Origin of the sequence: Candidatus Doolittlea endobia, assembly GCF_900039485.1 — a bacterium.
GTDB lineage: Bacteria > Pseudomonadota > Gammaproteobacteria > Enterobacterales > Enterobacteriaceae > Doolittlea > Doolittlea endobia.
Window position 1 is genome coordinate 115,343 of record NZ_LN999833.1, and the last position, 57,671, is coordinate 173,013.

A 57,671-nucleotide genomic window follows, 5' to 3' on the forward strand; every position below is an offset into this window, starting at 1 on the left:
TGTTTTTGCTCGATGAAATCGATAAGATGTCTTCGGATATGCGCGGCGATCCGGCTTCAGCTTTGCTAGAGGTACTCGATCCGGAACAGAATATAGCCTTTAACGATCATTACCTGGAAGTAGACTATGATCTGTCTGACGTAATGTTTGTCGCTACTTCAAATTCAATGAATATTCCAGCCCCCCTGCTTGATCGTATGGAGGTGATTCGTTTGTCGGGCTACACAGAAGACGAAAAACTTAATATTGCCCGTAAACATCTTTTACCTAAACAGATTGAGCGAAATGCGCTAAAAAAAGGCGAACTGACGGTGGAAGATAATGCGCTAGTGGGGATCATTCGTTATTACACTCGCGAAGCTGGGGTACGTAGCTTGGAGCGAGCGATCTCCAAGCTGTGCCGTAAGGCGGTAAAGACTTTTCTAACGGACAAAAGAATAAAACGCATCATTATTCACGCCGATAACCTGAAAGATTTCCTCGGCGTTCAGCGTTTTAATTATGGTCGCGCGGAAAAGGAGAACCGTATCGGTCAGGTTATCGGTTTGGCATGGACTGAAGTCGGTGGCGACTTGCTAACCATCGAAACTGTGTGCGTGCCCGGAAAGGGCAAGCTAACCTATACCGGTTCTCTGGGTGACGTGATGCAGGAATCCATCCAGGCGGCGTTGACTGTAGTGCGCGCACGGGCGGACAAGCTGGGTATTAATCCTAATTTTTATGAAAATCGGGATATTCACGTTCACGTTCCTGAAGGCGCTACTCCAAAAGATGGTCCAAGCGCCGGTATTGCAATGTGTACTGCGTTAGTATCTTACCTGACGGATAATCCGGTCAAAGCCAACGTGGCGATGACAGGAGAAATAACACTGCGCGGTCAGGTACTGCCCATTGGAGGTCTGAAGGAAAAACTGCTAGCGGCACACCGTAGCGGTATAAAAACCGTTTTAATTCCATTTGAAAACGGGCGCGACCTGGAGGAAATGCCGACAAACGTGGTAAACGACCTGGATATTCATCCGGTACAACGCATCGACGAAGTTCTGAATCTGGCGTTGCAAAATTCGCCTTTTAGCCAGTATCACAGTGGTGACTAAATAATATAAGAGGTTGAAGGAGCAGACCGCTATTCTAGCTTGCTAGCCTTTTCATGCCGTTAAATTAGTGAGCTATTATATCGGGACGACGAACAGATTGAATCTATTTCGATATTTTGAGTTTGATATACGGCTGCGTGCTACCGTGACTTGAGAATTCAAGAGGGGGACAAAATGAATAAATCACAACTGATCGATAAAATTGCCGTAGGTGCTAATATTTCTAAAGCGACCGCCGGACGAGCGCTAGATGCTGTCATCGGTTCGGTCACCGAGTCGCTACAGCAAGGAGATGACGTTACGTTGGTTGGGTTTGGTACATTTACAGTACGCACGCGCTCTGCCCGGACTGGGCGTAATCCACAAACAGGTAAAGAAATTACCATTTCTGCCGTTAAGGTTCCGGGCTTCCGTGCTGGTAAAGGGCTGAAAAACGCGGTGAACTGATCGTTTGTCTGATGTAAACAGGAGAGCATAAGGTACATCATCAGAATATACTTGTTAGATTTTCTGATCAGGAAAGATTAGCATTATATGCTGTCTGTTTACTTGCACTAAAGTTATAGATAGTATGTGCTAAAGCTACTTTCACAGTTAATATATGAAACGCTAAGCTGAAACTGCTTATCAAGCAGTATCTCGATTTTTGCATCTTCAGTTTCCACATCGAAATTCGATCATGACAAGTGTTACCCGCTTATCACAATCCAGAGTATTGACAGTACTGGCTTACTGCTACCGGCAGCTACCATGAGGTAAAATCTTTAAAGCGCGTTTAGCAGCGCTTGCTATCACAGTGCTAGGACCACCTTCACAAGGTAAAAATATCAAAATAGTCTATTCAGCGAATAAGTGTTGTAATCAAACCTGGGCTGTATAGTGCTTTTCTATTTATTTTCTCTTAAAAAGAACAAATAGTGCTGTAATTTTTGACGACGCCGATAAAGGAAAGCTTTTCTTTACTAAGGTTAACTATATAATATTGTTTCTTATGACACAGAAAAAAGCACACAACACCTGTTCCGTAGTCATTGCGCAAAACAAACGCGCCAGGTATGAATACTTCATAAAACAGGAATTCGAGGCTGGACTCTCACTACAGGGATGGGAAGTGAAATCACTTCGCGCTGGCAAAGCAAATATCAGCGGTAGTTACGTGATGCTTAAAAACGGCGAGGCCTATCTTTTTGGCGCCACATTCCAACCGTTAATAGCAGCTTCTTCGCATGTGATCTGTAATCCTATGCGGATTCGTAAGCTTTTACTGAATAAATGTGAACTGAATGCAGTATTCGGCCGCGTAAACCGAGAGAGCTACACTGTAGTATCGCTTTTGCTATATTGGAAAAATGAATGGGTGAAACTGAAAATCGGCGTAGCGAAGGGTAAAAAAGAGCACGATAAACGCACAGATATTAAGGAACGCGAATGGCAATTAAATAAGGCACGCATTATGAATCTTGTTATCCGATAGCCTTGTTTTAGCATTGTAAGTTTGCTATTATCAAGATAATAGTTCGGGGCTGATTCTGGACTCGACGGGATTTGCAAAGCTTAAGGTGCATGCCGAGGTGAAGTTGGCCTCGTAAAAAACTCAAAAAATAATTGCAAACGACTCGCAATTTGAATCTAACGCTGCTTTAGCAGCTTAATCAGCTTAACAAACTGAAGATTCCCTCTCTCCCTAGCCTCCACTCTTAGGACGGGGATTAAGAGAGGTCAAATCTAAAAGAGATCGCGCGAAGGTCCTGCCTGGGATTGAAGCGTTAAAATCAATCAGGCTAGTCTGTTAGTAGCGTGTCTGTTCGCAACTGATAGATGAACGTAAAAACTGGACTAAGCATGTAGTACCGAAAGAATAGGAATTCCGGACGCGGGTTCAAATCCCGCCAGCTCCACTAGAATTCTTTATCGTGGTTCTAAAGTTTTCTGATGAAGTTCAAAAGTCCGAATAGACAAAAGCCTTGCGGCTTTTTATGTTTAAAATCTTCAAAGAGGTAAAATGTACTAATGATTAGTATAAGTAGGCAGTAACGAATGTATAGACAAGACAACATCGTGTAAAAACGTCTAATTTTCAGCCAGATTCGATCTATTGCGATTTGAGCTGTAATTTTTTAATAATAGCAAACCCTATATAAAGGGTCACTACAAACATAAATCCTGAAGCTATTTAGTCGATTGACAATGTTTTGTTACCATTCGTACACTCTTTTATAGAGATTTGTACCTTGGTAATCTTGACGGTCAAGATCGGTTGTCGTACTTACTTTGCGCCGGAAAAGCGCATAAACTCCAAGAAACGCTGAGCATAGTGTTTGTTGCTGTGATATGCAAGCCTTCATCATTCATCTGACGCAGGCCTGCATAGCACAACACCGGCGTTCAAGCAGTACCCCAAGCTGTCAAAAAGTGTTTCTAGTTGGTGAACTTAATAAGTTCGAGTTATAGGATGCAGAAACTTGGTACCGAGGCTTGAGCTATTAGCAAGAGCAGCCGTTTACTAATTGTCCAGTCATGTCAAAAAATTCTTTACATACCACTGTGTTGCTAGATGAAGCGGTAAGGAGTCTAAATCTTCGATCAAATGGCGTTTATCTGGACGGCACCTTTGGACACGGTGGGCATTCACGTCTTATTTTATCCAAGCTTGGTACGCAGGGGCGACTATTCGCCATGGACCGCGATCCGGCAGCCATCGAGGTAGCACAAGCTATTAAAGATGCGCGCTTTGTTATTACACACGAACCGTTTTCCGCCATGGCAAAGTACATGGCACGATGGAATTTGCTAGGCAAAGTTGACGGCATATTACTGGATTTGGGCGTCTCGTCGCTACAACTTGATGATCCGGACCGTGGTTTTTCATTTATGCGTGACGGACCGTTGGATATGCGTATGGATAGCACACGTGGACAATCTGCCGCGCAGTGGCTGGTCCAGGCATCGGCGGAAAACATCGCCTGGATCTTGAAATCCTTTGGTGAAGAGCGTTTTGCCAAGCGCATCGCTCAGGCAATCGTAGCACGAAATCACCAGAAACCGATGACTCGCACCAGCGAACTAGCGGCACTGATTACCAATGTCAGCCCGTTTCATGATAAGCATAAACATCCGGCGACGCGTAGCTTTCAGGCGATCCGCATTTATATTAACAACGAGCTGGAAGAGATTAAACAGGCGTTGAACGACGCGCTGACAGTATTAGCTCCCAGCGGAAGGTTGTCGATTATCACCTTCCATTCGCTGGAAGATCGCTTAGTGAAACAATTTATTCGCCAGCACAGCCAAAAACCGAAGGTACCGGCTGGTCTTCCGCTTACAGAGGCACAGATCACCTCTCAATACCAAGATCAGCGCCAACTAAAAGAGGCAGGTAGAACGCAACCTTCAGCTCGGGAGATAAATCATAACCCACGCGCGCGCAGTGCAGTGCTCCGCATTGCCGAGAAGCTGGCGCCATGATCAGCAACTCACGACACGACTTTGTCGGAATTATCGGAAAAAATTGGTTGTACCAAATTGTCCTTGTTACTGTTGATTTTAGTCTTAGTCTCGGCGATCTTAGTGGTCTTTACTATTTATCAGACCTAGTAGGTGAACAGATGATCTTAGAAAGCACGTGCTGGATATTGAATGGCGCAACCTGATCCTGGGAAAGTACACTAAGAGAACACAACAACCGCGAAGAGCGCATCGCCATCGAGAAGTTGCGCATGTGGATTCGTTTACAAAAACATTGCGGTTCAACCGTAATATACACAAGTATTGCTAACGTTGCATGGAAACCACATCACGCATGATGCAACTGAGACGTCAGGAGAATTAAACCAGCTTTGTGAGCTGGCTTTCACTTTGCTGTGTAGTTGCATCCTGCTATCATTGTTGAGATTGATGTTGCGGTTGGGCATCATTTGCAAATGATGAACTCTAATAAACTGATCCTCGAAGGAGATATTCGTATGCGTTCGCTGTGCGTGCAGCAAATTCCTACCGCACGCGATACGGTAAGCAACCGCGTCGGCTGTCCATTAGCAGCGAGCGTGTCATTCAAGACTATCTGGGTAGATCTGAAAGAATTTAATAATAATGGCGGTATTGCCGATATCCATTGGCAAGCGATTTCCGATACGCTTTCCACCCTTCTCGATCAGATTTTTTCGCACATTAACACTACTGTCGATTCTAAAAGGAACTTTGTTTATTTGGCGAGCCAAATTAATCCTGCTATCAGTGATTACACCCATAGACTTAAACTCCCAAGTATTCACCTGCGCCAAGAGTTGCGCTGCGATTGTATATCGGGTCAAATAACCGCGCATCTTATCGGCTTAACTAATATTGAAAATCAAGGTATTGAATGAAAGTATCGAAAAGAGTTTTGATCGCGAGCTTACCGGCCCCAGTCGAATGTACAGCGCGCAAAGACCGGTTTGGACGGGGTCACTAAGGATATTCCCTCGGCGGATAGCCAGGCGACGTTTAATCTAGCGCTAAGTATTGATAAGCGTCTTCAGGCACTTCGTGAGTTTAAAAATGCAATAGCATTCAATAATGCTGTGTCTGGTACCGTGGTTCTAGTAGATGTTAAGACTAGCGAAGCACTGGCTATAGCCAGTAATACCTCCTACTACTCCAACGATCTAATTGGTACCACGATGGACGTGATGCACCCACTTTCTATCACCATGATCGATCCACCCGTAGTGGGAGATCGGGTACTTTCCACATCTCTGGTACGTACCGTAGTTTATATGATGGAAAGTGTGCCGCCGTTAGGCAACGGCACCAAAACCGACATTTAAGATTACTGCATCGCTATTAAAATCGAAACAGCTAAAAAAGGCGGGCCAGACGGCAAGTCCGCTGGAGTTGCGCCGGTCAGCAATCCGTGCTTTGCGCTGGTGGTAATTAATGATCCGCATGGCGGAAAATACTACGGGGCAGTTTCTGCGCTTGCATTTGACATTACGAGAAATGCACTACGTATAATGAACGTAAAGAATGAACGTAAAATCAGATGCGTTGTCACAGTCTAGTGAGAAATTCGATATGATCGTCAAAAAATTATAAAGAGGCATCCGGTGACCGATCGTAATTTGCGTCAGTTACTCGCTCCCTGGGTACATGATGCTCCAGAACGCGTATTGAAGGGAATGACCCTAGACAGCCGCAGAGCGGCTGTTGGAGATCTGTTTGTCGCCATCGCTGGCCATCAGACGGATGGACGTCGTTATATTCTTCAAGCGATCGCGCAAGGGGTTGCTGCCGTCGTGGCACAAGCTGAAGGTAAGTCTCAAGAAGGAGCAATTTATGAGCTATGTGGTATACCTGTTATCTATCTCCACTGCCTCCACGAACGCTTATCAGCGCTGGCGGGTCGCTTTTATCAGCAGCCGTCGCGTGCGCTGCGCTTGGTAGGCGTGACTGGCACTAACGGAAAAACTACTACTACCCATCTTCTTGCGCAGTGGGTGCACCTATTAGGTGAAACTAGCGCAGTAATGGGCACCGCCGGCAACGGCCTGCTGGACCATATCCGGCCGGCTGATAATACTACCGGCTCACCGATTGAGGTTCAGCGACTCTTATCACAGATGCATCGTAAGGGCGCGCGTTTCGCGGCGATGGAAGTCTCCTCTCACGGCTTGGCGCAACACCGGGTCAACGATGTGCATTTTGCCGCCGCGGTATTTACTAATTTAACTCGCGACCATCTTGATTATCACGGCGACATGGCACACTACGAAGCACTAAAATGGCGGTTGTTCAGCGAGTTAAACGTCGGTCAGCGTATAATCAATACCGACAGCGACACCGGCCGGCTCTGGATCAAAATGTTGCCACAGGCGATTGCTGTCGCGGTCAGTAGAGCGTTACCGTCGGAATGCCAAGGCAATTGGTTGTACGCCGGTAAGGTACGTTATCATGCGCGCGGTGCAAAGATTCTTTTTCACTCTAGCTGGGGAAAAGGGACGCTGAATAGTCCATTGATAGGGGAATTTAATGTCAGTAATTTGTTGCTTGCGCTGACAACGCTGCTGGCGCTCGGTTATCCGTTGCCTGCATTGCTTGATAGCGCCAACTACCTGAAGTCGGTCTACGGTCGCATGGAGGTGTTTCATACTGAAGGTCGCCCTACAGTGCTGGTAGATTATGCCCATACTCCCGACGCGCTAGAAAAGGCATTAGCGGCAGCTAGACTACACTGTCACGGTAAAGTATGGTGCGTGTTCGGCTGTGGCGGTGATCGCGATAAAGGTAAGCGTCCGCTGATGGGTGCTATCGCCGAACAGTACGCCGACCTGGTAATTATTACCGACGATAATCCACGCAATGAAACAGCACAGGATATCATTAACGACATTAAGAGCGGCCTGCTAGATACGTGTCGGGTCCGAGCGATTTCTGGTCGCGCCGAAGCGATTACCAACGCCATTATGCAAGCTTCGCCGGCAGATCTTGTGTTAGTGGCTGGGAAAGGGCATGAGGAATACCAGATAATCGGCCAGCAGAAGCTGAACTATTCCGATCGCGCTACTGTAGCGCGGTTACTTGGAGTAGTAGCATGATCTCCTGTACACTTAGCGAAATAGCGACAATACTTAATGCTGAACGAGTGGGCATTGATGACATCATCGAGACCATTGTCACCGATTCGCGGGCACCAGCTGCGACGCAGAAACGTTTATTTGTCGCTCTGAAGGGCGAGAAATTTGATGCCCATGATTTTGCCGAGCAAGCCGTTGCCGGCGGTGTCGCAGCGTTGTTGGTTAACCAACGTCTGCCGCTAGATGTACCACAGTTGGTTGTCGCCGACACCCGGCGTGCGCTTGGCCAATTAGGCGCCTGGGTGCGTCAGCAAGTCCCAGCGCGGGTAGTAGCCCTGACGGGGTCTTCCGGAAAAACATCGGTTAAAGAAATGACCACCGCCATCTTGCGGCGATGCGGGCGGGTACTGGCGACAGAAAGTAATTTTAATAACGATATTGGCGTATCACTGACGTTGTTACGTTTGACGCCGGCATATGATTTTGCGGTTATCGAGCTGGGGGCTAGTCATCTTGGTGACATCGCTTGGACAACCGCTTTAGTACGTCCGGAAACCGCGCTGGTAAACAATCTTTCCGTGGCTCACTTAGCCGGGTTCGGATCACTATCGGGCATAGCGCAGGCTAAAGGCGAAATTTTTTCCGGCCTGCCGGCTAATGGACGCGGGATTCTGAATGCTGACAGCCATAATTGGCAGCACTGGCAACAAGTACTAGGCCAAAAGGCGGTTTGGCGTTTCACTGTACAAGCCGACGACAGCGCGGATTTTTTTGCCAGTGGTATTGAAAGTGACCAGCAGGGTGTGAGGTTCATTTTGCACAGTCCATTGGGTGAATGCCCAGTTCGGTTGCCTCTGCTAGGCAGACATCATGTTGCAAATGCGCTGGCTGCCAGCGCATTGGCACTATCGGTGGGGGCGGAGTTGCCGGCGGTTGCTGCCGGTCTAGCGCAATCGCAGGCCATACCAGGACGGTTGTTCCCTATTGAGCTCAGTGCAGGCCGTTTGCTACTGGACGATACCTATAACGCTAATGTCGGGTCCATGACAGCCGCCGTGCAGATACTGGCAAAAATGCCTGGCTACAGGGTAATGGTAGTCGGTGATATGAGCGAGCTAGGGGAACAAACGGCGAAATACCATCGACAAGTTGGCAAAGCCGTCGCCTTAGCCGGTATCAACAAAGTTTTAAGTGTCGGTAACCTTAGCCGACTTATTAGTGATAGCAGCGATCGGGGAGAACATTTTCAGGATAAAACCGCACTGACCAACCAACTAGCGCAGCTGATGTCCGAACAGGCTATCATAACCATATTAGTAAAGGGTTCACGTAGTGCCGCAATGGAGCAGGTGGTGCGCGCTTTACAGGAGCAGGCATCGTGTTAGTTTGGCTGACCGACTATCTAGTACAATTTTATTCAGGCTTTAACGTCTTCTCTTACTTAACGTTTCGCGCCATCGTTAGCCTATTAACCGCGTTGTTCCTATCACTGTGGATGGGGCCCAGTCTTGTTGACTGGCTCCAAAAACTGCAGATCAAACAGGTGGTGCGCAATGATGGCCCAAAATCGCATTATAGCAAACGTGGTACACCCACCATGGGTGGTTTAATGATCCTCATGTCAATCATGATTTCGATATTAATGTGGGCCTATCCGTCCAATCCATATGTCTGGTATGTTTTGTTTGTCATAGTGGGTTACGGTATTGTGGGTTTTATCGATGACTACCGGAAGGTAGTGCGAAAACACGCCAAGGGGCTAAGCGCCGGCTGGAAATATTTCTGGCAGTCGGTGATAGCGCTAGCGATTGCCTTCACCATGTTTGTGGTAGGTAAAGATACGCCGGAAGCTACACAGCTTGTTGTCCCATTTTTCAAAGACTTTATCCTGCAACTGGGTCTGTGGTATGTGTTGTTGGCCTACTGTGTTATCGTCGGCACAAGTAATGCGGTGAACCTGACCGATGGTCTGGACGGTCTTGCTATTATGTCGACAGTATTTGTTGTTTCTGGTTTGGCGCTGGTAGCGTGGGCGACTGGCAACAGAAATTTTGCGGGCTATTTACACATTCCTTATGTTCACTTCGCAAGTGAACTGGTAGTTGTGTGTACGGCCATTGCTGGTGCAGGACTAGGATTTTTATGGTTCAACACTTACCCTGCACAGGTATTCATGGGTGACGTTGGTTCATTGGCTTTAGGTGGTGCGCTCGGCACAATAGCAGTGCTGCTGCGCCAGGAATTTTTACTTTTGATTATGGGCGGAGTGTTCGTGATGGAAGCCCTGTCGGTAATTATACAGGTTAGTGTATTTAAGTTATGTGGTCAGCGCATTTTCCGTATGGCACCCATTCATCATCATTACGAATTAAAGGGCTGGCCGGAGCCACGCGTCATTGTACGTTTCTGGATTATTTCCCTAATGTTGGTCCTCATCGGACTGGCTACGCTGAAGGTACGGTAATGTTAATGGACTATCGAGGCGAACAAGTGGTGATTATTGGATTGGGGCTTACTGGACTTTCATGTGTTGAGTTCTTCCGCCGACGCGGCGTAACACCGCGGGTGATGGACACCCGTTTTGCGCCACCAGGTCTAGAGAAACTACCGTCTGATGTGCCGCGTCATCTTGGATCATTGCACAAACAGTGGCTGCTTGATGCTACACTTATTGTCACTAGCCCAGGAGTTCCACTGTCACATCCCGCGCTAGCCGCGGTTGCCGGTGTTGCCATTATCGGAGATATTGAGCTGTTCGCGCGTGAGGCATCGGCCCCGGTAGTAGCAATAACTGGCTCTAACGGAAAAAGCACCGTTACCCATATGGTCAGCGAAATAGCCACCACCGCCGGCTGGCAGATAGGCCTTGGCGGTAATATTGGCTTTCCAGCGTTAACGCTTTTAGATTCTCTGTGCCAGCTGTATATTCTTGAGCTATCGAGCTTCCAGCTGGAAACCACTCATAGCTTAAAAACAGCAGCAGCGACGGTTCTTAATATCAGCGAAGATCATATAAACCGTTATCCACTTGGTTTACAACAGTACCGGGCGGCTAAGCTAAAAATTTACCACAATGCCGAGGTTTGCGTGGTCAACTCAGAGGATTCGCTTACCTTGCCAGTGCGCGGATATGACTCGCGCTGTATTAGCTTCGGCGTTGAGCGCGGCGATTATTACCTTCGTCAGCATGCGGGGCAGATCTGGTTAATGGCGCACGGTGAACCGGTGATGAAAAGCTCAGAGTTACGTTTCGGCGGACGCCATAACTACACTAACTCCCTCGCAGCACTGGCATTGGCGGACGCACTTGGCATTCCATCCGCCGCAAGTCTAACGGCGCTGCGTCAGTTTCGCGGTTTGGCGCACCGTTTTGAATTAGTGCATGAACGTCGCGGCGTACGTTGGATTAATGATTCTAAATCGACTAATGTGGGCAGTACCGGGGCAGCACTGAATGGACTTGAGGTGACTGGTACGCTCTATTTATTATTGGGCGGCGATGGGAAATCCGCTGATTTCACACCGTTGATACCATGGCTCAAAGGCGATCAGGTGAAGCTATATTGCTTTGGCCAAGATGGCGCGAAATTGGCATCTTTGCATCCGGAAGCCGCGATGCTCACCGAGACGCTGGAGCAGGCAATGCGCATCATCGGTTCTCAGGTGAGTGCAGGGGATCTGGTGTTGCTGTCGCCGGCTTGTGCCAGCCTGGATCAGTTTAGCAATTTTGAAGTACGCGGTGATGTATTCACTCGCCTGGCGAGAGAGGTCGGTTAATGCGTTACCTTATGCAGCGCGTAGAGTTGTTTTGGAACCCGTTGGACGATCCCCTTAGGGGTGGTTACCAACTTACCCGGTCGATTATGGCGTTTGGCCAAGGAAGATTCTGGAGACAGAGATTAGGCAACTCAGTACAGAAACTAGAATATTTACCAGAAGCCAATACCGACTTTATCTTCGCCATTTTAAACGAAGAGTGAGGTTATTTCGGTTCGGTATTAGCGCTATTAATGGTGTTTTGGGTTGCATTACGCACCATGTCCGCCGACCGCCGAACTCTGGAAATTAATCAATGCTTTTCCGGTTTTCTAGCCTATTTTATCGACATTTGGTCCAGTTTGCAGGTGCTGATTAACGTGGCTTTACCGCTGGTATATTACCGACCAAAGGCTTGACTCTGCCATTAATCGGCTACGATAAGTTCGAACCTACTTATTCATGTCAACGACAATAGTGCTAACTCCTAAGAATCGATTTTAAGACGTGTCTTGCCAAGGCGAAAACGTTTGCAAGAGAGCTGAGATGATGGAAACAACAAAGCGTTTACTAGTGATAGCTGGTGGGACTGGCGGACATGTATTTCCAGGACTAGCAGTTGCGCATCATCTGATGGCGAAGGGCTGGCAGGTTCGCTGGCTCGGCACTGCTGATCGCATTGAGGCTAATCTCGTGCCGCAGTACGACATTGATATCGATTTTATCCGTATCAGCAGCCTGCGTGGCAAGGAATTGAAAACACAGTTAATGGCGCTGGTGCATATTTGGTGTGCGCTGTGGAAGGCGCGGCAGATTATACGTATTTGGCAACCGGATGTAGCATTGAGCATGGGTGGTTATGTCTCTGGGCCAGGCGCTTTAGCGGCCTGGAGCTACGGCATTCCTGTAGTTTTGCATGAGCAAAATAGCATCGCCGGCCTGACCAATCGCAGCTTGTCGAAAATTGCCAGAAAAGTGCTTCAGGCGTTTCCCGGCGCCTTCCCCCATGCTGTCGTAGTTGGAAATCCGGTACGCGATGCAGTGTTGGCACTTCCGGAGCCAGTCGCGCGCTTTTACGATCGCACAGGCCCGATGAGGGTACTGATTATCGGCGGTAGCCAGGGTTCGCAGGTGCTTAATCAGACCATGCCGGCGGTTGCTGCCAGACTGGTTGGCAGCTTGACGCTGTGGCATCAGGTAGGAAAAGGGTCGCTAGAGGAGGTAACCCGATCTTACATGGCAAATGGTGAGACTCAGCATAAGGTAGTGGAATTTATCGACAATATAGCTGCTGCCTATGCCTGGGCAGATATCGTGGTTTGCCGTGCTGGAGCTCTGACGGTGAGTGAAATCGCCGCCGCCGGCTTGCCGGCTCTGTTTGTACCATTTATGCACAAAGATCGTCAGCAGTATTGGAATGCGAGGATACTGGAGGAGGCTGGTGCAGCAAAAATTATTGAGCAGTCGGTCTTTAGCGTTGAACGAGTCAGTAACATATTGGCTGGTTGGGATCGGTCAACATTACTAACCATGGCGCAACGTGCACGGACGGCAGCTGTTCCCGATGCAACTGAGCGTGTAGCACGGGAAGTGGCGGCAGTAGTGCACGCATGAGCACGCCGACCGTCTCGAGCGTTTTTTTGAATTAAGCGATGACACTGTGAATACACGACAACTGGCTAAACTACGAACTTTTGTCCCAGAAATGCGTCGGGTCAGGCAAATCCATTTTGTCGGTATCGGCGGTGCCGGCATGGGTGGTATAGCGGAAGTGCTAGCGAACGAGGGCTATCAAATTAGCGGCTCCGATCTTGCGCCGAATGCAGTCACGCAACAACTGACGGATCTAGGTGCGCAAATTTATTTTAACCACTGCCCGGAAAACATCAGGGATGCTAGCGTGGTAGTGGTGTCGAGCGCCATCTCGGATAATAATCCAGAAATCGTAGCAGCTAAAAAAGCGCGTATTCCCGTCATTCAACGTGCGGAAATGCTAGCGGAGCTGATGCGTTTTCGATATGGCATCGCTATCGCCGGTACACACGGTAAAACTACGACGACTGCAATGGTGGCCAGTATTTATGCCGAGGCCGGCCTGGATCCGACTTTTGTAAACGGTGGACTAGTGAAAGCCGCTGGCGTGCATGCTTGTCTGGGCTGCAGTCGCTATCTTATTGCTGAGGCTGATGAAAGCGACGCCTCTTTTCTGCATTTACAGCCGATGGTGGTAATTATTACCAATATTGAAGCCGATCATATGGATACCTATCAGGGTGATTTTGAAAATCTCGAGCAGACATTTATCAACTTTCTGCACAATTTGCCATTTTACGGTCGTGCAGTGGTGTGTATCGACGATCCTGTGATCCGCAAACTACTGCCTCGCGTCGGACGCCAAATTACTACTTATGGTTTCAGCGATGATGCCGATTTACGCATCACTGATTACCGCCAAGATGGTGCGCGTGGCAGCTTTACACTCACTCGCCAGGAAAAGGCTGCTTTACGGGTGACACTTAACGCTCCGGGTCTCCACAACGCACTAAATGCGGTGGCGGCGATCGCCGTGGCAACTGAAGAGGGCATCAGCGACGAAAGTATTTTGCAGGCGATGCTACAATTTCAAGGAACTGGCCGCCGCTTCGATGATTTAGGATATTATGATTTAGCTAACGTTAACGGTAAAATAGGTGCAGTTATGCTTGTGGATGACTACGGTCATCACCCGACTGAGGTAGATGCTACAATTAAAACGGCGCGTGCAGGCTGGTCGGATAAGCGGCTGGTGATGGTGTTTCAGCCACATCGTTATACTCGTACACGAGACCTTTACGACGATTTCGCTAACGTCCTCTCCAGCGTAGATGTTCTGCTAATGCTAGACGTTTACCCTGCCGACGAAGCGCCGATTCCCGGCGCCAACAGTCGCTCTTTGTGTCACACTATTCGTAACCGAGGCAAGGTGAATCCGATTCTTGTGCCAGATATAGAAGCGCTGCCAGCGACATTAGCCAAGGTGTTGCAAGACAACGATTTGGTACTGATGCAGGGCGCCGGTACGGTTGGAAAAATCGCCCGTAAACTAGCTGATAGTAAGCTGCAGCCGAGCGAATGGTGTTATGGTTAAACAACTTGATTTTTACCGGTACGCACTGACGATCGCCTCAAGGAAAACGATCTAATATGTTGAAAACAGCGATACGCAACCATGAGAAGGAAAGAGACGCTGTGAGACGCAGTAACGGTAGGAAGCTTGCGGATCCGTCTATCTGTTGCTGGCGCTCGGCGCTATTTCATTCTTTGCCATTATCCAGGTGTGTGTTGACTAGGAGATTCTTGGAACGCTAGCACTTTATATGACGCAAGACGTTAATGTAATTACAAGATTTATCTGCTTTTGATAAAGCAAGCCAGGAATAATGGACTTACATTATGGCTCAGTCTTATCCATCTGTTGGGCCGCTCTTATATCAAGCCGGAATACAGCAATTAGTAACAGATTAAGCACAGACAAATAACAATGATTAAAACGACAGACAAAAGACTGATAGTGGGACTAGAGATCGGTACGGCTAAAGTGGCCGCGCTGGTAGGGGAAGTGCTACCCGATGGTATAGTGAATATCATCGGTATTAGTAGTTGTCCGTCGCGTGGCATGGATAAGGGTGGTGTTAACGATCTGGAATCAGTCGTGAAATGCGTGCAACGCGTTGTCGATCAGGCAGAGAGGATGGCGGATTACCAGATCTCTTCGGTATATCTTGCCTTGTCAGGAAAACATATCAGCTGTCAGAATGAAATTGGTATGGCGCCTATTCCAGAAGAAGCAGTGACCAAGAAAGACGTGGAAAATGTGGTACATATCGCTAAATCGGTGCGGGTCCGAGATGAACACCGTATTTTACACGTCATTCCGCAGGAATATGCGATTGATTATCAGGAAGGAATCAAAAATCCGGTTGGTCTGTCCGGAATGCGCATGCAGGTCAAGGTACACCTGATTACCTGTCATAATGATATGTCGAAAAATATTATCAAAGCAGTTGAACGTTGCGGGCTGAAAGTTGATCAACTGATTTTTTCCGGTTTAGCGTCAAGTTATGCTGTTTTGACAGAAAATGAGCGCGAACTGGGCGTTTGCGTAGTCGACATCGGCGGCGGCACTATGGAGATAGTGGTGTATATCGCCGGTGCCCTGCGTCATATCAAGGTGATTCCCTACGCTGGAAATGTAGTTACTAGCGACATCGCTTACGCTTTCGGTACGCAGCCTGCCGACGCTGAAGCGATCAAAATCCTCTACGGTTGCGCGCTAGGAACGATGGTTAGCAAAGACGAGAGCGTGGAGGTGCAGAGCGTCGGCGACTTGCCACAGCGTATCCTGCAGCGTCAGACCCTGGCTGAGGTGATTGAGCCGCGCTACACTGAGTTATTCAGTCTAGTCAACGACGAGATTTTGCAACTGCAGGAGCAACTGCACGCTCGGGGACTGAAGCATCATTTAGCTGCTGGCATCGTCTTGACTGGCGGCGCAGCACAAATAGATGGGATAGTGGCGTGCGCGAAACGCGTATTTCATGCTCAAGTGCGTATCGGGCAGCCGCTAAATATCACCGGCCTGACAGATTATGCGAAGACTCCCTGTTGTGCTACAGCAGTCGGACTGCTGCACTACGGTAAAAAATCACATTTAAACAGTACGGTAGATTTCGGGAAAATGACGCCTATTGGTACATGGTTCAATCGGTTTAGAAGCTGGCTGCGAAAAGAACTGTAACAATTTTTATTGTAGTTAAATTCAGCTAGAGTCACACCACCATGATAAGTGGTTTGATCAAACCTAAAGCATACAGCTCTATGTCTAAAAAATAATTCATGCCTATCTTTAACTCGTGACAATAACCTTTAAGCCAGAATCCGTCTGTACAGACGATTGCCAAGCGACAGGCACAAAACGGAGAGAAATTATGTTTGAACCTATAGCATTAACCGACGACGCGGTGATTAAAGTCATCGGCGTCGGCGGCGGCGGCGGAAACGCCGCCGAGCATATGGTGCGCGAGCACATCGAAGGCGTGGATTTTTGCGCGGTGAATACCGATGCTCAAGCATTACGCAAGACGACAGTGAGGCAGACTATTCAAATAGGCAGCAACATCACCAAAGGGCTAGGGGCTGGCGCCGATCCAGAAGTGGGCCGCAATGCCGCTGAAGAAGATCGAGAAGCTCTACGAGCCGCACTTGAAGGAACCGATATGGTGTTTATTGCCGCTGGTATGGGTGGGGGTACTGGTACTGGTGCCGCACCGATTGTCGCAGAAGTCGCCAAAGATCTAGGCATCCTGACCGTGGCTGTCGTCACCAAGCCTTTCAATTTTGAAGGCAAAAAACGTATGGCGTTTGCAGAACAGGGAATTGCTGCACTTTCCAAGCATGTTGACTCGCTTATTACCATTCCTAACGATAAGCTGCTGAAAGTCCTGGGACGCAGTATTTCACTGCTTGACGCGTTTGGCGCCGCTAACGATGTATTGAAAGGTGCGGTGCAGGGTATCGCCGAGCTTATTACCCGCCCGGGGCTAATAAATGTCGACTTTGCTGATGTACGAACCGTGATGTCTGAAATGGGCTATGCCATGATCGGTTCCGGCGTTGCCTGTGGCGAAGAGCGTGCGGAAGAAGCGTCAGAAATGGCTATTTCTAGCCCGCTGCTAGAAGATATCGATCTGTCTGGCGCCTGTGGCGTTTTAGTCAACATTACTGCGGGTTTCAACCTACGTTTAGACGAGTTTGAAGCTGTGGGTAACACCATCCGCGCTTTTTCTTCCGACAATGCTACGGTGGTCATCGGTACTTCGCTAGATCCAGATATGAACGATGAAATGCGCGTTACCGTGGTCGCAACTGGAATCGGTATAGACAAAAGACCAGAAATCACGTTAGTGACTAATAAGCAAAGCAGCCAGCTGGTAATGGATAACCGTTACCGAGATCGCGCCCTGGGCGTATCTACGCTTAATCAGGAATCGTTCAATCAGGAAGCGGAAATCAAGGCAGTTAATGAACAAAACATCCAGGGGGACAAGGGCCCAGACTACTTGGATATTCCGGCATTCTTACGTAAACAAGCAGATTAACCGTGTAGTTTTTGGAAACTCGGCTCTTTGTGTTAAACTGATCTGCCTGCTTTTTCTATACTGTATGGAGTAGGCGGCATGGTTAAACATTGCGAGAGAAATGGATGATTAAACAGCGGACATTAAAACGTATCGTTCAGGCTGCTGGTGTGGGATTACATACCGGTAAAAAGGTTATATTGACACTATGCCCTGCACCGGCAAACACTGGAGTCGTTTATCGTCGAACCGATTTGAACCCGCCGATAGATTTTCTAGCCGACGCCAAGTCTGTGCGCGATACCGTGCTTTGCACCTGTCTGGTGAATGAGAATGAAGTCCGTATTTCCACTGTTGAGCATTTAAACGCAGCGCTGGCTGGATTGGGAATTGACAACATCTTTATTGAAGTAGATGCACCTGAAATCCCAATCATGGACGGTAGTGCTAGTCCATTCATCTACTTGCTGATGAATGCCGGTATTGAAGAGCTTAACAGTGCTAAAAAATTTTTACGTCTAAAACAGGTGGTGCGCGTCGAGGATGGAGAGAAATGGGCCGAGCTTGCTCCGTATAACGGCTTTACGCTCGATTTTACTATTGATTTCAAACATCCAGCGATTGCTGCCAGCCCACAGCATTATTTCCTTAATTTCTCCGCGGAGTCGTTTGTTCGCCAGATAAGCCGTGCGCGCACCTTTGGCTTCATGCGTCATATTGAGCATCTACAATCTTATGGTCTAGCGCTTGGTGGCAGTTTAGACTGTGCTATCGTAGTCGATGACTACCGGGTCCTAAACGAAGACGGTCTGCGCTTTGAAGATGAGTTCGTCCGCCACAAAATGCTCGATGCTATCGGTGATCTATTCATATACGGTTACAGCATTATAGGCGCGTTTACTGCTTTCAAATCCGGCCATGCCATGAATAACAAGTTGCTACAGGCGATACAAGCGCGTCATGAAGCCTGGGAATTGGTAACTTTTGAGGATGAGACTGAACTGCCGCTAGCGTTTAAAACCCCTCTCTTCGTTATGGCATGAGTAAGGGCAAGATACCATTCCGGTAAGAACTAATCAACGGATGTGGCTGTCACTCTCTCCGAGCAGCTCTATCCATCGTTTTTCTTTAATTTCTGGGTCTGCATGTTCAAAGGTCGCAATTTTCGTTATTTTCCTCTTTTTTTCTCGCAAGACCAGGGTTAATCCTGATATCGATAGACAACAATGATGGTAAAATTTGTTCTCTTAACGCAGATAATAATCGAGATTGTTCATATCGTAATCGCATCTTCCAGCTAGCATTAGGAGTTTCCAATACCAGAATTCCCTGGCGGACGTTGGCGACACGGCACCAAAGGTGAAGCGGTTTTGGTAACAGTGTGCTGACCGCGCTGTTGATCTTCAACAGAAAGATGGCTCGGCGATGAATCTTTGACAATGACACGCAGCCCATTTCAGCAGCGTTGCCAAATAAACTATCGATGGGATATGGACGACTGTTGCGCATAACAATATTCCCGAGGAAGATATTACTTGGTCATGGTTATTCTAAATCTTTGTCGACAAATTGGCGGACGTTATTTCTGGCGACATCTTCTGTTGTGGATAGTCACGATTAGCTTAATCGTAGTTTTTATTATCAAGCGGTAGCTAGGATATGTTATACAAACCCGACGCTTACACACATCTTAGCTGGCTAAGTGCCCTGCATTTTGACTTCAGTCAACTAGAACAACTGAAAAATGTCTCTCTTTGCTTCACCAACGCAGTTGACTACTGCTATAAGCATAGCGTCATATGTACGGTCCTCCATCGTCTTCTTATTGCCTGGGCTATAGCGTTATCCCCATTACTTAAAAGTGAAGCGCGGATGCCGGTACTAGTCAGCCGAATCTTATCAGTGAGCTACGTCGTTTTTATCTACAAGCGTAGTGGTGTTCGTATTACTCAGCAGAAGAGAATACGTGCTAGTCCGCATGTCAATACCCGACTCTGAGGACCGTAATTTTCCCGTAAATAATTTTTTGGCCGTCCGATGGATTGGGCCGTAATGAGAAAAACTAATTATGCTAGCAAAATGTCTTACTAAGATTTTTGGCAGCCGTAACGATCGGATCTTACGCCGTATGAATAGCATAGTAAACGCTATCAACCAAATGGAATCGGCAATGGAGAAGTTAAGTAATGAACAGCTTTCTGGCAAAACTTCTGAATTCCGCAACCGTATTGCTCAGGGAGCGACTGTTGACAGCCTACTGCCGGAAGCATTTGCCGTAGTTCGCGAAGCCAGTAAACGACTATTAGGTATGCGCCATTTCGACGTACAATTAATAGGTGGCATAATTCTTAACGATCGTTGCATCGCTGAAATGCGTACCGGTGAAGGGAAAACCTTGACTGCTACGCTGCCGGCCTATCTGAACGCCCTAAGCGGAAAAGGTGTGCATATAGTTACAGTGAACGATTACCTGGCACAGCGCGATGCTGAAAAAAACCGCCCGCTATTTGAGTTCTTAAGGATGAGCATCGGCATCAACTTGCCGGGGCTGCCGGCTCAGGACAAACGCACTGCTTATGCCGCCGATATCACCTACGGTACTAATAATGAATACGGCTTTGACTATCTACGTGATAATATGGCGTTTAGCCCGGAAGAGCGGGTGCAACGCAAACTACATTACGCGCTGGTAGATGAGGTGGATTCCATCCTTATCGATGAGGCACGTACCCCGCTTATTATCTCCGGTCCGGCGGAGGATAGTTCGGATATGTATCGCCGTATCAATAAGCTCATCCCTCATCTAACTCGTCAAGATAAGGAAGATTCCGAAAGTTTTCAAGGAGAAGGGCACTTCTCGGTAGATGAGAAGTCTCGTCAGGTAAATCTGACTGAACGCGGTTTGGTGCTAATTGAAGAGCTGCTGGTAAAAGCAGGCATTATGGAAGAGGGCGCATCGCTTTATTCGTCGGTCAATATTATGTTGATGTATCATGTGACTGCCGCTTTACGCGCACACGTGCTTTTTGTGCGCGACGTAGACTATATAGTCAAAGATAATGCAGTAATCATTGTCGACGAGCACACAGGCCGTACCATGCCGGGACGCCGATGGTCGGACGGTCTACACCAGGCAGTGGAGGCCAAAGAAAATATCACAATACAGAATGAAAATCAGACGCTAGCGTCGATTACTTTTCAAAACTACTTCCGTCTGTATGAAAAGCTGGCTGGTATGACTGGTACTGCTAATACTGAAGCGTTTGAGTTTAGTGCCATCTATCAACTCAATACCATTGTGGTACCGACCAATCAGCTCATGATCCGTAAGGATTTACCCGATCTGGTTTATATGACGGAAAAAGAAAAAATTGACGCCATCATCAAGGATATTAAAACTTGCATAGAGCGCGGTCAGCCTGTCTTAGTCGGAACGATTTCTATTGAAAAATCGGAACTGATTTCTAGCGAGCTGGAAAAAGCGGGTATTGCACATAAGGTGTTAAACGCCAAATTCCACGCCATGGAAGCTGACATCGTCGCCCAGGCGGGACAGCCGGGAGCGGTTACCATCGCCACCAATATGGCTGGGCGCGGTACCGATATCGTACTAGGCGGCAGCTGGCAAGCGGAAGTCGCAGCTTTGGAATTTCCTAACAAGCAGAAGATTGCCGCCATCAAGGCGGCCTGGCAGTTGCGCCATGAGATAGTGAAAGCTGCAGGCGGCCTGCATATTATTGGCACTGAGCGCCATGAATCGCGCCGTATTGACAATCAGTTGCGCGGCCGCTCTGGTCGCCAAGGGGATGCTGGTTCTTCCCGTTTTTATCTATCAATGGAAGATGCTTTAATGCGCATTTTTTCCTCTAATCGTGTTTCTGGCATAATGCGAAAGTTCGGTATGCAGCACGGCGAAGCTATCGAACATCACTGGGTCACAAAGGCAATTGCCAACGCTCAACGCAAAGTAGAAAATCGAAACTTCGATATTCGTAAGCAATTGCTGGAATACGATGATGTTGCTAATGATCAACGCCGTGCGATCTATACTCAGCGGAACGAACTACTCGATAAGGAAGATATTAGCGAGACCGTCAAGAGCATTCGCGAAGATGTGCTGAAAACTATTCTCAATAGCTATATTCCGCCGCAATCTTTAGAAGAGATGTGGGATGTGCCTGGATTGGAGCAGCGCCTTAAGGATGACTTGAATCTGGATATGCCCATCGCGCAATGGCTAGACGATGAACCTGGCTTGCACGAAGTAACCTTGCGCAAGCGAGTACTAGATCAAACGTTAACCCAATACCGACGTAAAAAAGAGATCCTCGGTAGTGATATGATGCGCAATTTTGAGAAAGGCGTCATGCTACAAACGTTAGATTCTTTATGGAAAGAACATCTGGCGGCAATGGACTATCTTCGTCAGGGTATCCATTTGCGGGGTTATGCGCAAAAAGATCCGAAACAAGAATACAAACGTGAATCTTTCGCCATGTTTGCCGTTATGCTGGAATCTCTAAAACATGAAGTAATCAAAACGCTTAGCAAGGTGCAGGTCTGCATGCCAGAAGAAGTTGCAGGGATAGAGCCCCAGCACGAAAAGACTAAGCATCTTGTCAGACAAAAACAGTTAAACCATCAGGTGCAGGTGAAAGTATTTACTAACAAGAGCGTAGCAATGTTGCAGAAAGGTCGCAAAGTTGGGCGCAACAATTCCTGTCCATGCAATTCTGGTAAGAAATTCAAACATTGCCATGGAAAACTGCAGTAATGTTTTATTACCTTAATTCAGCGTGGCGTCAGTGGCGCTGATTTAATGTTCGTTCTAACATGATAGTTGTTGTTAAGGAGAAAATGATTGTATGAACAATTCGATTTGTAATTTTAAGCGTAAAAATATGAGTAAAACGGTGGTTTCGCCATTACAATTTACTGATTTAGCGGCAGGTAAGGTCAAACTCCTGATTGAAGATGAAGGGAATCCAAATCTAAAATTACGGGTTTACATCACTGATGGCGGCTGTAGCGGCTTTCAGTGTGGGTTCACCTTTGACGATAAGGTGAACGACGACGACTTTACTATCGAGAAACAAGGAGTTAAACTCGTTGTGGATCACGACAGCCTGAAATATCTCACGGGTGGGTCCGTAGACTACAGTGAAGGGCTGGAAGGATCGCGTTTTATCATCAAAAATCTCAATGCCAAAACCACCTGCAGTTGTGGGTCGTCATTCAGCATCTAAGAGTACAAAGTTGTGACCCTATCAATACACGAATAGGGATGTCTATCCTTTCCAGATCATAAAAGTAGGCGTATTGGTCTATGTACTTTTGCACTGTTGCTGTCTGTCGTTTAGCCCTTGAGTAACACTTTATCCATCTGTGCCGGCGGGCGGCATAATGGACAGGCAATGAAGTCATAGTACTACCTATAGATACGCGCCGGAACGCAGCGCCTCAATGCGTCTATCAAGCGGTGGGTGAGACATAAATAGTTCGCTAAAAGCGTTATTGCGACCGTTAATGCAAAACGCCATCACGCTTCCGGTTTCCTGGGGCTCATAGCTAATTTTCAGCTTCTGTAACGCTGCAATCATTTTCTCAGGCCCCACTAATTGTGCTGAACCAGCATCAGCGTGGAATTCACGATAGCGCGAGAACCAAAGTGTGATGATGCTTGCTAATATGCCAAACACCAATTCCAACACCATGGAAACGACAAAAAACACAAGTGGATTGCCGTTTTCGTTTTCCTCTTCGTTGCGGTTTGACGATATTAATCCCGCTGCCACCTGCCCTAGGATTCGCGAGATGAAAATGACAAAAGTATTTACCACGCCTTGAATAAGAGTCATGGTCACCATATCGCCGCTAGCAATATGACTGATTTCGTGCGCAATCACTGCTTCAGCCTCGTCACGGTTCATATTTTGTAATAAACCGGTACTGATGGCCATCAGCGATGAATCACGGCGGGCACCGGTAGCAAAAGCATTCATATCAAGCGCATGATACAAAGCAACCTGTGGCATTGTAATGTTCACCTTCTGCGCCTGTTTGCGCACGGTATTGAGCAGCCAGCGCTCGGTTTCGTTGCGCGGCTGTTTAATCACTTCGCCTCCAACCGAACGCAGCGCCATAGATTTTGACATTAACAGCGAAACGAAAGCCCCACTGAAACCAAATAAGCCGGCCATAATCATTAATCCAACTGCACTGGAAGAGTCAATCCTAGTGAAGTTTAATATAATACCGAACACTACCATTACTGACAGGTTAGTGAGAAGGAAGAGAGCAATACGCATCATAAAACATCAGGCTCCTCTAAAATTATTACGCTTAGTGCATAACGTTACTCTAATGTCTCGCAGGCGATTTTCAAGCACTATAAGCCGATAAGTCGCTAAAAAGACATAACTTTACATTTTGTTAAACTCACTGAGGAGCGAAACTTCCTAGCTTGAGCATGAGAAAAGCTAGCGCGGTCTTTTTCATCTCCATCACTGGTTTTTACTCTGACGTATCAGCCGCTTGTTGGAGAAAGGAGATTGGTACATGCCTGATATAATTTATGAATCGGCGATAATGTGAACGCGTAAACCACGCGCTGATGCTTCTATGTTTCTTCTCTTTTTACAACGCCGGGTCTGATTATCTCGGGTGATATTGTCCTTCTCCATCGCTTCGTCAGCCAATAACGTTCCTCCCATAATGGCGAAATATCCGCATTAGAGCTGCAGGTGTTCTGCGCGTACTATCAAAGCCATCCCGGAAAATAATTGAACACGTATCCATTCTTTTGGAATTTCCATTAGGGTTGCGTCCATGAGATTTTGTCCCACTTTAACTTTAATAACCTGACCAACTTGCAACGTAGAAATGTCGGTGACAGGTGCGTTTTTTCCGACTGGCGCTACCTTTTTGAGGGTAGACGTAGAACGTTCTGATTTTAAGCGTGATTTACTGCATGTAACGTTATCACTCCTGGCAGATCTTTTTTTTGCAACGAGACGGTCCAACGTCTCGGTTTTACCATTTTCTCGTTTTTTTGTCTGCTGGGCGGTACGCTGAAGCTGAACGCGCGCCTTCGCTTCCTTTAATTGTTTGCGTGCATGTTCAACATGTTGCGTTTCTAGTTCTCCGCAGAGATGACCGTTGAGATCAACGCGCTGTGTGCCAAGCTTTATCCCGTACAAGTAACGCCAGCTTGAGGTATAAAAACGCAAACCGGAACGCAATCGTGTCTTGCTGATATTCTTTTCGTCTCGAATCTGTTCAAGAAGGTCCCGAAAAATGCCGATCTTCAGCGGCCTTGCTGCGCCTTTTTCCGTGAAACAGAGTGGGAATTGCTTTGCCAGAAAAGCAATCACTTCTTTATTCCTATTCAACTTAGGTTGATTTTCCATAAATTTTTCCAATTTACAATGTGCTTACTAACCAGTGCAGGCATAAACAGGAAGCATTATAATAAGATCATCGGAAATGCTACGTTATCCGTACATCATTCAAGAGATAATGATAAATTGTCATAGCTTCCGATCTCTCTTCAGCCTTAATGGCTATCTGTCGTTAGGAGTTAGAACCGGCATAGTTAGTTCTTCTTCTTTAGGCACAAATAAATGGCAAAGACATCTATACGCCCTATAGGGTATCATTACAAAATATTCTTTTAAAATGAAAAGATTAATTTTGTTAGCACATCGAATTGTTATTAGGAAAATATTGAGCCCTTCCTAGTAGGAATGGAAATAAGATAGCTGCGTGAAAAATCACTAACGTTTAATACAGTATTTGGGCTCATAAAGAGTATCATCGAAAAGTTTCATCCCAGATCGTGATAGAGAAATGAAGGCGCTTTTTGTAAAGCGAGCGCAATTCCTTTCCAAAGTTTAAGTGTCGCAAAACACACTGAACAATATGATAATTTTATAAAGATTTTGTCAATTTTTCGATAACAATTTTGCGTTTTTGTAGCAACTTTAAGTAACTTAGAGCGACTGCAGTGCCGTCTGATTGATATACCATATACGTCGACGAAGATCATTGGATGATCATACCATCCAATGATCTTGCTACGCATCGTTTTTAAATTCAAATTATGCTTTTCTATCTTCTAAGTATATTTTGTTTACTACAACAAACCGTTATAAACGGGACATGCATCAATCATGTAATATGATTGTTGTATTGTGAAGCATTGACGTGTAACGTAGATTTAACTCATATGCAAGACTGAACTTGTTGTTCGTTTCAGCAATACGGCTTCTTTCTAGGCTACGCTCGAAATCCATTAGGATTGTATTCTTTCGCTAAAGTCGCAAGAGGGCGCATTCCCGCTGTTGATAACACGACTGACAACCACAACGAGGATCCCGGAAAATACGCATACCTAGCGGTACGCGTTAGCACGTTTAAACTCATACGGCTTTATCTCGCGCTCGACAATATTAGTGTCTACATTAATAACTACCAGTGTTAAGCTAGACAGATACGCCAGTGCATAGCGTCGACTAAGTGGAGACACAGCTCTGAGTAAAATTGTGGAAGGACGTCCCTCTGAGATACGCGATGCTCTGAGCGGAGAGGTGATGCGACAGGGCGAATTATATTCTGAGTATTACTCCGGATAACTTTCAGATTAACTCCAAGCGTTCACCGCGTATCCACACGATCTTTTCTGTAAGTATACCTCTTATTACGTCCACGCACTGATACCGATTGACAGCTTTAAGTAAAACTTTCCCTCTCGATCGCATTACTGCGTGGCGGTAATTTCTCTGATGAGAAAGTTAATAATCGTGCTAAGCGGGACTATTTCTTTCTTACCTCTTCGGCGATTTTTATACTCGATTGCTTCCGCGTCCAGATTTCGATCACTAATCACCAACTGGTGCGGTACACCGATTAGTTCCATATCGGTAAACATAACGCCAGGACGCTCCTTGCGGTCATCAAGGAGCACATCAATACTGCGTGCCTGCAACTGCTGATAAAGATCTTCCGCGACTTCTTTTACCCGGAAAGATTTATGCATGTTTATAGGTAAAATCGCGACGCAGAATGGCGCTAGGGTTTCCGGCCACAGAATACCTTGGTCATCGTGGTTTTGTTCGACAGCGGCTGCCACCACACGAGTGATACCGATGCCATAACAGCCCATAATCAATTTTTGACCACGGCCATCCTCTCTCTGAACTGTGACTTTCATCGCTTCTGAATATTTAGTACCCAACTGAAAAAGATGACCCACTTCAATGCCGCGTTTAATTTGAAGTGTACCGTCTCCATCCGGACTTATATCACCATCGACAACCTTGCGCAAATCGGCTACCTGAGGAAGAGGCAAATTGCGTTCCCAGTTAATCCCGAAAAAATGTTTCCCCTCAGTATTAGCACCGGCGACGAAGTCGCTCATCACCGCCACACTGCGATCAATGACTAACGGAAACGGAAGATTGACCGGTCCAAGCGAACCGGAGCTAGCACCTATTGTTAGTCGGATTTCATCTTCGCTGGCGAACGTTAGCGGCGTGGCAACCTTCTGCAGTTTTTCGGCTTTGACTGTATTAAGCTGATGATCGCCACGGACTATCAAAGCCACAAGTGGATACCCGGTATCTTCACGCGCATGAACCAGCAACGTCTTAACGGTTTTTTTCACCGATAACGAAAATTGCGCTACCAGCTCGTCGATAGTACAAATATTAGGAGTATCCACCAGGCGCATGTCTTCTCTCGGCATGGCGCGCACATTGGCAGGAGCAATCGCTTCCGCCAATTCAATATTGGCGGCATAATCTGATGTCGTTGAAAAAACGATATCGTCTTCACCGCTGCAGGCCAGTACTTGAAACTCATGTGAAGTGCTACCGCCAATGGAACCAGTATCTGCTTGCACTACACGGAATGCCAGGCCCATACGGGTAAAAATAGCATTATAAGCTTGGTACATCGCGTCGTAAGTCACCTGCAGCGAAGCCTGGTTGATATGGAAAGAATAAGCGTCTTTCATCATAAACTCTCGCGAACGCATAACACCGAAACGTGGTCGAGCTTCGTCACGGAATTTAGTTTGGATCTGATAGAAATTTATCGGCAATTGTTTATAGGAATTAATTTCGTTACGGATAAGGTCAATTATCACCTCTTCATGCGTCGGACCCAGCACGAAAGGACGTGCGCCGCGGTCGGTAAACCGCAGAAGCTCCGGACCGTATTGTACCCAGCGTCCGCTTTCCTGCCACAAATCAGCCGGCTGCACTACCGGCATAGCTACTTCAAGCGCACCGGCGTTGTTCATTTCCTCACGCACGATATTTTCTACTTTACGCAGTACGCGTAAACCGGTAGGCAACCAACTATAAAGACCTGACGCCAGTTTACGAATCATTCCAGCACGCAACATCAGTTGATGACTGACTACTTCTGTGTCAGTTGGGATTTCCTTGAGAGTAGAGAGGAGATATTGACTAGCACGCATGTGAGTTAAGTTCCACAAAAGCGACCAACGCTGAAAACGGCCAGCAAGAATCGCTGACGGTTAAAAGGACAGATAGAAAATTTTGACCAGGAGACGCTATATAGCATCTGAGTCGGCATCAATGGTGATATATGCCGTTTTGACTTACGACAGACATTCAGCATCGTGGCTTAACCTCACACTGGTACCGTTCAACGGTGATAAGAGGGGCAAATTTTGCATTAGCACATCGCCAAAATGTTCACCTTCTCAGCTAAGCTAAGCACGTTGCATGTAGCTACACGCCTAAGGATGAAAATAACTGCAATAACAGACACCTCTTAAGTAAAGCCTGCCGGTATCGCGCGGGCGCTAGGCTTAAAGTAGATATCTCCGCGTGCAATGCAACGCCTTATAACGATATCCCTGTTGGATAAACATAAAAGTGATCGAATACGCTCCAACCTTTTGTACGGAGTCCATAGTATACCATACACTATCTAGCAATCTTCTTGTATATTGTTTCTGAAAACAAATAGTTTTATGAGAAAGACGTTTGATATAAGTACGTAATATAAGATTAAATATGCCATTCTACCCGTTGAATGCACTGTTTCTTATTACATCACTGATGAGACTCAAAAAGATTTTATAAACGCACTATGCATCAGCCACGTTAAAGAGTTGAAGTAGTTTTAATAGTTTTAGCGTCTGTGTACTATTCTGCGAAAGAGCACACTCTCTTATACAATTATAAACATGCAACAACTAACGAGGATTGTTTTTATGACATACGTATGTTCTTCTACTTCATAGAAAATAACGACTGCAAACTAAGTCTTATGCGGTCGCAATCTAATGCGTATTCGTTGTATTAAGCTGATAATATTCGATGTAATCGCTATTTGACAGCAGGAGTTCAAGCGACATCTGTAAGTGGTATTTAAATTTAAAAACGTTTTACTGTTTTCACTTTCGAAGCACTCCGCCAAAATATTGAGATGATGTATTGCCACAAACGGGTTTCTACTGATGTAGCGTCTAATTGACTGCAATCACAGTCTCCTTAAGACCCCAATTATCATCAAAACTCACCCAGACAACATGAATCAAACACACGATGTGCATCGTGTCATTATCAGTAAATTCAATGAAAGGTGCAATAGTGTTCTCCTGCAATCACGATATTATTAAATGTAGCATAGTGACTATTATTTTACTCTTTCTGTCAGCTTTAGCGGCGTGGCAATAAAAAAAACTCCAGTATTGTCAATACGGCGCCGATGCAGATGCTTACATCTGCTACGTTGAATGTCGGCCAATGCCAGTGACCGACATAAAAATCGATAAAATCAATTACGACACCGTGTTTCATGCGGTCAAACAGATTACCCAGCGCTCCACCGATAATCATTGCGTAAGTGATATTAGGTAATTTGGCTCGCTTATCCAAATTATACATCTTGACCAGCAACACAACTGTGAACGCGACGGCAATCGCAGAAAACGCCCAACGTTGCCATCCTCCTCTGTCCGCCAAAAAACTGAAAGCAGCGCCTGGATTATGGACGTAAGTAAAATTGATAAATGAAATCACCGGTACAGTTTCACCAAGAGAGAACTGCATTACGACCCATTGCTTGCTTCCAAAATCCAACACCAAAACCACCAGCGCTAGCCAAATCCAGCTCAACCCCGTTGACATTATCGTTTTATTCATCAGACAAACCGACGTTTTTCGCCAGGACCGGCTACATTTGAGAAGCAACGACCACAGATTTCAGGATGATCGGCATGCTGACCGATATCACTCTCATAATGCCAGCAACGTGGACATTTCCCCCCTTTGGCTTCTTCCAGAGCTATCTTAAGCCCATTGATCCCTTTACACTGTACCGCATCATCACCGGCGTCGGAATAATCTTCGACTACTGCATTGGAAGTGAGCAATGCAAAAGGAAGTTCGTTACCTAGCTCGCGTAGTGAATCGGCAAGATTAGACTCCGCGTATAGTGTAACGGTAGCCTCAAGTGAACCGCCGATGCGCTTGTCCGCTCGTGCCTGCTCAATAATTTGATTAGTTTCATTACGCACTTGCAATAGAGTTTGCCAATAAGCATCGTTTAACGGTTGAGCTGCGTCTAGACCAAACAGGCCGTCGTACCATTCTTCAGTGAAGACGTACTGCGCTCGTTCTCCTGGCATAAATCCCCAAATTTCATCAGCAGTAAATGATATGATGGGCGCTATCCAACGTACTAGAGCCTCAATGATATGATATAGCGCAGTTTGGCAGCTACGGCGGGCGATACTGTCCGCTTTAGCGGTATACTGACGGTCTTTGATGATATCTAGGTAAAAAGAACCCATCTCGACAGAACAAAATTGCATTATACGCTGCACAACATTATGGAAATCATAGCTGTCGTAAGCAGCAATAATCTCTCCCTGCGCTAGCTGTGCGCGGCCCATCACCCAGCGGTCCAGAACTACCATCTGATCCGGACTGATGCAGTGGTGCACCGGATCAAAATCGTTCAGGTTGGCTAGCAAAAAACGCGCAGTGTTACGGATGCGACGATAAACATCGGCAGAGCGCTTGAGGATCTGGTCTGACACTACCATCTCGCCGGTGTAATCGGTAGAAGTCACCCAGAGGCGCAGGATATCGGCGCCTAGTTTATCCATAACCTGCTGAGGAGCAATTATGTTACCCGTAGATTTTGACATCTTTCGACCATGCTTATCAACGGTAAAACCGTGAGTCAGCACATGCCGATAGGGCACATTACCGTGCATGGCGATGGAGGTCATAAGTGATGACATAAACCAGCCGCGATACTGATCAGATCCTTCCAGGTACATATCGGGCGCATGACCTTTAAATTCAGGTCGAACCGCTACAACCGATGAATGGGTGGAACCTGAGTCGAACCAAACGTCAAGGGTATCCGGTACTTTATGATAATGTACGGCATCATCACCCAGAATCTTGGCCGGATCCAAATCCCACCAGGCCTGAATCCCGTCTTGTTCGACACGTTGCGCTACAATTTCCATTAGTTCGATAGTACGCGGATGTAGAGCTTTAGTTTCATTATGCACAAAAAGTGCTATCGGAACACCCCAGGTGCGCTGACGCGAAATGCACCAGTCAGGACGATTGGTGACCATGGTTTCAATGCGCGCCTGACCCCAACTTGGGATCCACTGTACATCCTTGATCTTCATCAGCAATTGTTTTCGAAGTCCACGTTTATCCATGCTGATGAACCACTGCGGCGTGGCACGAAAAATAATAGGCGTTTTATGGCGCCAGCAGTGCGGAGAACTGTGCTGTATCTTTTCCATGTGCAGCAAAGCGCCATTATTACGCAGCAAGTTGATAACTGCATCATTAGCCTCAAATACCTGCAAACCGTCCAGTAGAGGTAACGTACCTAGTAGGTAACTACCGTAGGAATCGACTGGGTTGGCGACTTCCAGTCCATATTGCTGACCAATAATGTAGTCATCTTGGCCGTGTCCTGGAGCGATATGCACCACACCAGTACCCGCGCTTAGCGTCACGTGCTTGGCGAGGATGACAGGCACATCAAAGCTCATAAAAGGATGACGGAATCGCAGCAGTTCCAGCGCTTTACCTTTAGCGCTGCCGAGTACCGTCCAACGTGTAATGCCAGCACGCGTCATCACACTGCCCACCAGATCGGTGGCCAGAATATATCCTTGCCCTTCCACTTCAAGCAATTGATAGTCGAAATCAAAATGAACAGCGATAGCGCGGTTGGCCGGCAAAGTCCACGGTGTAGTAGTCCAGATAACTAAAGAGATCTGGCCAGCAAAGTCTGCGACACCAAACTTGGCAGCAACCGCGCGGACATCATTGGCCACGAAAGCGACATCAATGGACGGCGAAATACGATTATAATATTCCACTTCCGCCTCCGCTAGTGCTGAGCGGCAGTTGATACACCAATGCACCGGCTTGGCACCTTGGTATAGATGTCCGTTAGCGATAATCTTGCTCATCGAACGAATGATATTCGCTTCGGTGGCGAAATTCATCGTCAAGTAAGGATGCTCCCAATCGGCGAGGACCCCTAAGCGGATAAAATCCTTTTTTTGTCTTTCCACTTGTTCAGTGACATAACGACGGCAGGCGGAGCGAAATTCCGCGGCGCTGACTTTTTCCCCCGGTTTACCGATACATTGCTCCACCTTTAGTTCAATTGGCAAACCATGGCAATCCCATCCTGGCACATAGGGAGAGTCATACCCCATTAACCCTTTAGATTTAATTATAATATCTTTGAGAATTTTGTTGACCAAATGACCAATATGAATCCTGCCGTTCGCATACGGCGGGCCATCGTGCAGTATGAAGGTCTTTTTCCCTTTCCGAGCCTGACGAATCATCCCATATAGATCCTGCGCATACCAGCGCTGCAGTACGCCAGGTTCACGCTTGGCTAAATCGCCGCGCATGGGAAACGCTGTATCTGGTAAATTTAGGGTATTCTTGTAATCAATCATTCGATTTTCGAGTCCATTATTAATTTGAGCATTATTTCGCTAGCCCGAAATAGTTACAAGCGCTCACTACATCTTTCGAGATTTGCCTCTTTAAATCGTCTAACGAGGCAAATCGTTGTTCGTTACGCACTTTCACACATATTGTTACTTCGATATAGCGACCGTAAAGATTTTTATCCACATCCAACAAATGCACTTTTAGCTAAACCGCCCACTGTGGCGGATGCCAATGTTCTCGACGTCAGGAAAAGGCCGCTCGGCAAGGAGTGCACCTCTACTGCATACACGCTGTTTATCGTCGTTCTTCGCCTTTGAAGAGACACGTTAGCAGTCGAAACCCGAGGTCGTCCTAGTGCGCTGCCGCGCACCATGCGGCCAGAAAGGCGATACGAGCGCCTTAATAGCATTTCCGCTTCTGCAAGACGATCTCTGTCCAGTGTCTCGCGAACGGCAGTGCTACTGACCCGCTGGCCACCTTCAGCACAGGTCGAAGAGCTCATTACCTCAAACCCTCCTTCTTTCCCCGCCTGCTGCAAAAAAGCGGAATCTCCTTGACGTCGTGCGCCAAAACGGAAATCGTCGCCGACGCCGATAAAGCGCACGCCCAATTTTTTTACCAACAATTTGGTCACAAACGCGCGTGCGCTTAACGCCGCAAAACATTTGCCGAAAGTAATACACAGCGCTGCTTCCACACCGGAGGCAGTAAGGTATTTCACTTTATCTCTCAGCCGAGTCAACCGCGCCGGGGCAGCATCTCCAGCAAAATACTCCTGCGGCTGCGGTTCAAAGATTATTGCGATTACTGGTAAACCACGTCGGCAGCCCTCAGCCTGCAACTCTGCGATAAGCGCTTTATGTACGCGGTGAAAATCGTCGAAATTACCGATAGTTAGTACGCATTTATGGTGACGTGGCTGTAAATTATGTATGCTGCGAATAAGCTCCATGGCAGGCTCAAAACATCTAAAACAGTAGAACTGCAAATTATACCTTTTACAAAGGTCAAGGTTAACTCGCGATTTTTTACATCTCAAATTGTAAGAAGATTCACACATTTCAGTAGCGTTAATTTACATAAACCCATTGACACAATAGATCAAAGGTGCATAATTTGAACTTTAAATTATCTCATAGAACAATTTTTGGAGTTGAACCTTGTCTAATATCAAATCAGCTAAGAAGCGTGCTGTACAGTCTGAAAAGACTCGCCAGTATAATGCTAGTCGTCGCTCCATGATGCGTACTTTCGTAAAAAAAGTTTACGCAGCTATCTCTGGCGGCGATAAAAAATCTGCGCAGGATGCGTTTGCTGCTATGCAACCAATTATTGACCGTCAGGCTAGAAAGGGATTAATCCACAAAAACAGAGCAGCACGTCATAAATCAAACTTAGCCGCGCAAATCAATGCCATGCACTAACTATTGTTAGTGTTGTATTTTATTGAAATACCGGATCTAAACGATTCAAAATAAGTAAGGCATGTTTCTTATCTGCTGTCCTTCACAAGAGATAAAGATAACTGCATGACAGCCCTATATGGAGCTAACGTGTTCTGTTGTTATTTTAAATACACTTGTATAAATAGTGGTCTGGTGCATATTTTTGCGAATTCTGGATAGCAAAACGTTGGAAGGGGTTAGATAAGCATTAAGCGCTCGATGCTGGAGGATTGTTACATACACATAATGGATATTTCAGAATCACGTTATTAGCAAATGTGAGCCATATCAGATAAGCTTATAGATCATAACGAGCGTATTGTTAGCGAAATGTACTTGCAATAAGGGACTTGGGTTGCGTCAGATGGAGCTGCACTACCTTATATGTTACCTTCTCGTCCTGTAGTCACTATTCCCGATACATTTATAAATACCAAGCGTACCATGAACTTTTAGGTAGCGTAGTCGCGAGTTTTATTGGTTATAAAAGTACGCTATGGCCTAATGGGGCTTACAGCGAAGGCTGTATTCAAGTCTTCACGAGATGATTCAGCTTTCTATTTATAAGGATAACCATGAACGTTATTAAAGGTGTTATTGCAGCACCCGATGCACGCATCGCTATTGCGATTGCGCGCTTTAACCACTTTATTAATGACAACTTGCTTGATGGCGCCATCGACGTCCTGAAACGCATCGGCCATGTCAAAGACGCAAACATTACCGTGGTTTGGGTGCCAGGGGCTTATGAATTGCCGTTGTCGATTAGCGTGCTGAGTGATACCAAATACTACGACGCTATCGTGGCTTTGGGTACAATAATCCGTGGCAACACAGCGCATTTTGAGTTCGTCGCTCGTGAGTGCAGCTCCGGCCTGTCGAAAATTGCCACGCGAGCCGCGATGCCAGTAGCATTTGGGATACTAACTACCGAGAGTATTGAACAGGCTATCGAACGCGCCGGCACTACAGTCGGCAACAAAGGTGCGGAAGCTGCATTAACCGCGCTTGAAATGATCAACGTATTGCAAGCTATTAAAGCATAATATAGGTATATTTTGTGAAACTAGCTGCTCGTCGCCGTGCACGTGAAGGTGCTGTCCAAGCACTTTACTCATGGCAATTATCACGTAACAATATCGTCGATATTGCAGTCCAGTTTCTGTCGGAGCAAGAAACCTCGAATGTAGATGTCACTTATTTTCGTGAGTTATATACCGGCGCGGCGACGCACGCCCAGGAGCTGGACAAGCTGATGATGCCCTATTTGTCCCGTCAGTTAGAGAAGATTGGCAATGTTGAACGTGCCGTGCTACGTATTGCGCTCTTTGAATTGAGCAAGCGCCAAGATATCCCTTATAAGGTCGCTATCAACGAAGCGATTGAACTAGCTAAAACCTTTGGTGCAGAAGACAGTCATAAATTTATCAATGGCGTACTGGACAAAGTAGCCCCTAAGATTCGTCCCAATAAAAAATAACTAGGTAGGGTCGGAATACCTGATTACACCGTGACGCCGTGTTAGAAACAACATAGCTATGGATAGAGAGTATGGCAAGCTTGATCTCATTGATCGCTATTTCAACCGGATGCGTATAGCAGTAAACATCAACAATGATTGTGCGTTACTGTCGTAATAATATCGACTGCGAGTTTGTGCACTAGCCTCTGCAGTACCGCTGCAGCGGCTGAATCTACGTATGTCTATTTTCTCAGGTTTTGACGCTACACGATCAGTGGTGTCGTCGATATTTTCGAGGAAGTTATCACGGATCTATATTCACCGACGCTAATATGTCACCACCTACCAGGTGCTGTGCTGAGATGCTCGGCGTGGAAAAAATGACGAGCTCTGTTTTTACCAGTGCCTAAAATAACTACGGCGCGTTAGATATAGTATTTTGTCATATCGGGAATTTATGAGTCATTTATTAATCGGTAAATTATGATCGGTGTAGATATGACCGTTTTAAGTGAGACATATTGTATGATGATGGATATGCTGTCCATTAAGTGGCGGGTTAAGCTTTCTAATCCTTGTCATTTACTGGCAACGGGTTTCGGTAGTGGAATGTGCCCATGGGTGCCCGGTACTATTGCTTCACTAGTGGCGATTCCGATTTGGTGCTTGTTTGTGCTACTGCCGTGGCAACTTTATTTGCTAGCTGTACTGCTCAGCCTGTGCATTGGTGTCTATTGTTGCCATCAGACGGCACGTGATATAGGCGTACATGACCACGGCTGCATTGTTTGGGACGAGTTTGTTGGCATGTGGATTACCCTAATGGCCTTACCAGCCAATGATTGGCGTTGGGTACTAGTAAGCTTTTTGCTGTTCCGGCTATTAGATATCTGGAAACCTTGGCCGATTCGTTGGTTGGATCGCAAGATATATAGTGGTGCGGGTATTATGATCGATGATGTTGTGGCGGGGATAATCGCCGACGGCGTGCTCTATTGGATAGGACGCCACTGGCTGCTGTTTTAATACCGAGCATTAGCATGTGCAACTAGCTGCTATTTTGATAACGTATCGGTTTCTGTTTTCAGACAGACATTCGCTAGAAAAAGCTTACTACGTAATAGCTCGAGTAATTACGTCTGGCGCGACGGGCTAACGACGTTAACTTGCTAAACATCCACGTTAATCTATACAAAATAACCGTTAGACAAGCTCAACAGTCGGGAAAGCGGCTTAAAATTCGGCCGTACACAACTAGAATCGTATTTCAAGGATAGCGAAACAAACTAGGCAATGATATTTCTGGTTGCTTTCCTAACAGCTTACTAATGCAAGGTAGCTAGTATCTCGTTGTTGAGTAACATATAACGTTATCATTGCTTTATTCTAATAATGCAGTAGAAAATTCAGAAGATGTTGTTGTAACCTTCGGAGGTTTGTCTTCACAGAATAAATCAAATCTAGATACTTTCTAAAAAACACACTCGAATTGTCGATAATATTCTTACATTTTTATAGTGACATGGCTCTCCTGTTCTTTGGTTTGTTTAATAATTAACGCTGTTATAGTCTAAATCAGCTGATATCATATTCATTGACAGTCGTCAATTACATCTGATATCGGCGGATAAGGTAAATGAGGCAAGTATCAACTCCTCCAAAAGATAGTTTAAGGTGATTCTGTAAGCACCTATCCATTAAGAATTTCAGCTAATCTTTTAACTAGCGCTTTCTCACCGAACTCACGGACATCAGCAAAACTGTGGTAAACCGAGGCGAAATGGATATAGACAACCTTGTCGAGCTTTTTCAGCGCGTTCATAACAAAATTATCGGTCATTTCACTCAATACCGCTCGCTTTCTGGTAGAGCATATCTGAGGTTTGATGGGATTTGACCAGTCGCTTCTCCAGCGTTCTTAAAAATTCGCTGTGCAGCTTTTCATTGAATGGTTTGAGCGCATCATTGTTTTTAATAACGCGAAGAAACACAAGTGCCACTACTTTGAAGGTAGTAAGGTAGTAAGCGTTCATTATCGGCGGCGACGAACCTCTGTTCCTTCTCCACCAGACGCGAATCAATTACTTTAATATCGACTGCAAAACAAAACGGTCAACGCATAGCACTTTCTAGCCGACTGCTTAGGGGCAGGATAGTTGAACGTGAACTTCGCAAACCGCAAAGCAATAGTACTTAAAACAGAACCGCCGCTATTGGGAGATATTGACGATAAAGCGCTATCAGTCCAATAATTATACGTCTCTTGCAGACTAAAATTTCCGCTATGATAACCAATTATCATACGAGTTTATACCATTACAGTATTACTGAAACTCATCGATTGCGCCAACAGCTCCTGTGTGTAGCTGCATATTCGCATGTAGACACACGGTAATAAATAAGTTACTGACCGACAATGCAGTCAGAGCTAGTCAATAAGCTTAATTAGCTTCGCTACCGATAAGCATCGAACTATTATAGAACGACAGATATTAGGCCTAATGCCTGAGCCAGGTGATGGTATCCGATTACATGATATCTCACCGGACTCGATACAAACTCCGCCTGTCAGAGATGCCAACCAACTTGTTGGCAATCAGCAAGTCTAGAGGCTATCGTTACAAAATGTAAATATCGAGAATAATATATTCATGACTAAAATTATGGACCGTAATCTTATTTTTAAAATAAGAAGTGCATGCCATAGCATTTATTGAAAGTTGTCGTCACGAGTTACGTTGAACGCGAGAGCGCTATATCAAGCTGACGTCGAAACAAATGGGCACCGACGCGAGGTTACTGGATAGTAACAAACGTACCTATTCTTCGCTTGAAGGTTATTTATCTACGAGCAAGATCCGCCACGCGGTGTACTAGGTACTGAATAATTGGTCGGAACACTGATAGTTGTTCCTTATCAAGGAGCATTCACTTATATAGAAATCTACGCCTATCGCGCCAACGCTGCTAAATCAGCTCTTCTGACAGTACGTTAGAAAATGGAGATCCTCTTTGCGGTACGACGAAAATTTATATCACAGTGTGAGTATCACGCACGGCATGAGCGTGGCGTAGGCACGCCGGCAGTAAATAGTTTGTGCACTTCCGTTTTCTGCAGCAACAGTGACGTTTGGCGAAGCTCTATCAGAGATTCCGAGCTGATTTCTTTTTTTTTGCATTAGGGCCAGATCTCAAAGAAGTACGCCTTTATCAAAGGCGATTGTCATAAATTGATTCTAATTTAAAAGATCAATCGCTTTACTAGATAAACAAATAAATGTACTTAACAGTATTAGTATTTGTACAGTTCTTGCTTCAAAAGCATGAGATAGTCTCATTTCTTATACAATTATGAGTATAAAATAGCCAGCGAGTTCTTTTAACTCGTTTACTTCACAACAGATAATAACATCAGTATGAGCCTATCGTATCTTTAGTATCTAGAATTACCTATTGCCATATCGACGATAATTTGGTGTATGTTTAGTTGAGTTCTAAATGCCGAATGACAATGACATCGAACTCCGTCGATATTTTTATCTTTTGACGACAGGCTTTATCATTAACGGCAGTATAATTTTAATGTAAAAACAGCGAAAAGTTCTCCTTAAAACAATAAGCCGCAAGGATATATAACACATAATGTCTGGATTATTTGCAATGATGACTGGCGTTGCTACTATAGGAGAATTGAACATGAGGAGCCCGAAAAGGGCATGGCGCCAGGTTGCGTTTTGTAGCATGGCTAGTATTTGGTGGGCAGGGTGCACTAACACTAAATCTAGTGTGCCGATAAGCAGCGTGGGCGTCAATTACGTCGGCAGCGATATTGCCGCCGTTGGGTGTGCTCTCCAGAACAGTCAGCCGCACGCTGTAATAAATTCTAACGAGCAGAGCCAAATAAATGTTTCTTCGCAAGGGAATATTATCTATAAAAGGAGCTATAATAATATTCGGAAAAATACCTTTTCCGGCGCGACATATCAAGTAAAACGTGGCGATACGCTATTCTATATCGCTTGGATTACGGGAAACGACTACCGAGTTTTAGCCAAAAGAAACAACATTCCTGAACATTACAGCCTGCATGTAGGGCAAACTTTGCAGGTAGGTAACGGAACAGTACCGATTATCGGCAACGTGATGTCAAGAATCATTCTGACGTCCAACGCTTATCAGAGAAAGAGCGGCGCTACAACTACTTCAGTTCCTACCTTGCACCAACACCTGACAACATCAAATGTTAATTCTAATAAAAATAATAATTCTTTTGAAAGGAAGATGTTGCCTTTGCCGAATAGCGTATCTACTAATAGTACGTCCATCACTGATTGGTGTTGGCCGACAGATGGAAAGATCATTGACAAATTTTCCGGCGCGGAAGGTGGCAACAGAGGAGTAGATATCTCCGGTTTCAGAGGGCAGCCAATTTTAGCGACCGCCAGTGGACGAGCTGTTTATACTGGCAATGCCTTGCGGGGTTATGGTAATCTTATCATTATTAAACACAATGATAATTACCTGAGTGCTTACGCCCACAACGATACGTTGTTGATCCAAGCACAACAAGAAGTTAGGACAGGGCAAACAATCGCTACTATGGGCAACACTGGAACTAGTACAACTAGATTGCATTTTGAAATTCGATACAAAGGGCAACCCGTAAACCCTCTGTCTTATCTTCCGCAGCGATAAATTAGCGAAAAATCTTGACGTTCTATCTTGGGAACTCATCGTCTTTGCAAAAGCGCAGCTAATATCAATGCTTACATTTTAAAAAGAATAAATTGCGTAGTCTGAGTTTCGATCGATTAGCTGACTGTGTATTACTATTATTTTTTCTGAGCTCCTTCGGTAGGAGGAGCGGGACCAGCTAGTCGTTATCCTAGTAGCGTCGTGGTGAGGTATGAGTGGACTCAGTGTTGCCTTTTACTGTCGTTTCCAACGCGTCAGCGCCTGTTGACGTTGTCGTTTCAGCTCTTCTCTAATCTGCGTACCACTGAATCCCTCCGCCATTATATCGCGTGCACTGACTGAACTGGCTACGCGAAAAGCATCACGCAGATAATCTCCCTGCGAATAGATATGATTCTCAAATCCGGTACGGCCTCGAGCATCGGCCTCGCTAGCGAGAATTATTTGATCCAGGCGCGCCGGGCGACGCCAGACATCAAGGGCGCTGAACAATTTTATCAGTTTTTTTGGCGTCAAGCTCTGGGCACTGTGCAACAAATCATGGTAGCATACCACTGTCTTGGCCAGATCGCGCAATAAATTGGGCACTTTCATTCGCTGGCATAGCGCTTCAACTACTTTTACCCCAGCTGGTCCGTGGCCGTGGTGGCTTGGCCATAACTCGTGTGGTGTAAGCGCCTTACCCACATCGTGGCAAAGTGTGGCAAAGCGTACCGCGATATCGTCTGTTAACTGGGCTGCCATCGATATCGACTTCAGAGTGTGAAGGCCGGTATCGATTTCTGGGTGCCATCTCTCCGGTGCTGGGATGCCAAATAGCGCGTCCACCTCCGGCAACACCATCTTCAACGCGCCGCAATCGCGTAAGACTTGAAAATAGACTTGCGGGTTACGGGTTGCTAACGCCCGCTCCGTCTCTTTCCAGACACGCTCAGGCGTCAGCAGCGGAAGCTCATCGGTCATCTGCTGCATCAACGCCATCGTTTCCGGTGCAATGCGGAAACTCAAATGGGCAAAACGTGCGGCAAAACGGGCAACTCGCAGTATGCGCAACGCATCTTCGCCGAAAGCGTCGGAGACATGACGCAACCAGCGGTGGCGGATATCTTGCTGTCCATGATAGGGATCAATCAAGTTACCTGCTTCGTCTCTGGCAATAGCATTAATGGTAAGATCGCGGCGGCGAAGATCCTCTTCCAACGTAACTTCAGGCGAGACATAGCAAATAAAAGCAGTATAGCCCTCACCAGATTTGCGCTCCGTACGGGCTAGTGCATACTCTTCGCGGCTTTCTGGGTGCAGAAATACTGGAAAATCTTTGCCAACCTGTTGATAACCTTGCTCGAGCATCTCCTTCGGCGTTGCGTCGATCACTACCCAATCCCGTTCCTTAACAGGGATTCTCAACAGATCGTCACGCACAGCGCCGCCGACAAGATATTTTTTCACAATTTTCTCCTGGCAAAGCTGGAGTTACTGTTATTGGTGCCGTTCATTAAGTATAGTTGGATCTTGACGTATGCTACTCGTATCCAGAACGCCTTAATTCATCTAGCATAACACCATACCGATTCCATAGATAAATCATTGTATGCTTGGACGGCCTCATTGATTTTTCTACATGTTGATCATGCACTGATTCCATCTAATATTTATAGAATCAATTTTGTGCATTAGATCCTGTATCTGCTATTCGCGCTGGCACCACATAGCTGTCCGAACTGACGGTACAGATGAGATCTATACTGACTAGAACGAAGTTAATATAACGTAGTTTCAACATTAGTTCGTTAAGAAAATATTGCACAATATCTTAAATTTGATAACGTCATGTTAGATTTGAAAGAAGTACTCTTAAGCTCGGATAAAGCGTAATAGACTCTATTGTCTTTCCATCACCTGTTAAAAGCAATGATTCACAAAGCTATGATTAAGCGTTAAATCGCCAGAGGAGATGGCTTAATATAACATTAGATGCTTTCATTACAAGATTTCAGTTTAGATTGAAATAAATCGAATCTAGATGCTTGTCAGAAAGGCAGTCGTTTTAATCACTTCTAAGAAGAATCGCGCTATTATTTCCTAACAGACAGGCAAATAAAGCAGCATCGAAAGAATAACAAATAGCAAAATAAGAGACTCAGTTTATAATATCATTTTGAACGTTCGATATGGATCTTTATCAAGATTGCATGTTGGAGTTTGTTTTGCGAAAATTAAGCAGTGGTGACGCAATTTGCAAAAGAGCGTCCTCTTGTTTGACACAATCTTGTAGCGATAGTATTCAAAGTCTAAAATTCCTATAATTATCCTTGTTAAGATCGTTGTTCGTCTTCCCAATACGTATAGCGTCCTTTTGATCACGAAAATAAAGTTTAGAACATTTTCTAATGCAGTCTGCAGGCGTAGCACTGAGCTCCTAGTGCTAAACAAGCGTTGCATCGCTCTCTATTTGCTATAGCGAGAGCAGATAACAATCTTTGTTATATGCAAAATGAAAAGGACATAAACCAGTGCATTTAAGTCACAACTAAAATTATTGAATGGTATGTTGTTAGGCGCCATTATCAATGAATTTGAGTCTCAACTATCATTCATTTGTTATTTTAAAAAACGCTAGATAGATTTAGCAGTTATGAAAGTTAATTTTTTTTGAGCACTTAAATCGTTTTTAATCATAGCAAAGAGAAGAGTCGAGAGTGTCCTATTCTGTTTCGCCAATGTCTGACATTGGCGGGTAAAATGAAAATTAACTCCACAGGTAGATAAGTTAAAATTATTCTGCAGAGTAGGCGCTATGATAAATATATAGATACTTATGCTACGAGGAGCTATAATTACAGTAATTTGTAAATAAACGAGTGTATCTATGATCCGTAGTATGGTTGCTTTCGCTCGGAGTGAAATTAAAGGAACTTGGGGCACTGCTGCGTGGGAACTGCGCTCTGTTAATCAACGGTATTTAGAAATTAACGTTCGTCTGCCAGAACAATTTTGTGGCCTCGAACCCATAATTCGTGAACGTATACATCTCCACCTTACCCGAGGCAAGGTGGAGTGTAATTTGCGCTTCGATGTGAAGCCTGCTGCACAAGACGCATTTATACTTAATGAAAAGCTTGCTAAACAGCTAGTAGAAGCTGCGCGATGGGTTAAAATGCAAAGTGACGAAGGCGAGATAGACCCGATGGATATTTTACGTTGGCCTGGCATGATGGCTGCTACGGAGCAGGATTGGAATGCTATCAGTGCCGAATTGCTGAACGAGTTTGACGTCACGCTCAAGGAGTTTATCAGTGCCCGAGAAACCGCGGGCAACGCGCTTAACGCATTAATTACACAGCGACTAGTGAGTATTAGTACAGAAACGGCTAATGTGCGTCAGCAAATACCAGAGGTATTAAATTGGCAGCATAAAAAGCTGCTAAATAAACTGAAAGAGGCTCATGTACAACTGGACTGCAATCGACTGGAGCAAGAACTCGTAATATTAGCGCAAAAAATAGACGTTGCGGAAGAACTAGATCGCCTGGATGCCTATGTAAAAGAAACTTACCACATTTTGACTAAAAAAGAGGCTGTAGGCCGTCGGTTAGATTTTATGATGCAGGAATTTAACCGTGAAGCAAATACCTTAGCGTCGAAATCTATTAATAAAAACGTGACAGCATCTGCTATTGAATTAAAAGTATTGATTGAACAAATGCGCGAGCAGATTCAGAACGTTGAATAAAACATGCTTTTACGTTGTTTTACTAGTATACAAAGACCATTAAAGTCACGACCGAAAGTCTAGCGCGGACTATAAGTCACACAGACGTTAGAAGTTGATCTAAGCGCCCAATACCTTGACGGTCAACAAGTGAAGCGTACTATTGAGGCCCTTTTGTAAGTGTCATTTGCTCGTTTCTACTTTCCACTTACAACTCTAGTTTTATGAAAGTACATTTATTTTTCTTCTAAAAAATAACAACCAAGTTTAAACGACAGCTTCTCAGAACAAGACTCCTGTCGGACATCGCATAGACAATTAGTAATCAGTAGAAGTAACGCAGTCGATTTGAGTCTTGCCATCATCGTTCCGTTGTAATTGAAAGCGGCGGGAATATGCGTATTGAACAACCTTAGAGATATATAACTACAATCAAGGTGACGGCAACGCTAGATAAGCGGGAGCACTATGCTCCATGAACGTTATCGCTGTTGTATATCTGTACTGATGAACCGAGATAGTTGCCGTTAAGACCTGAAAATTGTAGCATAATGACTCTTTACGCCTGGCAGCGGCAACGCGCTAGCGAAAATGTGATCTCCGTTGCTTCAATAAACTGACGTCGATTAAGTGCTATGATGGATCTGCTTCATTAGATACGGCAAAGCTTTTCTTGCAGAGATTATGATTCAGCTAGAAGAAGCACGATTTCAGCATTCGTGCACTTAGGGCCAAGTTAAGCGTCACGAGTCAAGGCAGGCTCAACGCTGCAGAGATTCCCGCCGGGCCACTTCCGCGTTTAGTTCATCAAGCTTGTCTTTCATTACGTCACGACAGTGTTTACTTAAGGCCCGTGCCTGTTCTCGACTGTAGCCGGATGTTTCCAAAGGCGGTAAAATTTCGATAATAACTAATCCATTGGACCAACGATTGAGTTTAATTTTATTTGAAGTATTAGAAGTACAAATCGGCACAATAGGAATGCCGGCGGCAATAGCGGTATAAAATGCCCCAGTTTTAAACGGGAGTAAACCACGACCACGACTGCGGGTGCCTTCCGGAAATATCCAAATGGAAATATTACGCTTTTTAATGCTTTTCACAATTTCGGTTAGCATGTTGTGGGCGCGAGTGCTGTTATTGCGATCGATAAGTAGATTGCCGGTGAGCCAGTAAAGTGGTCCGAATAGCGGTATCCACAGAAGGCTTTTTTTTCCCACTGTCACGGTGCGTGGCTGAACCACATTCGCGGTAGTGACCATATCGTAATTATTCTGATGATTAGCGATATAAATACAATTTTGCGGAAGCGTCACGTTTTCAGGATGGCGACATTCCACCCGAATACCAAACAGAGGTGACATACGTCCGAACCAGCGACCAAAGTCAGCAACATGACGAGGATCACGTGGACTGAACAAGCAATAAATCAAGCCTAAAACGCAAATCAACATCGACAACAGCATCACTAGAATAGTACGAATAATAGCGAGCATAATTTACCTCTTAACCTTCAACTGTTACCAGTACGCTGTCTAAAGAACTTGACCTGGCGTCGCTCGGTTAGCCTGATTCTTAGGCTGTTCTCTCGTCGCCAGCCAGGGGATCAGTGATTTCCACTCGGTCGATATGTTGAGTCCCGAGAGGCAACAGCATTCCCTTGCACCCACGTTCAGCGCTGAATTTTTGCAAATTTTCCGGTTGAAGAGTTAACGTGCGCTGACCGATGCAAAACGTCACAGAAGCTTGGTTTGATAGAAGATATAGCCCGGCAAGACGATCTTTGCACGCACCCGAGGAAGGGATAGAGATAATTTTATTACCTTTACCTTTCGACCGATTCGACAAGTTTTTGACCGGAAACATCAGCAAACGACCGGCTTCGGTTAACGCCAACAGCTTATCAGCTGAATCTTTCAGCCACAACGACGGCATGACTTTAGCGTTTTTCGGCAATGTCAACAGCGCCTTACCGGCGCGATTACGCGTTACCAAATCGCTGAAACTACATATAAAACCGTAGCCGGCATCGGAGGCAATCAGCAGTTTTTGCTCATTGACGCCGGTAAGCATCTGCTCGATTTTTACGCCAGGCGGTAAGATTACCTTACCGGTCAGCGGCTCACCCTGGCTACGCGCCGAAGGAAAGCTGGCCGGCTCCAGTGCATAGCTGCGTCCGATAGAATCAATGAATACCACCGTCTGATTGCTTTTGCCGCGTATCGACAACAGATAGTTATCTCCAGATCGATAACTTAGCCTACTCGGATCAATGTCGTGCCCTTTAGCGCTGCGCACCCAGCCCATGGTCGAAAGAATAACAGTTATCGGCTCCGATACCATAAGCTTATTTTCGCTCATCGTTTTTCCTTCGCTATGCTCTATTAGACGCGAAAGGCGTGCGTTTCCGTAAGCGGCAGCGTCTGCCTCAATTTCTTTTTTCAGCAGGTTTCTCATCTTGTATTCCGAGGCGAGGATAGCCTGAATTTTATCGTGTTCTCTTCCAAGCTTATCCTGTTCACTGCGCAGCTTTATTTCTTCCAAGCTAGCCAAATGGCGAAGTTTCAGCTCAAGGATAGCATCGGCTTGCGTCTCGTTTAGCTTGAAGCGCTGAACCAGCACCTGTTTCGGTTCGTCTGAAGTACGAATGATATGGATCACTTGATCTAAGTTAAGGTAGGCTAATAACAAGCCGGTCAGAATGTGCAGCCGATGTAGGACTTGGCCAAGCCTAAAATTCAGGCGACGGCGCACGGTATTGCGACGATAAACAAGCCATTCCGACAATATTTCATGCAAATTCTTTACCGATGGGCGACCATCTAAGCCGATCATGTTCATGTTAACACGGTAACTACGTTCTAAATCAGTAGTTGCAAACAAATGGTTCATCACCTGCATCAAATCAACGCGATTAGAACGCGGAACGATAACCAGACGGGTTGGGTTTTCATGATTTGACTCGTCACGCAAATTTTCAATCATCGGCAATTTTTTTTCACGTATCTGGCTTGCTATCTGTTCTAGTACTTTGGCACCGGATACTTGGTGCGGCAAGGCAACGATGATCGCTTCTCCGTTCTCGATTGTCCATAATGCACGCATACGCACGGAGCCACGTCCTGTCTGATATATTTTGCGCAAATCATCTGCTGGGGTAATAATTTCCGCCTTGGTAGGAAAGTCCGGGCCTTTAATGTATTCTAATAATTGTTCTAGCATAGCGGCAGGATTGTCCAGTAGTACAATCGTAGCGGCAGCTACTTCATTAATATTATGCGGCGGTATATCGGTCGCCATCCCTACCGCGATGCCGGTAGTACCATTAAGCAATACATTCGGCAATCGCGCCGGTAGCGTTTTCGGTTCCTCGAGGGTGCCATCAAAATTAGGCACATAGTCAACCGTGCCCTGTTTTAATTCACCAAGAAACACATCGGCATAATGAGACAAACGGGATTCAGTGTAACGCATAGCGGCGAAGGATTTGGGATCGTCCGGCGCTCCCCAATTACCCTGACCGTCTACTATTGGATAACGAAAAGAAAAAGGTTGCGCCATCAACACCATAGCCTCATAACAAGCGCTATCGCCGTGAGGATGGTATTTACCCAAAACGTCGCCGACGGTACGTGCTGATTTTTTGTGTTTTGCGCTGATATTTAGTCCCAGCTCAGACATAGCATAAACGATGCGTCGTTGCACTGGTTTAAGCCCGTCTCCAATAAACGGAAGTGCGCGGTCCATAATGACGTACATGGAATAATTGAGATAAGCGTTTTCGGTAAATTTATGAAGCGCCAGGCATTCGACGCCGTCATGAATCAACTCGTTCATTAATAATTATTTCCTCTGACCACAGTATACGCACATGAGCAATCACATCTCTACATCTTAGATATTAGCATGATACTACTTTATACGTCCATTTGTTGTCAAAATACTCTTGTGAGAGTAAAGCGGTCAATGTGGCGAAAGTGCTGAGGTATTCAGAATAAATAGTTACATTACGAGTACGATAAATATCACAAGCATTCGACGCTAAAGTAAAAACGGTAGTCATAATAGAAAGCCGATAAACAGCAGGAATTGAATACTAACGAGGACGCTTTTATACAATGTTATTATAAAAGTGCGGCCAAATCACAATCCTTCCAATCTGAAGGTTCGCTAAAAAAGAAAACGCTTTAAAGTTAATTGCTATTCCTCGTTACTGCTGGATTTTTGCAAAGCGCCTTCTCTTACATACTATGGAAACGGCTGCTAATAATTAGTCCCCCTGACACTCAAAATATTTGAGCAGTATTAGTTAATAAGGCTGCTCATCTTACTGTATTGACACTCATCGCAACGCGCCTATTTAAGGCGCGGAGCAGGTTTATTGTAACTGTTCTGTCTAGAATGCCATCACACATAAAAGCTATCAGTGCTTTTATAAATATCTTTAACGTAGTTGCGTTTTATTGGCTTATGTTCAGATATACGTTGTAAAGCATCGAGATTGTAATGATAATATTGTAGTTAGTTCCTCTGTATGCGTCTGATTTTTGACTACCGCTGCAGCAGTGAGTATTTTGTTTTTATCGCCGAAATAGGTCTTACGCTTGTCATTAGTTTCGTCGAACATAAGCAATTCACATCACCCGGTGCACAAGGGAAAGAGCACCTGCAGGTATTCATCAAATAGGGCAAATAAATAAGAAACCGTTTTTATCAGTTCTACTGGATTTCGAAGACGGTTAGCACCACAATGCAGATGTTCATCAAGCTTACATACTGACAATGCCTGGCAATGATGTTATGATTCGTCTAGTCTTGCGCCAACGCGGTTTGTAATTTAAACCCTTTACCTTTTTCATCTATTTCATGAGTTTATACACCATGCGGTGACGTGTTCTAGTGCTTTGTATTAATTCGCTGACGGCTGATCTGCTGCTGTTCAGCGGGCTAACGAACCACATTAAGCTACTCTATCTCAGCGAATTCGGCACGATAATATCAACCGGGCAATAAACCAGCTTTACAGTGAAACCCCACCATGCTTGGCACGGAGAACACAACTTCGTTCTGGATCGGCATAACGGGACTACGCCTGCTTGACCTGTTTCACGATCGCCAAATGTGTCTTCCCTGCCCCGATGTGCCGATATATCTCGTTTAGCACTACGTCACAATTTTTACATCGATTGCCGCTCCTTTCGACTATCTCAGCGAGGTGTGTCGAAAGTATCACGCAGCCAGTCTATTTCCTATACTGAGTGTAGTTAGAAAATTGTATGGCATTAAGCGGCCGCACATTAATTTCCATTCGGCATACAGAAACATCACCGAACTTTTCCCACATGGCCAAAACCACATAGAATATTCCACGTCAAAAACCGCTTTCCACATCTTCGGCCTGTGACCGTTACAATAAAGCACGGGGACCGAGGCTTCCTTGCCAAAATTTCGTTATTGCCAATTGAGCAGGCAGTAGTGTTTTTTACCCCGTCGCAACAGGGTATACCGACCATAAAGCTCATCGTCCTCGTTGAAGACGTAGTCTATTGACGCCTGTTTTTTACCGTTGATCGACACGGCATAGGAGCTTATTAAGGCCCTAGCTTGTACGCGCGACGCTACCAGTTCAGCGACCACCAGCGCCTGTTGTAAATCCGCACCGCGCTTAAGATGGACAATCGGAATGCCGTCCTGCGCTAACTGAGAGAAATCATCCTCGGTTAAATCTGTCAATGCACCAGAAAATAGACTGGAGGTAATACGCTTCGCCGTCGTCAACCCCTGATCACCGTGCACAATACGGGTCACCTCTTCCGCTAAAATATACTGGGCACGCGGCGCTTTATTGCTGGCGCGATCCTTTTTTTCGAGCGCATCGATTGCCGTAAGATTCAGGAAAGTAAAGAATTTCAAGAAACGATACACATCGTTGTCAGTGGTATTAATCCAGAATTGATAGAACTTATATGGACTTGTCTTACTGGGATCCAACCATACTGTTCCACCTTCGGTCTTACCAAATTTGGTGCCGTCCGCTTTGGTAATCAGCGGCACTGTCAGACCATATACGGAATTTTGATGTAACCGGCGCGTCAAATCGATGCCGGAGGTAATATTTCCCCACTGATCAGACCCGCCTATTTGTAGGACTACACCGTATTGTTTGTTCAGATAGGCGAAATCATATCCTTGCAACAGATTATAGGAAAATTCGGTAAACGAAATGCCGCTATTGTCACGATTTAGCCGCTGCCTCACAGCTTCTTTATTGATCATTTGATTGACAGAAAAGTGCTTACCGATATCGCGCAAAAATGTCAGCACGTTCATCTTACTAAACCAGTTATAATTGTTGGCGACGACAGCGCTGTTATCACCACAGTTAAAATCTAGGAACATCGATACCTGGCATTTGATTTTTTTCACCCATGCCTGAACAGTTTCCGCTGTATTAAACTTACGCTCGGTGGCTTTAAAGCTGGGATCCCCGATAAGCGCCGTCGCCCCTCCCACTAATGCCACTGGCCGATGACCGGCTAATTGAAAGCGTTTTAGGTACAGTAAAGGCACTAAGTGCCCTAAATGCAAGCTGTCAGCGGTGGGATCAAAACCGCAATACAGCGAGATTGGTCCAGCTGCTAACCGTCTAGCCAGCGTCTTCTCATCCGTGACCTGGGCAATCAGACCCCGTTCTTGCAATTGTTGTATTAGGTTACTGCTTACCATTAAAACTCCGTTATCAAAAAAAAAGAAAAAGACACAAAAGACACAACGGCACACACGGGCAGGGAAACCTGTCATGCAACTAATATTCATGCCAGAACTTTATTCTTCTGATGCTTACCTGACAACCGTCCAACACGCCTCACAATGACACGTTACCTTAGGTAATTTTTTGTTTCAATTCTGTGTCCCAGCATTTAGAGGAATACATATACCTGGACTGGCGTGAAACCCAGATGTCTATTAGATTATTACGAAGATAGCTACGGGAAGTACTGCATTATTTCAATAACCACAACCGCTTCATGTTGAAGTATCAAGACCTGGCGCTGCACGCATGTGCCAGGGAAAATGCAAATTAATGCGAAAATTATAGGCAGATGCTAAAAGTTGATGCAGACAACAAAAATATTTAAGTAGCACTATTCGTTGGTAAAGGTGTTCGTTCGCATGTCCGTTCACATAAAAGAGCTAATCAGTGATTTTTATAGATACCTTTGCAGTAGAATGCACACGACATTCAGACGCGTGTCATTTATCATTTAGCTTTCTTGGAAATTTAGTAAAATTAATTAATCAGACTAATTATACGTCCGCCAAGTGAAACTGATACTTTAATTTAAATCAATCTCTGTCAACTTACCTGCGCGAACATAATTAATTTAGTTCAATTTTACAAGCTTGATGAATATTATTATATAATCAATAATTTTCGTCATAGGAAAATATTTAACTTGTAATGAAAACGTGATTGGTTGGTCGCTACCATAAGGTATATTATGACGCACATGCTCACCTGGCGCGATGTGCTCGCACAGGAAAAAAATTTACCCTATTTACGAGATATGCTGATGTTTGTCGACAAAGAGCGGGCGGCAGGGAAAACTATTTATCCGCCAGCTAAAGATATGTTTAATGTTTTTCGTTTTACAGAACTGAACGCGGTAAAAGTGGTAATCCTCGGCCAAGATCCATACCATGGACCAAATCAGGCCAACGGTCTTGCGTTTTCTGTCAAGTCAGGAGTACCCGTTCCTCCATCGCTGGTCAATATTTATAAAGAACTAGCCAACGATATTCCCGGCTTTGCTATCCCGAAACATGGCTGTCTGCAAAACTGGGCTCAACAGGGCGTAATGTTACTTAATACAATATTGACAGTAGAGGCGGGCAAAGCCCGTTCCCACGCTGGTCTAGGTTGGGAAACTTTTACTGACAAGGTCATCAGAGTTCTTGATGCACAGCGTGAAGGTATTGTTTTTCTACTGTGGGGTTCCTATGCTCAGAAAAAAAGCACAATTATAAAATCTAAGCACCATCAAGTGCTTACAGCATCGCATCCCTCGCCTCTGTCTGCTCGCGGCTTTTTTGGATGCCGTCATTTTTCCATAGCTAATGCGCTATTGGAACAGAAAGGACAACAGCCCATTGATTGGTCGCTGACATTTCCAGAGACGTGAATGTAGCGTTACTAATAGGTACATGGTAATTGAAGCGCCTTTACCAAACTTAGAACTATTAGGGAATCGAAGGGGCTCACGGGGTTAAAGACAAGGCTAGCTGATAGTAATTCTCAATACGTAACAATGCATGTTGCCACGCAACATTTTTAATATGAAAGTAATCCTGATCTATCCGTTTAGTATATTTAAGTAACGATGCGCGAAAGATTATTATAGCATCAAAAACGTATGTGTGCGTCCGAGTGGACTCGAACCACCGACCCCCACCACGTCAAGGTGGTGCTCTAACCAGCTGAGCTACGGGCGCATAAAAATTCACTCGTTGCGGGAGAAAATATTAATAAATACCTTTATTTCCTGCAAGAAGAAAATGTGCTTTTCACCCCGATCTCGATCGCTTATCACTGACAAAGTATTTCCCTTTTAGGAATGTTATCACGAGATGTAAAGATATCGTGACTCAAGTTGACTGATTATTTATTTTCTTGCTCTCTGTATTGCGACTCAACGAATCTTCTGTCATGTTTTTGGAGCGCAAAACACATAGACGTTACAGAAATTATTAATATTGGGTTAACAAAGACACCTTTGCATGACTCTATTTACAAGCTTTTATTGGATTCATTATGTAGTAAACGACATAGCGAATCAAGCGGCAGAACTTATGTGCTCACATAGGCAAAATTGAAATCGATGTACAACAATATTATTAAATGATAAAATCACTATTAGTGTGCTTTACTTGCTGTCTAAATTTAAGTGATAAATGCATCATGCTTGATAAGAAATTTGATCCATGTACTGTGCTTGCTGAAATCTGACGTTTTTTAGTTGTTAGAGACGACACGTCTTTCCCATTGCAGTTAGTTTGATATCAAACGATTCTATATTAAACATGCTTTAACGAAAGCACTGACTCCGCTGTGCTCAAGTATGGACCGAGTCGGTGACGCTTAACAAAACAAATAATTGGTCATAACGATACTGGCAGTTTATGCCTATCTTATCGCTCACATTAATAGCAAATGCTAACCTATATTGGTGTTTTATCTTGTCTTCTTTTTTATCCGCTTGTGACATACATCATAGTGTTGAAGTAGCCCAAGTGGACAGCCACACGGCTCGTAGTTACCTTGATGCGACATCGACCTTGCCGAAATTCATTTGCCATGGCTGGCATTTGTGCTCATCTCCGTAGTAATAGTTTTGATGTTTCTTTACATAAAATCTACCTACACACCTACAAGCCAAATCTTTTCAAGCGATGTCTCCAGTATTACGTTAAGGCGCTTTCCGTTACGAGTCCGATGCCTTTCACTTAGGCACAAACTTCCAGACACTTCGGCTCTTATATCACGATATTGACATCGTTGCACAGATGTTGCTCAATATTGAAACATACATTAAAGTCGCGGCACGTCACTATAGTTACAACTACTGTACAGTTTACAGCTCAAGCTGTGATACCACCGCTTCATTCCTATGCTAGATTGATTATCTGCCGCCTAACTCAGCTTCTAGATCGTTACGTGTCCTCGAGAGAGGAGGGAGTATAATAGGAGAAACGGGCGCTATCGGGATGCCTGTTTAATCAAACAAGCATTTGCGTCCATTTCAGCAGTTCGTTTTCTACTAGTTGATATTGTAGAGGTAAACGATAAAAAATACGTTAAGCAATCAGCCAATGTAAAGCGACGAAGTCAAGATCAATGTTATTATTCGCACGCAATTTGCGTTTGGTCACAACGGCTCAATGTGGGAAAATAGCATCAAGCTTACGGTTTATTGTAACCAACTGGATACTGTTAGACAGGATTTGGCACGTACTACCGATACCAAGCGATGTTTATCTCCGGACTGTTATCAGGCAAGTAAACCTAAGCGTGTCTGCCGAAGATAAGGCACTCATGTAGCCGCTGCACCGTCATTCTGAGAAAGTCTCATTTACTGTGCAGCATGTGGCGCACAAAAGCTGCGCCAGCGTCGCAGCTTTTGTGCGCGAACATAGTTCGTCTTGCACAGATATGACGTAATCTATTCTAGTGCCTATGGTTACCGACTACGTATATCGTGGTATTTGCGCGGTGAATAGTCTTTTACTGAACAGCGGTACTGGATGTTGCGTTTTGGCCAGCGCAACTTTGTTTAGATTGATGGCGTAATCGACTGGCACATGGTGGCCAGGGCGCTAGATCTGTTTTGCGGACAGGCGCTGCTGCACATTGCTTACGTGCCTTGTAATCTAGCGACGCTTGTGTGGATAGCAAATTGTTAATAGTAGGCTATATTCCGCCTCTATGAAAGATGAAGAAAGGAATGGTATAATTACGGCAAGAAGTGCACATTTAAATCCGGAAGGCGAATTTGCCATGGATAACTGGATAGCTGGCTTCGCCAATCCGCAATCAACCGAACAGCTGACCGATACTTGGAAGTGTTGCGAGCAACAGTGCAAAGACCATCCGGATGCTTCTCTACTGTTGTGGCGCGGCGTTGGAACAGTAGAAATTTTATCCATGCCTTAGCATGGATAACGATATCCTGAGTGCAGCGCAATTATTCCCGCTGGCTGATGCCAGCATGGTGAAAAACAGTGCTAAAAACGGAATCCGGCAAGGACATTGCCGAACTAGTGTATAGCGTGCGCGATATGGACGCTATCAGTCAATTAAAGGCAACCCATAACGATGCAATGCTACCTCCCGAGCAGGAGGACAACGTTCGCCGAATGCTACTAGTGATCGTCGAAGATTTCCTTTGCGTAGTCATCAAGCTCGCTGAGCGTATCGCCCATTTTCGCGAACTGAAAAGTGCATCAGAAGATAAACGAGTTCTGGCGGCAAAAGAAAGTATCAATATCTACGCGCCTGTCGCAAATCGTTTCAGCATCAATCAGCTAAAATGGGAACTGGAAGATTTCTGTTTCCGTTATTTGCACCTCGATGAATATAAACGTATCGCCAAGCTGCTGCATGAACGGCGCATCGATAGAGAACGGTATATTGAAGATTTTGTCGTCTTCCTACGCAAATCCATGCAACAAAAAGGTCTGAAGGCTGATATTTACGGTCGACCGAAGCACATTTACAGCATTTGGCGCAAAATGAAGAGAAAGACCTTGAAGTTCGATGAACTGTTCGATGTGCATGGAGTACGAGTCGTAGTCGAACGTCTGAAAGATTGCTATGTCGCGCTCGCTATTGTGCATATGCACTTTCACCACTTGCCGGACGAATTTGACGATTACGTTGCTAATCCGAAACCTAATGGCTACCAATCCATTCACACCGTGGTTCTAGGCCCACGCGGTAAAACGCTAGAAATCCAAATTCGTACGCGTCAAATGCATGAAGATGCCGAGCTGGGCGTAGCCGCGCACTGGAAGTATAAAGAGGTCAGCACTATTTTTAACGGCGATCACTCTAGCTACGAACAGCGTGTCGCCTGGCTACGCAAGCTGCTGACCTGGAAAGATGAAATAGCAGACTCCGGTGAAATATTTGATGAACTGCGCAGTCAGGTATGTAATAGTCGTGTATAAGTATTTACATAGAAAAAATGTAGCCAGCCCCATTACAGCGAAGTTGGCATCGCTGTACCGATGCTAACATCAAAAGCTGTATCGTGCCGTTTACCTGTTAGTTATGCATTGGTGATCCGATCGAAATTATTACCAAGAAACGCTTGAACCTGAGCTAAGACTGCCCGAATCCCGCATATTATGCCATACTAACCGATAACTTGTTCCAAAAGCAGGGTCTGGGAAAACATTACCGCCGGCATCAACTATTGGAAGACGAACTCTGGAGGCATCAATTCGAATATTGATTAGATAGTTGATTATTTGTAAAGAAAGATGAATAAGTTTAGCGCTGAATGAGAAAAACAATCAGGCGCTACGCCTGATGACCCAGAAAATTTACCGGTACCGCCAACTGCGACAATGGATAGCAACCTCAAACGTAAACAATTTGATGCATTATGTAACAACCGCAGATTTCTGCGGATATCAATAGTTATTCTGACTAACGAGCGTCTTAACATGTTAGAGGTAGCCAGCTGCAGTGATTATCAAAAGATGCTGAGTGTTATCGAAACTTAACCAACTGCAAACGTCATTGACACGATCTGTTTGCACGGAAATTGGCGCGTCCTATCTCGCTCGCGTTTTGACCATACTTGATCTGCATGCCGCACTTTGGAGCTTTATTGTTTCGGGGTGTTTTATGTTGAACTGGCACTTGAAGCAAGGTTATTTGATTTTTCCGCACTCTGCGTATAGCGACAAATTTGAACGCTGGCATTCTCCGCGCCCGTTCGGCAAGACGTATATCGTGAATAACGAGTAGCTGAAAGCGATGAAAAGGCAGTTCATCTTATCGCCGCTAGCTGATATTTCAGCTACGCTGCTGACGTTGATAAAATGCAAAATCCAGCACACTTCGCGTCGATAAGCTTTGACTAGTCGATGTTGCTGTCTGTATTGACGCAAGTACACGAAAAAATCGATGAAGCGATACATGAGACGAAGTAGCCGTAAATCAATTCAGTATTGCGTCTTTTGGCTAGATACAATTCGGCTACGCCGAGGAACGAGCATCGTCATTAAAACAATTTCATAATATATTATTGACTTATGTATGTTTAATTTTGTGATAGCACGTACGTTTTGACGGAAGGCTGACAGACGTTTGCGCTGTAAACCAAAATGAATATTTGTAGCGCAATACGGCTTCAAGTATACTATCCTCCCGTTTTGGTTATTCTGTTTTTACACCTATTCTCTCAGGTTCAGCATGATAACAAACTATATTTTTGTAACCGGCGGGGTCGTCTCTTCCTTAGGCAAAGGTATTGCTGTAGCCTCCTTGGCGGCTATTCTCGAAGCTCGTGGCCTTAATGTTACTATTGTGAAGCTGGATCCTTACATCAATATGGATCCAGGAACTATAAGTCCTATCCAGCACGGAGAAATTTTTGTAACTGAAGACGGCGCCGAAACGGATCTAGACTTGGGACATTATGAGCGCTTCATTCGCGCCAAAATGTCGCGCCATAATCACTTCACCACCGGCCGCATTTATTCAGATGTGTTACGAAAAGAGCGTCGCGGAGATTATCTTGGTGCCACCATTCAGGTTATTCCTCACATCACTAATGCCATTAAGGAATGCATTATCGAAGGCAACAAGGGTCACGATGTCGTGCTGGTAGAAATTGGCGGTACCGTCGGGGATATCGAATCGCTGCCCTTTTTGGAAGCTATCCGACAGATGGCAGTAGAAGTCGGGCGCGAACATGCTCTCTATGTGCATTTAACCCTGGTGCCGTACATGGCTGCATCCGGTGAAGTGAAAACTAAACCGACCCAACACTCCGTGAAAGAACTTCTCTCTATTGGTATTCAGCCAGATGTTGTGATTTGTCGCTCTAATCGTTCGGTGCCAAATAACGAACGAGCAAAAATTGCTTTATTCTGCAACGTACCAGAAAAGGCGGTAATTTCGCTTAAAGACGTTGATTCGATTTATAAAATTCCGGCGCTATTAAAATCACAAGGGCTTGACGATTATATTTGTAAACGATTTAGTTTGAAATATCCTGAAGCAGATCTGTCAGATTGGGAGAAGGTGATTTATCAGCAGGCGAATCCGG

General features: G+C 45.4%; 34 protein-coding genes, 1 tRNA gene, 1 other RNA gene and 6 pseudogenes (2 of these 42 running past the window's edge). 28 read left to right on the forward strand and 14 right to left on the reverse strand.

What is annotated here, in order from left to right; genetic code table 11:
- The 16 genes and pseudogenes from lon to lpxC all read left to right on the forward strand — a co-directional run.
- A protein-coding gene (lon, locus tag A4A68_RS00445; protein WP_173644518.1) for an endopeptidase La crosses the window boundary here: on the forward strand, positions 1–1,097 show its 3' end. Its footprint begins 1,255 nt before the window's first position; the window shows 1,097 of its 2,352 coding nt (coding positions 1,256–2,352); its start codon lies off the left edge, out of view; the stop codon is at positions 1,095–1,097.
- Between the two features lie 156 nt (positions 1,098–1,253).
- Positions 1,254–1,544, forward strand: coding sequence for a nucleoid-associated protein HU-beta (gene hupB / locus A4A68_RS00450; protein ID WP_269447287.1), 291 nt, complete (start codon positions 1,254–1,256; stop codon positions 1,542–1,544).
- A 544-nt stretch (positions 1,545–2,088) separates the two neighbouring features.
- On the forward strand, positions 2,089–2,571 hold the full coding sequence (gene smpB / locus A4A68_RS00455) for an SsrA-binding protein SmpB (RefSeq protein WP_067565317.1): 483 nt from the start codon (positions 2,089–2,091) through the stop codon (positions 2,569–2,571).
- A 45-nt stretch (positions 2,572–2,616) separates the two neighbouring features.
- Positions 2,617–2,998, forward strand: a transfer-messenger RNA (tmRNA) gene (gene ssrA, locus A4A68_RS00460).
- A gap of 616 nt (positions 2,999–3,614) precedes the next feature.
- Positions 3,615–4,562, forward strand: coding sequence for a 16S rRNA (cytosine(1402)-N(4))-methyltransferase RsmH (gene rsmH, locus A4A68_RS00465; RefSeq protein ID WP_067565321.1), 948 nt, complete (start codon positions 3,615–3,617; stop codon positions 4,560–4,562).
- Positions 4,563–4,935: 373 nt separating this feature from the next.
- A pseudogene (locus A4A68_RS00475) lies at positions 4,936–6,100 on the forward strand (hypothetical protein); the annotation flags it as partial.
- An 81-nt stretch (positions 6,101–6,181) separates the two neighbouring features.
- The gene (murE, locus tag A4A68_RS00480; protein ID WP_067565331.1) at positions 6,182–7,669 is read left to right on the forward strand and encodes a UDP-N-acetylmuramoyl-L-alanyl-D-glutamate--2,6-diaminopimelate ligase; all 1,488 of its coding nucleotides are present in this window, start codon (positions 6,182–6,184) and stop codon (positions 7,667–7,669) included.
- Positions 7,666–9,033: a UDP-N-acetylmuramoyl-tripeptide--D-alanyl-D-alanine ligase gene (murF, locus tag A4A68_RS00485; RefSeq protein ID WP_067565334.1), complete on the forward strand. Its 1,368-nt coding sequence runs from the start codon at positions 7,666–7,668 to the stop codon at positions 9,031–9,033. The genes murE and murF overlap by 4 nt, the downstream gene beginning before the upstream one ends.
- Entirely contained in the window at positions 9,027–10,112 is a 1,086-nt protein-coding gene (mraY, locus tag A4A68_RS00490) for a phospho-N-acetylmuramoyl-pentapeptide-transferase (RefSeq protein ID WP_067565337.1), read from the forward strand. Before murF ends, mraY begins: the two co-directional genes overlap by 7 nt.
- On the forward strand, positions 10,112–11,425 hold the full coding sequence (gene murD, locus A4A68_RS00495; protein WP_067565340.1) for a UDP-N-acetylmuramoyl-L-alanine--D-glutamate ligase: 1,314 nt from the start codon (positions 10,112–10,114) through the stop codon (positions 11,423–11,425). Before mraY ends, murD begins: the two co-directional genes overlap by 1 nt.
- Before the next feature lie 5 nt (positions 11,426–11,430).
- Positions 11,431–11,954: pseudogene (locus tag A4A68_RS03130) on the forward strand (FtsW/RodA/SpoVE family cell cycle protein); the annotation flags it as partial.
- On the forward strand, positions 11,951–13,018 hold the full coding sequence (murG, locus tag A4A68_RS00505) for an undecaprenyldiphospho-muramoylpentapeptide beta-N-acetylglucosaminyltransferase (RefSeq protein WP_067565346.1): 1,068 nt from the start codon (positions 11,951–11,953) through the stop codon (positions 13,016–13,018). The pseudogene A4A68_RS03130 and the gene murG, both read left to right, overlap by 4 nt.
- 46 nt (positions 13,019–13,064) lie before the next feature.
- Positions 13,065–14,531, forward strand: coding sequence for a UDP-N-acetylmuramate--L-alanine ligase (gene murC / locus A4A68_RS00510; protein ID WP_067565348.1), 1,467 nt, complete (start codon positions 13,065–13,067; stop codon positions 14,529–14,531).
- Between the two features lie 393 nt (positions 14,532–14,924).
- Complete coding sequence (gene ftsA / locus A4A68_RS00515; protein WP_067565352.1) at positions 14,925–16,181, forward strand: cell division protein FtsA; 1,257 nt, start codon at positions 14,925–14,927, stop codon at positions 16,179–16,181.
- 190 nt (positions 16,182–16,371) lie between these two features.
- On the forward strand, positions 16,372–17,541 hold the full coding sequence (ftsZ, locus tag A4A68_RS00520; protein WP_067565355.1) for a cell division protein FtsZ: 1,170 nt from the start codon (positions 16,372–16,374) through the stop codon (positions 17,539–17,541).
- A 104-nt stretch (positions 17,542–17,645) separates the two neighbouring features.
- Complete coding sequence (gene lpxC / locus A4A68_RS00525; protein ID WP_067565357.1) at positions 17,646–18,563, forward strand: UDP-3-O-acyl-N-acetylglucosamine deacetylase; 918 nt, start codon at positions 17,646–17,648, stop codon at positions 18,561–18,563.
- A gap of 127 nt (positions 18,564–18,690) precedes the next feature.
- Here lpxC and A4A68_RS00530 read toward each other — a convergent pair.
- A pseudogene (locus tag A4A68_RS00530) lies at positions 18,691–19,029 on the reverse strand (DUF721 domain-containing protein); the annotation flags it as partial.
- A gap of 559 nt (positions 19,030–19,588) precedes the next feature.
- On the opposite strand from A4A68_RS00530, the gene secA reads away from it, so the two are divergent.
- Together secA and erpA are read left to right on the forward strand one after the other, a co-directional pair.
- Positions 19,589–22,294, forward strand: a complete 2,706-nt coding sequence (gene secA / locus A4A68_RS00535) for a preprotein translocase subunit SecA (protein WP_067565360.1) — start codon at positions 19,589–19,591, stop codon at positions 22,292–22,294.
- A 127-nt stretch (positions 22,295–22,421) separates the two neighbouring features.
- Positions 22,422–22,766: an iron-sulfur cluster insertion protein ErpA gene (erpA, locus tag A4A68_RS00540; protein WP_067566493.1), complete on the forward strand. Its 345-nt coding sequence runs from the start codon at positions 22,422–22,424 to the stop codon at positions 22,764–22,766.
- Positions 22,767–22,952: 186 nt separating this feature from the next.
- On the opposite strand, the gene htpX is transcribed toward erpA, so the two are convergent.
- The 7 genes and pseudogenes from htpX to ribF form a co-directional block, all read right to left on the reverse strand.
- Positions 22,953–23,831: a protease HtpX gene (htpX, locus tag A4A68_RS00545; protein ID WP_067565362.1), complete on the reverse strand. Its 879-nt coding sequence runs from the start codon at positions 23,829–23,831 to the stop codon at positions 22,953–22,955.
- Positions 23,832–24,092: 261 nt separating this feature from the next.
- Positions 24,093–24,233, reverse strand: a complete 141-nt coding sequence (locus tag A4A68_RS03420) for a hypothetical protein (RefSeq protein ID WP_158648165.1) — start codon at positions 24,231–24,233, stop codon at positions 24,093–24,095.
- Positions 24,234–24,251: 18 nt separating this feature from the next.
- Positions 24,252–24,929, reverse strand: coding sequence for an RNA chaperone ProQ (proQ, locus tag A4A68_RS00550; protein WP_067566496.1), 678 nt, complete (start codon positions 24,927–24,929; stop codon positions 24,252–24,254).
- 1,349 nt (positions 24,930–26,278) lie between these two features.
- Positions 26,279–28,003, reverse strand: coding sequence for a proline--tRNA ligase (locus A4A68_RS00555; protein WP_067565365.1), 1,725 nt, complete (start codon positions 28,001–28,003; stop codon positions 26,279–26,281).
- A gap of 1,213 nt (positions 28,004–29,216) precedes the next feature.
- The gene (gene lspA / locus A4A68_RS00560) at positions 29,217–29,702 is read right to left on the reverse strand and encodes a signal peptidase II (protein WP_067565368.1); all 486 of its coding nucleotides are present in this window, start codon (positions 29,700–29,702) and stop codon (positions 29,217–29,219) included.
- The gene (gene ileS / locus A4A68_RS00565) at positions 29,702–32,518 is read right to left on the reverse strand and encodes an isoleucine--tRNA ligase (RefSeq protein ID WP_067565371.1); all 2,817 of its coding nucleotides are present in this window, start codon (positions 32,516–32,518) and stop codon (positions 29,702–29,704) included. The genes lspA and ileS overlap by 1 nt, the downstream gene beginning before the upstream one ends.
- Before the next feature lie 31 nt (positions 32,519–32,549).
- Positions 32,550–33,468, reverse strand: a pseudogene (gene ribF, locus A4A68_RS00570) (bifunctional riboflavin kinase/FAD synthetase).
- Between the two features lie 208 nt (positions 33,469–33,676).
- Here ribF and rpsT point away from each other — a divergent pair.
- From rpsT to pgpA, 4 genes are all read left to right on the forward strand, one after another.
- Positions 33,677–33,940 carry a 30S ribosomal protein S20 gene (rpsT, locus tag A4A68_RS00575; protein ID WP_067565374.1) on the forward strand — a complete coding sequence of 88 codons (264 nt, stop codon included), beginning with the start codon at positions 33,677–33,679 and terminating at the stop codon, positions 33,938–33,940.
- A 596-nt stretch (positions 33,941–34,536) separates the two neighbouring features.
- On the forward strand, positions 34,537–35,007 hold the full coding sequence (ribH, locus tag A4A68_RS00580) for a 6,7-dimethyl-8-ribityllumazine synthase (RefSeq protein WP_067565377.1): 471 nt from the start codon (positions 34,537–34,539) through the stop codon (positions 35,005–35,007).
- A gap of 14 nt (positions 35,008–35,021) precedes the next feature.
- Positions 35,022–35,441, forward strand: a complete 420-nt coding sequence (nusB, locus tag A4A68_RS00585; RefSeq protein WP_067565380.1) for a transcription antitermination factor NusB — start codon at positions 35,022–35,024, stop codon at positions 35,439–35,441.
- Between the two features lie 507 nt (positions 35,442–35,948).
- Positions 35,949–36,449: a phosphatidylglycerophosphatase A gene (pgpA, locus tag A4A68_RS00590; RefSeq protein ID WP_082800138.1), complete on the forward strand. Its 501-nt coding sequence runs from the start codon at positions 35,949–35,951 to the stop codon at positions 36,447–36,449.
- Positions 36,450–37,113: 664 nt separating this feature from the next.
- Here pgpA and A4A68_RS00595 read toward each other — a convergent pair.
- Positions 37,114–37,514 (reverse strand): annotated as a pseudogene (locus A4A68_RS00595) (transcriptional regulator NrdR).
- 1,605 nt (positions 37,515–39,119) lie between these two features.
- Between A4A68_RS00595 and A4A68_RS00600 the strand changes: the two are divergent.
- A complete protein-coding gene (locus A4A68_RS00600) occupies positions 39,120–40,118 on the forward strand; it encodes a peptidoglycan DD-metalloendopeptidase family protein (RefSeq protein ID WP_067566502.1) in 999 nt (332 codons plus the stop codon).
- Between the two features lie 234 nt (positions 40,119–40,352).
- Here the strand turns inward: A4A68_RS00600 and A4A68_RS00605 are convergent, their stop codons facing one another.
- Positions 40,353–41,567: a multifunctional CCA addition/repair protein gene (locus A4A68_RS00605; RefSeq protein ID WP_067565383.1), complete on the reverse strand. Its 1,215-nt coding sequence runs from the start codon at positions 41,565–41,567 to the stop codon at positions 40,353–40,355.
- Between the two features lie 1,420 nt (positions 41,568–42,987).
- Here A4A68_RS00605 and A4A68_RS00610 point away from each other — a divergent pair.
- A complete protein-coding gene (locus A4A68_RS00610) occupies positions 42,988–43,851 on the forward strand; it encodes a YicC/YloC family endoribonuclease (RefSeq protein WP_067565387.1) in 864 nt (287 codons plus the stop codon).
- Positions 43,852–44,591: 740 nt separating this feature from the next.
- On the opposite strand, the gene A4A68_RS00615 is transcribed toward A4A68_RS00610, so the two are convergent.
- The gene (locus tag A4A68_RS00615) at positions 44,592–45,326 is read right to left on the reverse strand and encodes a 1-acylglycerol-3-phosphate O-acyltransferase (protein ID WP_067565390.1); all 735 of its coding nucleotides are present in this window, start codon (positions 45,324–45,326) and stop codon (positions 44,592–44,594) included.
- Positions 45,327–45,405: 79 nt separating this feature from the next.
- On the reverse strand, positions 45,406–47,667 hold the full coding sequence (gene parC / locus A4A68_RS00620; protein WP_067565393.1) for a DNA topoisomerase IV subunit A: 2,262 nt from the start codon (positions 47,665–47,667) through the stop codon (positions 45,406–45,408).
- A gap of 697 nt (positions 47,668–48,364) precedes the next feature.
- Between parC and A4A68_RS03425 the strand changes: the two genes are divergently transcribed.
- Positions 48,365–48,517, forward strand: coding sequence for a hypothetical protein (locus A4A68_RS03425; protein ID WP_158648166.1), 153 nt, complete (start codon positions 48,365–48,367; stop codon positions 48,515–48,517).
- A 764-nt stretch (positions 48,518–49,281) separates the two neighbouring features.
- On the opposite strand, the gene tyrS is transcribed toward A4A68_RS03425, so the two are convergent.
- Positions 49,282–50,556, reverse strand: a complete 1,275-nt coding sequence (gene tyrS / locus A4A68_RS00625; protein ID WP_067565396.1) for a tyrosine--tRNA ligase — start codon at positions 50,554–50,556, stop codon at positions 49,282–49,284.
- A gap of 776 nt (positions 50,557–51,332) precedes the next feature.
- Here tyrS and ung point away from each other — a divergent pair.
- The gene (ung, locus tag A4A68_RS00630) at positions 51,333–52,013 is read left to right on the forward strand and encodes a uracil-DNA glycosylase (protein WP_067565398.1); all 681 of its coding nucleotides are present in this window, start codon (positions 51,333–51,335) and stop codon (positions 52,011–52,013) included.
- Between the two features lie 236 nt (positions 52,014–52,249).
- Here ung and A4A68_RS00635 read toward each other — a convergent pair.
- Positions 52,250–52,323, reverse strand: a tRNA-Val gene (locus A4A68_RS00635).
- Positions 52,324–54,337: 2,014 nt separating this feature from the next.
- Here A4A68_RS00635 and relA point away from each other — a divergent pair.
- A pseudogene (gene relA / locus A4A68_RS03135) lies at positions 54,338–55,820 on the forward strand (GTP diphosphokinase); the annotation flags it as partial.
- Positions 55,821–56,812: 992 nt separating this feature from the next.
- Positions 56,813–57,671, forward strand: the 5' portion of a protein-coding gene (gene pyrG, locus A4A68_RS00655; protein WP_067565410.1) for a glutamine hydrolyzing CTP synthase. Its footprint extends 779 nt past the window's final position; the window shows 859 of its 1,638 coding nt (coding positions 1–859); its start codon is at positions 56,813–56,815; its stop codon lies beyond the right edge, outside the window.

Excerpts from the sequence above, each read along its gene's own strand:
- smpB (WP_067565317.1), top strand. The coding sequence starts at position 2,089 with ATGACACAGAAAAAAGCACACAACACCTGTTCCGTAGTCATTGCGCAA.
- rsmH (WP_067565321.1), top strand. The coding sequence starts at position 3,615 with ATGTCAAAAAATTCTTTACATACCACTGTGTTGCTAGATGAAGCGGTA.
- murF (WP_067565334.1), top strand. The coding sequence starts at position 7,666 with ATGATCTCCTGTACACTTAGCGAAATAGCGACAATACTTAATGCTGAA.
- murD (WP_067565340.1), top strand. The coding sequence starts at position 10,112 with ATGTTAATGGACTATCGAGGCGAACAAGTGGTGATTATTGGATTGGGG.
- murG (WP_067565346.1), top strand. The coding sequence starts at position 11,951 with ATGATGGAAACAACAAAGCGTTTACTAGTGATAGCTGGTGGGACTGGC.
- ftsA (WP_067565352.1), top strand. The coding sequence starts at position 14,925 with ATGATTAAAACGACAGACAAAAGACTGATAGTGGGACTAGAGATCGGT.
- ftsZ (WP_067565355.1), top strand. The coding sequence starts at position 16,372 with ATGTTTGAACCTATAGCATTAACCGACGACGCGGTGATTAAAGTCATC.
- lpxC (WP_067565357.1), top strand. The coding sequence starts at position 17,646 with ATGATTAAACAGCGGACATTAAAACGTATCGTTCAGGCTGCTGGTGTG.
- secA (WP_067565360.1), top strand. The coding sequence starts at position 19,589 with ATGCTAGCAAAATGTCTTACTAAGATTTTTGGCAGCCGTAACGATCGG.
- erpA (WP_067566493.1), top strand. The coding sequence starts at position 22,422 with ATGAGTAAAACGGTGGTTTCGCCATTACAATTTACTGATTTAGCGGCA.
- htpX (WP_067565362.1), bottom strand. The coding sequence starts at position 23,831 with ATGATGCGTATTGCTCTCTTCCTTCTCACTAACCTGTCAGTAATGGTA.
- A4A68_RS03420 (WP_158648165.1), bottom strand. The coding sequence starts at position 24,233 with ATGGGAGGAACGTTATTGGCTGACGAAGCGATGGAGAAGGACAATATC.
- proQ (WP_067566496.1), bottom strand. The coding sequence starts at position 24,929 with ATGGAAAATCAACCTAAGTTGAATAGGAATAAAGAAGTGATTGCTTTT.
- A4A68_RS00555 (WP_067565365.1), bottom strand. The coding sequence starts at position 28,003 with ATGCGTGCTAGTCAATATCTCCTCTCTACTCTCAAGGAAATCCCAACT.
- lspA (WP_067565368.1), bottom strand. The coding sequence starts at position 29,702 with ATGAATAAAACGATAATGTCAACGGGGTTGAGCTGGATTTGGCTAGCG.
- ileS (WP_067565371.1), bottom strand. The coding sequence starts at position 32,518 with ATGATTGATTACAAGAATACCCTAAATTTACCAGATACAGCGTTTCCC.
- ribH (WP_067565377.1), top strand. The coding sequence starts at position 34,537 with ATGAACGTTATTAAAGGTGTTATTGCAGCACCCGATGCACGCATCGCT.
- pgpA (WP_082800138.1), top strand. The coding sequence starts at position 35,949 with ATGATGATGGATATGCTGTCCATTAAGTGGCGGGTTAAGCTTTCTAAT.
- A4A68_RS00600 (WP_067566502.1), top strand. The coding sequence starts at position 39,120 with ATGAGGAGCCCGAAAAGGGCATGGCGCCAGGTTGCGTTTTGTAGCATG.
- A4A68_RS00610 (WP_067565387.1), top strand. The coding sequence starts at position 42,988 with ATGATCCGTAGTATGGTTGCTTTCGCTCGGAGTGAAATTAAAGGAACT.
- A4A68_RS00615 (WP_067565390.1), bottom strand. The coding sequence starts at position 45,326 with ATGCTCGCTATTATTCGTACTATTCTAGTGATGCTGTTGTCGATGTTG.
- parC (WP_067565393.1), bottom strand. The coding sequence starts at position 47,667 with ATGAACGAGTTGATTCATGACGGCGTCGAATGCCTGGCGCTTCATAAA.
- A4A68_RS03425 (WP_158648166.1), top strand. The coding sequence starts at position 48,365 with ATGCGTCTGATTTTTGACTACCGCTGCAGCAGTGAGTATTTTGTTTTT.
- tyrS (WP_067565396.1), bottom strand. The coding sequence starts at position 50,556 with ATGGTAAGCAGTAACCTAATACAACAATTGCAAGAACGGGGTCTGATT.
- ung (WP_067565398.1), top strand. The coding sequence starts at position 51,333 with ATGACGCACATGCTCACCTGGCGCGATGTGCTCGCACAGGAAAAAAAT.